The sequence below is a fragment of the Kribbella sp. NPDC050281 genome (assembly GCF_040655855.1).
In the GTDB taxonomy this organism is placed as follows: domain Bacteria; phylum Actinomycetota; class Actinomycetes; order Propionibacteriales; family Kribbellaceae; genus Kribbella.
On the sequence record NZ_JBFAKS010000002.1, the window covers coordinates 168,099 to 224,199 of the forward strand.

Here is a 56,101-nt window from a genome sequence, read left to right on the forward strand (position 1 = left end):
GACAGCAACCCAGGCGATCCGACAGCAGGTACTGACAGCAACCCAGGCGATCCGACAGCAGGTACTGACAGCAACCCAGGCGATCCGACAGCAGGTACTGACAGCAACCCAGGCGATCCGACAGCAGGTGCCGACGGCAACCCAGACGACGTCACGGCAGGCGCTGACAGCAACCCAGGCGATCGGACGGCAGGCGCTGATGCCAACCCAAGCGACGCCACGGCAGCCGCTGACGGCAACCCTGGCGGTCGGACGGCGGGTGCTGTTCCTGGGTTTGGCGCGAAGGCGACGATCACCGTCACGATCGATCTGCAGGATCTGAAGTCGGCTGCCGCGGATGCGACCGGCGAGGTGGTGTACGGCGATAACCTGTCCGCGGCCGCGATCCGGCGGCTCGCGTGCGACGCGAAGATCATCCCCCTCGTCCTCGGCTCCCACTCCGAACCACTCGACGTCGGCCGTGCCGAACGCCTCGTCAACCGCGCGATGCGCCGCGCCCTCAACGCCCGCGACAAAGGCTGCGTGGTCTGCGGCGCCCCTCCGATCCAGTGCGACGCGCACCACGTACGGTCCTGGATCGACGGCGGCCCCACTGCGGTCTCGAACTTGGTACTTCTCTGCCGCCGCCACCACATCGACCTCCACGCAGGCGACTGGACTATCACGATCACCGACGGCGTGGTCCACGTCTCCCGCCCCACCTGGGCCGACCCACCACCCATCCGAACAGCGACACCGGCCTCCCTCCGAGAAGCCGCGACCCGCGCGATCTGGGGCGAACCCTCCTCGACCGATCGGCGCGCGATCAAGCACACACCTTCCCTCGACGATCGACCGCTCGCGCTCCATCCAGCCGGCGCCGTCCCCACAGATCGCCCATTCGATCCCTGGCGCGACACCGCGACCACCTCAGGCCCCGCACCGTAGCGACCCGTGATCATCGCCGCCCACCCACAACCACCACTCACCCAACCCTGCCCAGCAACCGCCGACGCGTGACCATCACCGCACACCCACGACCACCCGCCCAACGATGCCCAGCAAAACCGCCCGCCCCGCGACCAACACCACGCACCCACAACCACCACTCACCCAACCCCACCCAGCAACAGCCGACCCGTGATCGTCGCCGCGCACCCGGGACGGCCACTCGCCGAACGTTGCCCGACGAGCGGCCGCGACGTGGCGATGTGACGGCCGACCACGGCCTCGACGCATCGGCACCGACCCGATGCAACGGCATAGGCCCGATGCAGCCACACCGATCCGGCAATGGGACGCCGATGCGGCGAAGGCACCGATCGACAGCGCCGCCGCCAGTCCGGGACGACCGCTCGCCGAGAGCTGACGCGCCAACGGCCGTCACGTGGTTGTGGTGGGGACGAGGACACCACCCGCCGATGATCGACCGTGCGGTCCATCCAGGTAACGCCGTCCGCAGAGCCCTCCGTCGCCCCCTGGCACAACGCAGTGATCAGCGATCGTCCCGGAACCCGCGCCGCACCCGGTCCCCGGACCGGCACCCGCACCCGCGCCGCACCCAAACCCCGCTCCCGGGACGACCGCTCGCCGAGCGCTGACCAGCCAATGGCCGTCACGTGGTTGTGGTGGGGACGAGGACACCACCCGCCGATGATGACTGTGCGGTCCATCCAGGTAACGCCGTCCGCAGCGCCCTCCGTCGCCCCCTCTGGCACAACGCAGTGATCAGTGATCGTCCCGGAACCCGCGCCGCACCCGCATCGCACCCAGGCCCCAGGCCCGCACCAAAACCCCGGGCCCGCACCCGCGCCCGAACCCCGAACCTGCACCCGCACCCGCACCGCAAACCCCGAGCCCGCACCCGCGCCCCGAACCTGCACCCGCACCGCAAACCCCGAGCCCGCACCCGCGCCCGAACCCCGGACCTGCACCCGCGCCGTACCCGAGTCTCGGACCCGCATCCCGGGCACCCGCACCCCGGGCCCGCACCCGCGCCGCGCCGCACGTGCGCCGCACCCAAACCCCGGCCCGCACCCGCGCCGCACCCGATCCCCAGGCCCGCACCGCGCCGCACCGCGCGTGCGCCGCACCCAAACCCCGGCCCGCACCCGCGCCGCACCCGATCCCCAGGCCCGCACCGCGCCGTACCGCGCGTGCGCCGCACCCAAACCCCGGCCCGCATCCGCGCCGCACCCAAACCCCAGCCCGCACCCGCGCCGCTCCTGAACCCCGCGCCGTACCCGAACCCCAGACCCGCATCCCGAGTCTCAACCGGGGCCCCGGACCCAAACCCCGGGCCTGCACTCGCGCCTCAACTGGTAGTCGAGTCCGGTGGCGCGCCGGCGATGTTGAGGGGCGATGGCGGGTAGCCGTCGTGGAGGAGGGCTGTCAGTCGGACGCCCAGGTCGGGTGGGAAGACGGGGTCTGGCGTTGCTACGAGTTCGTCGGCGGTCCACCAGTGGAAGCCGGTGACGTAGGTCTGCTCCTCGGGAGTCAGCGCCTGGAGCGATGGTGTGAAATGCAGCGTGCGGGCAACGAACCATCGCTCATCGGTGTCGGTCTGCTTTCCTCGCCAGGAATAGAGATGCCGTCGGCGCCAGACCTCCGGCCCGATCACCACCTCGCGTTGGCCGGTCTCCTCCAGGATCTCGCGACGACCGGCGGCGACGGCGTCCTCGCCCTGCTCGATGCCGCCACCGACCGGGTACCAGATGTGTTCGCGTTCAGCCGATTCACGGCCGCGCAGGAGGAGCAGCCGGTCGGTCTGATCAAGGAGCAGGATCTTGACCGTCCGCCGAACTGGCACGGCATGCCTCTCGGGCATCAGGCGGGCTTGATGGAGAGGTCGATGGCTCCCGCTGACCGGAGGGCTTCGACGACTCGGTCCGTGACGGCGAAGTGCCAGAACTGGAAGCCGGTGGAGAAGTGCAGGTCTTTGCTGGTGTCGTCGTCGAGGACGGCGAGGCCGATGAAGTCGCCTAGCGATTGACCGTCGCGGTCAAGTACCTCGACCGGGAATGTGCGGTACCCCGTCGCGCCGATCGATTCCAGTACGTCGATGAAGCGACGGGACGCGATCTTGGCGGCGCCGGTCGTCCAGACCAGGTCGCCCAGCCGCGTCCCCCGGTTCGAATGCACGAACCGGGGGACGAAACCGAGACGCTCGGTCTCACCGTTGGGGATGAGCTGGTAGACGTCGGAGCCGTCCGGAAGCAGCCACGGGACCGGGCTCGGGCGCCCCTCGAACTCGATCAGCACCCAGACGTCACGGTTGGTCGAGCGTGCCTCGAGGCGATAGGTCATGGGCAAGTGTAGGTATACAAGCCCTGGATGGAGTCCTTGTAGGCCAGGACCTGGGCCGCGGTCGGCGCCGGGTTCTGCTCGAAGAACGTCTGCCAGTGCAGGTTGTAGTCGTAGGCCATGCTCTGATGGTTGCCCGGGACACCTGTTCGCGAGCACCACCAGCGCAGGTAGATCGGGTCGTGGATGTTCGGGATGCCCGCCGCGTTGAACTGCGTCTCGAACTTCTGCGGCAGCGTGTGGTGGGCCTGCGACTCGGCCTGCGCACCGTGCGTCTGCAACGTGAGGTTGGGGATCTTGTTGGCGTTGGTGAACGGCAGGCCGATCCAGAACAGGCTGGACTTGACGCCGGTCGGTTCCAGGCCCGGAGGGCCCATCTCGGCGGTGAACTCACCGTCCTGACTGATCCCCCAGTCGTCCGGCTGGGCGGCGCACTCCGGCGGCACCGTCATGTCCGCCGTGACTTCCTTGAGGTCCTCGAGACCCTTCGGCTCCCCGCCCGGATCGCCGGGGACCGTGACGACCTGCGGATCCGAGTAGACGTTGACCGAGTCGAGATCCGCCGTGATGCAGTAGATCCGGAACCGGACCTGCGCCAGCGACGGAGTCGCGCTGTAGTTGCCCAAGGTGATGGACAGCTCGAGCTGCATGCCCGGCAGGACGACGACGCGAGCGTTGACGTCGACGGAACTGCCCGGACTGACGGTGTAAAGACCGGCAGGCGCCGCGGGGGCGGCGGCCTGGGCGTGTGCGGTCAGCGGCACGATCGCCAGTACGGCGGCACCGAGACCGATCAGGGTCTTACGGATGAAGGTACGCATGATCATGCCCGCCCTCAGCCCAGGACTACTTGCTTGTCCCAGCCGTAACACAGGTCCTTGGTCGGCCAGGACTTGTCCACGCAGGTCTGCCACAGGACCGTGGTCCCCTTGCCCATCGGAACCGGGCCGACGGTGAACTCTCCGCATCCCAGGTTGTTCGGGATCGTCTGTACGGCGCCGCCGACGGTCTTCCACTGCACATAGACCGAATCGTCGTCGCACGCCGTGTCGTAGACCCAGATGTGCTTGAAGACCAACTGGAACTCTCCGCGGGCTCCCGTGATGGTCTGGGTCCTGGTGACCTCGGTGGTCCGGGCCGACGCCGGCAGCGCGGCGGCGAGTAGCAGAGCGGATGCGATACCGATGCCGGCGATGAAGCGATGCTTGCGCATGGCAACTCCTTGGTTGGGGCGGTGACGCGTCTGAGGCTAGGGAGGCGGCCTGGCCCGTGGCGCGGGTTTTGCATCTTGCTGCAGCGCCCTTTGCACCTTGTTGCAGAAAACTGCCGCCGTCCGGCTCGGTGGGGGGCTTGACAGACAGTTCTCAGGTTGAGGCGGTAGGTTCCCTGCAGACATCTCGTGAGGAGGGTTCTGCATGTCCAAGAAGACCCATCAGCAGCAGCTTGCGGCCCGGAAGGCGAAGCGGCAGGCCGAGCGGGCGGCTGAGCACGCACGGCAGCGACGGAATGTGGCGATCACGATCACGGCGATCGTGGCGGTCGTCGTGGTCGTGGTCGGGGTCTTCGTGGTGATCGGGACCGGGAACGACGGGGACTCGCCGACGGCCGGAGCGTCCACGGCGCCGACCGAGCTGCCGGCGTCGGCCGGGCCGGACAACAAGCCGAAGAGCATTCCGACCGCGATGGCGGCGGCGCCGAAGCGGGCGACCCCGCTGCCGGCCGAGGTGAGCTGCACGTACAAGAAGGGCACCGAGCCGGCCAGTAGGAAGGTGAACCCGCCGGCCGACGGGAAGGTCAAGGCGTCGGGTACGTCGAACGTCAGCCTGGACACGTCCATCGGCGACCTGCAGTTGAAGCTGGACAGCGCGCTGGCGCCGTGCACGGTGAAGAGCTTCGTCAGCCTGGTCGGGCAGAAGTACTTCGACGGGACGAAGTGTCACCGGCTCACGGTGGGTGAAGGGCTGCAGGTGCTGCAGTGCGGCGACCCGTCGGGGACCGGGAGCGGCGGGCCGGGGTACAGCTTCGCGGATGAGGTGTTCCCGACGCTGAAGTACGGTCGCGGGACGCTGGCGATGGCGAACTCGGGGCCGAACACGAACGGGAGTCAGTTCTTCATCGTGTACGGCGATGCGTCCGGGCTGGGGCCGCAGTACACGGCCTTCGGGACCATCGACGAGCCGAGCCTGAAGCTGATCGACAAGGTCGCGCAGGCGGGCGTCGCCCCGCAGCAGAGCCCGACCGACGGTGCTCCCATCACCCCCGTGGAGATCAAGACCGCCACGTCGGCTGCCTGATCAAAAGACAAACCGCGCCGCCCGTCCCTCCGGAACGGGCGGCGCGGTGTATTTCAGAAGCGCAGCTGGCTATACCTTGCTCAGGCCAGGAGGCTGTACTTGGAGCGGGGCCAGGACAGGAGGGCTTGGATTTGGGTTATGCCGGCTTGCTCCAGCAGTTGCACCGGGCCTTCGGCGAAGTGGTAGAGGTTGGTGGCGGGGTCGCGTGCCTCGGTCCACGCGCGGTCGGCGTACGCCTGCATGGTCTTCTTGTAGCGCTGGTCGGGGGCGACCGAGTCGAGGATCAGCAGGTTCTTGAAGTAGATGGAGTTGAAGCGTGTCGGTTGCTTCCACAGCCGGTCCTCGGAGCCGTAGAAGGCGAGTGACGCATTGGCGACCGACTTCGCGTCGCGCAGGTACTGCCCGTCACCCGTTGCCTTGAACAACAACACGCCGGCGCCGAGCATCACGCCCTGGTTGTAGCTCCACTGGGTCTTCTCGACGGTCCCGGCCAGGTCGATGTGGTCCCAGTACAGACCGTTCGGCGCCAGCATGCAGGTCTGCGCCCACTCGTACATCCGCTTCGCCCACGTCAGGTACGACTTGTCCCGGGTGAGCAGGTACAGGTGCGCACCGAGCTCCGCGCCCGGCCCGTTCGACACCGTATTGCGGTCCTGGCTCCAGGGCGCCTGAGTCCAGTACACCCCGCCGGCGCACGGGTGCGACGGGTCGGTGTCCCAGCCGTGTACGACGAGCGCGAAGATCTCGCGAGCGCGAGCCAGCGCCGCACGGTCCCCGGTCCGCTTGTAGTGCTGGACCAGGTTCAGCCCGATCCACTCGTTGTCGTCGTAGAACTTGTCACCACCCTGACCGAGCGGCGGCCGCACGTACGAGTCGTACCCCTTCGGCGTCGTCCCGGCGTTCCAGTACGGCTCGTACGCCGCGATCCGCCGATCCGCCTCCTCGGACGCCTCCCGGCCGGCGCCGGGCACCCCGGCGAGGTTCTCGGCCGCGATCGCCGCCTGCGAGTACGGCCAGACGTAGGAGTACGGGTTGGTCTGCGTGTTCGGGTACTCCTCCAGCAGGAGCCCTTGCTGCCCCGCGTCGAAGTACTTGTTCAATGCCTCGTACGACGCCTTGGCGCGGGAGGCCGGACCGGTCACGGCGTCAGCCGCCGTGAGGTGAAGTGATCCGAGGACGGCGACCGCGAGCACACCCGCCGCGATCCGACTTGATATACCAAATTTCCTGGGCATCGACCTGCTCCTCCTGGGCGGTGGCGGTTGACATCGATGTCACGTTCTAACCGGCGGACCGACACCCCGTCAATGCCTCAGCGATCCAGCGTCATGGACGGATCAGTTGGTATATCAAGGGGATCGACCGGGAACGCGATCCAGCCGGACCGCAGATGCAACCGGATCCGGAACTGGTCGGCGGTCAGCGCCCGCTTCCCCTTCGACCCGACGGCCTCCACGGTGACCGCCCGCCCACCGGACGGCCCGACCCCGGTCCGCTTCACCACCCGCAGGCTCTGGATCGTCCCGACAGCGAAGGCCGCTTCTATCTCCGCCGCCGTCCGCGTCACCGTCCAGGTCACGTTCGGATTCCCGTTGCCCGGGTACGCGTCCCAGCCGTCCGCCTTCATCACCTGGTAGGGAATCGGCCCGGCCGCCGTCGCTCCGCCGTTGGACGACGAGAACTCCGCGATGATCGGCTTTCCCTTGTACAACCGCACCTGCCCGGCCGTCGCGGCGATCGCGGTGTTCGTCGACGACTTCTCCGAGTCGTAGCCGCCGTACACCTGGCAGGCCGTCGTGTCACACAGGTCGTACGCCTTCCGCGTTGCCCGGCTCCGATGGAAGACCGAATAGGTGCGCGCGGCAACCGCCTGCGCCTGCAGGGCGGCCGGCTTCCAGCTGGACACGGCCTCCCGCGGTACGACGCCGCGCAGGTAGTACTCGAGGGACACGACGTTCACCGTGTCCAGATGCACACCGGACACGTCGACCGCCCGCAGTGCACCGCGATACCGCCGTACGGCGCCACTCGGCAGGATCAGCCCGATCACCGGGGCACCCTCGAACTGGGTGATGCCCGTGAACCTCTTCCACAGCGTCCATGTGCGGGTCTTGGTGTTGAACGAGCTCACCTTGGTGCCGTGGTCGCCGTACGGATCGATCGACCACTGGTTCCGGGTCGATGCCCTGGGCAACTCGTAGACCTTGCGGGTGACGAGGTCGCGGACCTTCAGGTGGTTCACCACGCCGACCCGGATGCCGTCGGTGGTGTCCGCACTGACCCGGACCCGGATGCTGCCGGTCGCCTTGCCCGTGGTCGTTCCCGGGTAGTAGAAGTCGAGGATCTGCTTGACCGACTTCCCCGCGATCGCCGCGCCCTGAGCGCCGTACTGCGACATCCCTCGGCCGTGGCCGAAGCCGCGACCGCTGATGGTGGTGTCGGTGGCCGCGGTCGGGTCGATGTCGCGCGCCTGTGCGGTCGCGCTGATCAACGTGGAGGACAAAACGATCGCGGCGACTGCGCGCTTGTTCATGTCGCACTCCTGTACTGGACGGTGATCGTGCGCCGACTCTGGTTGTAGTTCAGCCAGCCGTGCTGGTACCGCTGCCGCGAGCCACCCGTCATCTTGTAGACCTCGGTGGTCGGCAGCCCGAGCCGCGACCGCTCGGCGCCGAGGCTGCGGTACTGCGAGCGGAACATGCCGACCGTCGAATGGGGGCCAGTAGCAACGGAGTAGAAGATTTCGCGATTCGCGAAGTACGTCGCCCAGCCCGGGCGGGTCCGGTGTCACCCCAGAACGGCGGGCCGACCGCCCGCAGGCCGAGCTTCAGCGCGAACCGGTAGATCGGCGTCGCGACGCTGCCGCCCATCAGCACGTCGACCCGGTGCCTCAGCCACGGCAGCTGCTCGTACAGCTGGGCGCCCGGGCACGCCGTCGCCTTCGTATCGCGGTGCCCGGAGATCGTGAGCAGTTTGGTGCCGGCGAGCACGACGGTCGACTTCGGCGACCGGTAGTTGGCATCGAACTTCCACGCGATCACGCGCGCCGTCTTCTCCAGCATCGCCTGCGTCGGCGCAGCCTTCTCGAAGTTGCCGATCAACGCGATGCCGAGCGAGTTCGTGTTGAACGAGCCGGTGTGCGCACCGAGCACGGGCAACTGCGCACCGCCGTACCGGCCCTCGAAGACGCGGCCGAAGCGGTCGACGAGGAAGTTGTAGCCGAGGTCGCACCAGCCGCGGCCCTTCACGTGGTACGCGTACATCCCGCGCACCCACCGCGGATCGCAACGACTACACCCGCACGCAGGTCGCGGCCACTGCTTCCGGCTCGCCGTCGCCGGCATCGGGTGCGGCGTCCTGCTCGCACTCGCCTGCACCTCGGGCGGTTCAAAAGAATCACCGGCCAATACACCTGGCTGGATCAGCACCACTTTTGCATCGGCGACCGATGTACCGTCATTTGCCATAGCACTCGCCTGAACCCCGCTCGCATTACCGACCCACAACGGTTCGGTACCGGCTCGTTCAATTCCTTCACCAACCAATAGATCGGGGCTGTGTTCGTCTTCGACGGTCAACGGCTCGATCTCAGCGGCCGCCTGCGGCAGGTCAGGAAGGACCAGTGAGACAACGGTGACAGCGAGCGGGAGCAGTCGGGAGAACGTGCTCATGGGCCAGCCTTCCGGCGGAGGTACGACGGTCGCTGGGCGGCGCTCATCGATTATGCGCGCTGGGTGACCGCTTTCGCGGTATTGCGTGACCCTGCGTGGCGGCGCGGTTTTGACGGATTCGATAGGCTCGGCGTAAAGCCGTCGAGGCTTGATCCCTACGTTTGAAGAGGCCCGGCATGGAACTCATCCTGATCATCGCGGTTGTGGTGATCGCGGTGCTGGCATATCGCTCGTACCGTCGGACCCAGCTGCAGAACAAGCAGCAGCACCAGATCACCGCCGCCGAACTGGAATCGGTGAAGCGGACCGCCGACGAGGACATCACCCGGTTCGGCGAGGAGCTGCAGGACCTCGACCTGGACATGGTGGGCAAGGACCTCGGCGACGGGGCCCGGCAGGACTACCAGCGCGCGCTGGACTCCTACGAGTCGGCCAAGCAGGCGGTCGGCCAGGTCACCGAGGCGGATCAGATCAAGCACGTGATCGAGATCCTCGAGGACGGCCGGTACGCGGCCACCTGTGTGCGCGCCCGTGTGAACGGCGAGCCGCTGCCGCAGCGCCGCCCATCCTGCTTCTTCAACCCGCAGCACGGTCCGTCCGTGGTGGACGTGACCTGGGCGCCGCCTGGCGGTGCGCCGCGTGAGGTGCCGGCCTGTGCGGCCGACGCCGAGCGGGTCCGCGCCGGTGCCGAGCCGGATGTCCGCAAGGTGATGGTCGGCCCGCAGCGGGTGCCGTACTGGGAGGCCGGCCCGGCCTACTCGCCGTACGCGCAGGGCATGTTCGGCGCGCTGGGCGGTGTGATGACCGGCATGTTCCTCGGCACGATGCTCGGCGGCATGTTCGCCGGCGGCGGCTACGGCGACTACGCGGCCGGGTACGACGGCGGCGGCGATGGTGGCGGTGACGGCGGCGGCGATGGCGGCGGCGACGGTGGCGGCGACTTCAACATGGGCGACGGCGGCGGCGACTCCGGCGGCTGGGACTTCGGCGGCGGAGACTTCGGCGGCGGCGACTTCTGACCGACTGCTCCACAGAACCACCCGCGGACAGGTGTCCGCGGGTGGTTTTTGTTGCTAGCAGCAACTGGCAGACACACGACTTGGCGGGTTCAGGCCAGTGGGAATGTCTTGCTGGGGTGTCGTGCGGGTGGTGAGGATCACGGCGACGAACCATCTGGGGAGGATCCGTGAGGCGACACCTTCGGCGTACCTTGATCGGCGTACTGGCGGCAGGGTTGCTCGCCACGTCGGCGGTGAGTGCGCAAGCTGAAGACCGACCCGGCAAGGTCGAGCCGGAGCTGGCGGCGCAGCTCGATGCGGGACAGTCCGGTTTCTGGGTGCGCTTCGCGCGGCAGCCCGAGCTGAAGTCCGCGGCACGGATCACCGACTGGAAGGCACGCGGCGAGGCCGTCGTCTCCGCCCTGCGCACCAAGGCGGACAGCGATCAGGCCGGCGTCACGAAACTGCTGCGCGAGGCCAAGGCGGACTACGTCAGTCTGTACATCGACAACTCGATCTACGTCCGCAACGGCAGCCGCGAGCTCGCCACCAAACTCGCGGCCGATCCCGAGGTTCTGTCGCTGCGAGCCCCGAAGACTTACACGGTGCCGAAGGACGAGATCGTCTCGAAGGACGCGGCGAAGACCCAGCTCGCGGCCGGTCCCGAGCTCGGCGTCAAGGCCATCCACGCCGACCAGGTCTGGAGCCGGTACCAGGCGACCGGCCAGGGCGTCGTGATCGGCAGCATCGACACCGGTGCGCAGTACGACCACCCCGCGCTCGTTTCGTCGTACCGGGGCACCAACGGTGACGGCACCTTCAGCCACGACTACAACTGGTACGACCCGGCCAGAGTCTGTGCGACGGAGGCCCCGTGCGACAACGTCGGCCACGGCAGCCACACGACCGGGACCATGGTCGGTGACGACCACAACGGTCGCCAGATCGGCGTCGCCCCCGGCGCCCGCTGGATCGCGGCGAAGGGCTGCGAGACCGACCAGGTGTGCACCGACGTCGCGCTGGGCCTGAGCGCGCAGTGGATGCTGGCGCCCACGAAGCTGGACAGCTCGGACCCGGATCCGTCGAAGCGGCCGAACATCATCAACAACTCCTGGGGCTCCCCGGTGAGCGATCCCTGGTACCAGGAGTACGTCAGGCAGTGGGTTGCCGCCGGCATCTTCACGACCTACGCGGTCGGCAACGCCGGATCCGGCTGCGCGACCGCCGGCTCTCCCGGTGACTACCCGGAGGCGTACGCCGTCGGCGCAGTGGACCCGCAAGGGGCGATCGCGAGCTTCTCCTCGCGCGGCAACCCGACCCGTGACGACATCAAACCGAACATCGTCGCCCCGGGCGTTCTGGTGACGTCGAGCCTTCCCGGCGACAGGTACGGCATCATCAACGGCACCTCGATGGCCGCGCCACACGTCAGCGGCGCCGTCGCCCTGCTGTGGTCGGCCGCGCCCCAACTGATCGGCGATCTCGCCGCCACCCGGGCGCTGCTGGACCGCACCGCACACGACCACGACGACACCAGTTGCGGCGGTACAGCCGGCGACAACAACGTCTACGGCGAAGGCATGCTGGACATCTACGAGGCGGTCAGTGACGCGCCGCGCCCCAACGCCGGCCTGCTCACCGGAACCGTCACCGACAGCACGGGCGCACCGGTGTCCGGGGCCCGGCTGAGCGCGCCGAACAGCAATGTGGTCACGACCGGCCCCGACGGCAGGTACGAGCTGTACCTCGACGCCGGTGACCACGACGTATCCGTGCAGACGTTCGGCTACGACACGCAGCACTTCGCCACCCACATCGACGCGCGCAGCACGACCACGAAGGACTTCCAGCTCGTCACCACGCCACGCGCCACGCTGAGCGGCCTGGTCCGCGACGGCTCGGGCCACGGCTGGCCGCTGTACGCCAAGCTGACGATCGAGGGCGTACCCGGCCAGTGGTACACGAACCCGGCCACCGGCCGGTACACGCTCGACATGCCGGTCGGCACCACCCACAAGCTGACGGTGCGGCCGGTGTACGGCGGTTACACCACCACACCGGTCGAGGTGCAACTGACCGACGATCTGGTCAAGGACATCAGCATCCCGATCGACCAGCGGTCCTGCAGCGCACCGGGGTACGACGCCCAGTGCCAGAAGGTCCGTGGCGGCCTGATCCAGGGTGTGGTCAAGGACGCGAACACCGGCCTGCCGGTGAACGGTGCCACCGTCACCCGGGCCATGCAGTCCGCGAAGACCGTCACCACGCCGGACGACCCGACGCGGCCGGACGGGTTCTACTGGCTGTTCGCGCCGGCCGGGACCGACAAGGCCACCGCCGCGATGCGCAGTTACCAGCAACAGCAGAAGGCTGTCACGGTCCAGACCGACTGGGTCCGGACGCTGAACTTCTCGCTCAAGGCCGGACAGCTCAAGGTGACCGAACCCGACGTGAGCGCGACGCTGCAGCTCGGCAAGACCGCGCAGCGCACACTGACCATCACCAACGATGGCACGGCGCCGGCGTCGTACTCGCTGTCCGACGTCCAGCGCAGCTTCGAGTTGCAGGGTGGCAGTACGGCGGGATTCGCCGGGAAGAGCTCCGGTACACCAGTTCGGCGTGTCCCCGTCCAGCCCGTCGCGGGCCCCGTCACCCGAGTCGAGGCGGCCCGGACAGACGCTGCCGCCCAGCCCGCCGCCGAATGGTGGCTCCCGATCGCCAATCAGCCGCTCGCGCGTGAGGACATCGCCACCGCCACCCACGACGGTCTGCTGTACGCGGCCGGTGGCGCCGTTTCCGATCCCGCCAGCGGCACCATCATCGTGCCGGTGTCCTTCGTGTACGACCCGGCGACGCTCGCCTGGCGACAGATCGCCGACATGCCCGAGGGCCGGCAGCGGCCGTCGGCCGGATTCGTCGGCGACAAGCTCTACGTCGTCGGCGGATGGGCCGGCGAATCCCATCAGGTGGCTACGAAGACGCTGATCTACGATCCGGCCTCCGATCGCTGGACGACCGGGACGGACAACCCGAAGCCCTGGGCCGCGTCCGGCTCAGCGGTACTGGACGGAAAGGTCTACTCGGTCGGCGGCTGCGCGGGCGAGTGCCAGGTCGCGACGGCGGACGTGACTGCCTACGACGCGGCGCACAACACCTTCCAGGTGCTGGCGCCGTACCCGGAGCCCATCTCGTGGCCGTCGTGCGGTGGCCTCGACGGCAAGGTGTACTGCGCCGGCGGCCTGACCGTGAACGAGGCAGGCACGCGGCCGAAGAGCACCATGCACAGCTACTCCTACGACCCGCAGACGAACAGCTGGTCCAAGGTCACCGACCTCCCGGTCGAACTCTGGGCAAGCGCGTACGCCGTCGCCAACGGGAAACTCGCCATCAGCGGTGGGGTCGTGGGTCCCGACTCGACGCAGCTCACCAACGAGTCGTTCGAGTACGACGCGGCGACCGACACCTGGACCAAGCTGCCGAACTCCTCCACGCCGATGTACCGCGGCGCCGGGGCATGCGGGATGTACCGGGTCGGTGGTCTCGAGGACTCACGGATCGTCGCCAGCGCCGAGCAACTGTCCGGTCACGGCAACTGCGAGGCGGCAGGCTCCGACGCGCCCTGGCTGTCGGAGACGGCCGCCAGCGGCACCCTGGCTCCCAACGGCAGCGTGACCGTCACGCTGACCGTCGACTCGACGCAGGTGACCCAGCCAGGTGTCTACCGGTCAGATGTCTCGGTCCGGGAGGACACGCCGTACGCCGTGCCGCAGGTTGCCGTCACGATGAACGCGCAGGCTCCCGCCAGCTGGGCTCGGGTCTCCGGGACGGTGACCGGCCAGACCTGCGAGGGCGACACGGTGGCGTTGCCCGGGGCGACTGTCGCGATCGACCGGCGGACCGACTCCTGGACGTTGGCGACGGCGAACGACGGCAGCTACGCCCTCTGGGTGCCTGGTGCCGCGGCGAAGGCGCGGGTCGTGGTCGCCGCGGACGGCTACCGGCCGGCCTCCGTAGACGTAGCGCTCCAGAAGGGGGCCAACGTGCTACTCCCGTTCACCTTGCGGCCGTTGTACTGCTGAGCGGTCAGCTGCGGAGGTGGAGGCGGCGGGCGGCTTCGGCGATGGAGCCGGTGATGGAGGGGTAGACGGTGAAGGACTGGGCGACCTGATCGACAGTGAGGCGGGTGCCGACGGCCAGTGAGATCGGGTGGATGAGCTCACTGGCCCGTGGCGCGACGACGACGCCGCCGACCACGATGCCGGTGTTCGGCAGGCAGAACAGCTTCACGAAACCGTCCCGGACGCCCTGCATCTTGGCCCTGGCGTTGTCGGCCAGCGGCACCTTCACGACCATCGCCGTACTGCCGCCGGCGTCGAAGACCGCCTGGGTCAGGCCGACCGTGGCGATCTCGGGCGCGGTGAAGACGTTGGACGACACGGTCGACTGGTCCAGCGGGGAGACCGCATCGCCAAGCGCGTGCGACATGGCGATCCGGCCCTGCATCGCGGCGACCGAGGCGAGCATGAGTACGCCGGTGCAGTCGCCGGCCGCGTAGACGCCACGGGCCGTCGTCCGGGACACCCGGTCGACCGTGACGAAGCCGCCGTCGCCGAGCGACACGCCCGACTCGACCAGTCCCATGTCGTCGGTGTTCGGCAGCGATCCGACCGCGAGCAACGCGTGCGAACCCTCCACCGTCCGGCCGTCGGTCAGGGTCACCACGACGCCGTCGCCGTGCCGCTTGACCGACTCGGCCCGGGACTTGCCCAGCACGGTCAGCCCGCGCCGCTTGAACACGTCCTCCAGTACGGCGGCCGCGTCGGCGTCCTCACCGGGGAGCACCCGGTCCCGGGACGACACCAGGACGACGTCGCTCCCGAGGGCGTCGTACGCGCTGGCGAACTCCGCGCCGGTGACGCCGGAACCGACCACGATCAGTCGCTCCGGCAACTCCTCGAGCTCGTAGACCTGCTCCCAGGTCAGGATCCGCTCGCCGTCCGGCTCCGAGCCCTTCAGGATGCGCGGCCTTGCACCAGTGGCGATCAGGACGACGTCCGCGTCCAGCCGTTCGTTGCCGACGACCACGGTCTCGGGGCCGTCCAGGCGGCCGCGGCCCTTGATCACCCGGATCTTGTCGCGCTCCAGCCGGCGCTCGATGCCCTTGCCCTGGGCCGTCGCCAGCGCCTTCACGCGCTGGTTGACGACGGACAGATCGACCCGCACCGAGTTCGCCGGATCCTCGTCGCCATCGTCCAGCCGGACGCCCAGTTCGCCGGCCTCCTCCACCTCGGTCATCACCTCGGCGGTGGCGATCAGCGTCTTGCTCGGGACTGCGTCGGTGAGCACGCCGGATCCGCCGATCCCGTCGGAATCGACAAGTGTCACCTCCGCCCCCAGTTGGGCAGCCGCACTGGCCGCTTCGTACCCGCCGGGACCGCCTCCGATGATCACAACTCGCGCCACGGGAGGCCATTGTTCCGTATCCTGTGTCGTCGTGACCCTGTACGCCGCGTTTGCGTCGAATCTGGACCCGAACCTGATGGCCGAGCGGTGCCCGTACTCGCCCCTGCGCGGGACCGGCTGGATCACCGGCTGGCGCCTCACCTTCGGCGGCGAGGAGCTGGGCTGGGAGGGCGCCATGGCCACCGTCGTCGAGGACCCGGCCGACCCGGCCAACCAGGTCTTCGTGGCGCTGTACGACATCCACCCCAAGGACGTCGAGCGACTGGACGAGTGGGAGGCGATCGACCAGGGCATCTACCGCAAGATCCAGGTCCGGGTGCAGACCCTGGACGGCGAGCAACTGGCCTGGATGTATGTCCTGAACGCCTACGAGGGCGGCCTGCCGTCCGCCCGCTACCTGGGCATCCTCGCCGAGGCGGCCGAGGCCGCGGGCGCCCCGGACGACTACGTCGCCGACCTCCGCGCCCGCCCCTGCCAGTCGTCCGGCCATTAGGCCGGGACCGCCAGGCTCGACCCCGGAGCGCCGTACGCCGGTTATCGTGCGGTGGTGACCGTCAACGATGACCTCAGGGCAGCCGCCGAAGCCTGGCTGAGCGAAGATCCCGACCCCGACACGCGCGCCGAACTGCGGCAGTTGCTGGCCGACGGCTCCGCCGAGGCCGGCGACGAGCTGGCCGACCGCTTCGCCGGCACCCTCGAGTTCGGTACGGCGGGGCTCCGCGGCGCCGTCGCCGCGGGACCGAACCGGATGAACCGGGTCGTCGTGATCCGCGCTGCCGCCGGCCTCTGCGCCTACCTGAAGGACAAGGGCCGCACCGACGGCCCGGTCCTGATCGGGTACGACGCCCGCCACAAGTCCGACGTGTTCGCGCAGGACACGGCGGCCGTGGTCCGGGGTGCCGGCCTGGACGCCGTCCTGCTGGACCAGCACACGCCGACGCCGGTGGTTGCCTTCGGAATCAAGCATCTCAAGGCCGTGGCCGGTGTCGTCGTCACCGCGTCGCACAACCCGCCGCAGGACAACGGCTACAAGGTCTACCTGGGTGACGGCTCGCAGATCGTGCCGCCCGCGGACGCGGAGATCGCGGCGGCCATCGCGGCGGTCGGCCGGCTGGACTCGGTGCCGCGAGGAGACGACTGGCAGACCATCGGCGACGAGCTCCTGAACGCCTACCTCGACCGCATCGCCAAGCTGGTGCCGGCCGACGCACCCCGGGAGCTGAAGGTCGCCTACACGCCACTCCACGGCGTCGGACGGACCCTGGCCGAGGACGCGATCGCCCGCGCCGGGTTCGCCGCACCGGCGGTGGTGGCGGCGCAGGCGGACCCGGATCCGGACTTCCCGACCGTGTCGTTCCCGAACCCGGAGGAGCCGGGAGCGATCGACGCCGCCCTGGAGCTGGCCCGGGCCGTGGACGCGGACATCGCGGTGGCCAACGATCCCGATGCCGACCGGTGTGCGGTCGCCGTACCCGATCCGGCGGCCGACGGCGGCTGGCGGATGCTGCGCGGGGACGAGCTCGGCGCGCTGCTCGGTGAGTTCCTGCTGTCGCCGCGGCCCGATGGGGTCGCCGCGTGCTCGATCGTCTCGTCGTCGCTGCTGGGCAAGATCGCCGCGTCGTACGGCGTCCGGTACGTCGAGACGCTGACCGGGTTCAAGTGGATCGGGCGGGTCCCGGAGCTCGTCTTCGGTTACGAGGAGGCGCTCGGGTACTGCGTGGATCCGACCGCCGTGAAGGACAAGGACGGGATCTCGACACTGATCCGGGTCCTGCACATGGCCGCCGCGGCGAAGGCCGAGGGGCGCACTCTGCTGGATCTGCTGGACGATCTGGCGCTCGGGTACGGCCTGCACGCCACGGACCAACTGTCCGTGCGGGTCGAGGACCTGTCGCTGATCGGCGCCGCGATGGAGCGGCTGCGAGCCGTCCCGCCCACGTCGCTGGGCAGGTACACGGTCGAGCGGATCGACGATCTGAGCCAGGGCTCGGAGACGCTCCCGCCGACTGACGGGCTTCGCTACACGCTGTCCGAGGGAGCTCGGGTGGTGGTGCGGCCGTCGGGTACGGAGCCGAAGCTGAAGTGCTACCTGGAAGTGGTCGTGCCGGTGGCGGATTCGGATGTCTCGAGCGCTCGGAGCCAGGCAGCGAAGAACCTGACCGGCATCAAGCAGGCGCTCTCCACCGCACTGGGGCTGTAGAACGCGTGAGTGGTCAGCCGCTGGAGCGGAGCTTCAGCGGCTGACGGACCAGAACACCTGGCGGGTGGTTCCGGGGCAGGTCAGCGAGCCGCAGCCGCGGCGTCGGCCTCTTCGGCGCGCAGCGAGCTCTGCAGCGACGAGTGCAGGATCCGCAGCGTGCTGGTCGACTGCATCAGCGCGTCGCGCTCGTCCGGGTTCCGGTTGGCGAGGTTGGCGATCTCGTTGATGCTCGCCTCGATCCGGGCGATCCGGTCGGCGACCGAACCCTCCTGGCTGCTGGCCTTGCGGATCGCGTCGGACGTGACCGTCCAGACGTCCTCCTTGTCGTTGGTCCGCCGGGACATGTCGACCATCTGGCTCAGTGCGGCCAGGTCGTGGTCGACCTGGGTCCGCTCCACCGGCACGGTGATCCCGGCGGTCGCCTGACGAAGCCGGGTGACATGACCGGACAGCTCCGACCAGGTGCTCCTGCCGCTCTTGATCTTGTCCAGCACCTTGGCGTACTCGGTGTTGAACTCGTCGTAGTTCACTGTCCTTGACTCCTGCCGTGAGACTGCTCGACCAGAACTGTAAGGCGTGCGGACCCGAAACAAGTAACCACACGATCGCAGATCGTGCACGTCTCGGCAAAACGCAACAGCCGCCCGGTACGCCAACGCGTACCAGGCGGCCGGGTTACGTTCCACTGCAGGCTACGGCACAGTTTGGTCAGGCGACCGTCCCCGGAGGCGGTGTTCCGAGCGGTCTTTCCGGTTCAGGGTGCGAGTTTCTCGCCGAGGAAGCGCAGCTGCTCGGGCAGCATCCGGCGCCAGTAGCCACCGGTGTGCGCACCGGCCTGTTGCCCACCGGCGGCGTGCAACTCCCGGCGCAGGCCCCCCGCAGCGCCGGCGAAGGGGTCGTCCCGGCCACAATCGATGCGCACGGCAACATTCTCGAGAGGACGGCCGAAGACCTGGTGCTGCTCGAAGTCGTCTGCCCCGTCGAACGCGCCGTCCGCCACGTCTTCGTCGTACCGACGCCACAACGCGGGGCTCATCGCACCGATGGCGACCGCGGATCGTCCGCCCCACAGCAGCGCGCCGTACCCACCCATCGACCAGCCGAGTACGCCGACCCGGTCGACGTGCAGTCCGCGTTTCGCCAGCAGAGGCAGGAATTCCGCGGACAGCATCCGCAGTGGATCGTCCCCGGTGGCGCGCGGATGCCAGTAGTTGTCCCGTCCCCCGTCCACGGTCGCCACCGCGAACGGCGGCGTACCGGACCGCATCGCCGCGGTCAGGTAGCGGTCCATCCCGAGATCGCCGATCGCGGACGTGTGATCCCCACCGCGCCCATGCAGCGCCAGTACGACGGGCAGTTCCGCGGACGACTCGTGTGGGCGGATGATGCTGTAGCCCACCGTCGTACGCCGGGCAGCGGACTCGAACGTCCCGGACTCCACCGGGCCGGGCGGCACATCGGGTACGACGCCGTCCGGGCCGCTCAGCCCGAGGACGTCGTGCACCTTCGCGCGGCCCGGGATCGCACCGGTCTCCAGACCCGCGACCGCTGCGACGCCGGTGATCGTGGCGGCGGCGCCGGTACGCAGCAGGACGCGGCGTGACAGCAACGGCATCGGAACGCCGACGGTCAGCGGAAGAAGGCGGCCACGACGGCGATGGCCGCGAGCACACCGGCGATGGTCAGCTCCGGCTGGGCCCAGGTGGTCACCACCTCGCCGTCGGACTGTCCGGAGTACTGGCTCATGTAGGTCTCGATCCGGCCGACCACGAAGTCGGCGCGGGAGATCGAGCTGTCGGCCGCCAGCTTGCGCCCGCCGACCCGCTGCTTCCTGAGATCGCGCATGACGAGTTGGACGCCGGGAGCACGCAGCCGGTTGTCGGCAGTGTGCACGCGCAGGATGTCGGCGACGTCGACGCCGGTCACCTTCGCCCATGGGATCTGATGGTCGCGCAGGTGATTACGCAGCAGCAGGTGCTCGGGGCTGAGGGTGACCGACGGCCGGATCAGACCGACGTACGCCAGCACCATCAGGATGCCGATCACACTGCCGACCAGTACGCCGGTGGCGGTCCGCCACTCCAGCACGATGTCGAGCAGGCCGATCGCGCCGATCACCATCACCACCACCCCGGTGATCCGGTTCGACGCGGACAGGTACTGCTCGCTCTCGGAGGACTTCGACTTCACCCGCACAAACTAACCGGCGACCGGTAGCAGGCATAGGACCAGTACGTCCCCACGGCTGACGCTGGCTGTCCGGATCCGCACTAGACTGCCGAAGTGACCACACTCGACAGCGGCGTCGACTCCTTGGCCGACGTGACCTCGTCCGAGGACCGGCTGCGCCGGTTCCTGCTCGGCCTGCCGGGCGTCGACCAGGTCGGCGCCGAGGCCAGGGCCGCCACTCTGAGCACGCGGTCGATCAAGACCACCGCCAAGGCGTACGCGCTGGACCTGGCCATCCGGATGATCGACCTGACCACGCTGGAGGGTCAGGACACCCCGGGCAAGGTGCGGGCGCTGTGCGCGAAGGCGATGCGGCCGGACCCGGCCGACTCGACCGCCCCGCAGGTCGCCGCGGTGTGCGTCTACCCGGACCTGGTGGCCACGGCCAAGCACGAACTGCGCGGCTCCGGCATCAACGTCGCGAGTGTCGCAACCGCCTTCCCCAGTGGGCGTTCCAGCCTGCCGATCAAGATCCAGGACACCAAGGACGCGGTCGCGGCCGGCGCCGACGAGGTCGACATGGTGATCGACCGCGGTGCCTTCCTGTCCGGACGGTACGGCCTGGTCTTCGACGAGATCGCCGCGATCCGTGAGGCGGCCGGCGACGCGCATCTGAAGGTGATCCTGGAGACCGGTGAGCTGGTCACCTACGACAACGTCCGGCGCGCGTCCTGGCTGGCGATGCTGGCCGGCGCGGACTTCATCAAGACCTCCACCGGGAAGGTGTCCCCCGCGGCCACCCTGCCGGTGACGCTGGTGATGCTGGAGGCGGTCCGCGACTACCACGAGTCCACCGGCCTGCACATCGGCGTCAAGCCGGCCGGCGGCATCCGGACCGCGAAGGACGCGATCAAGTACCTGGTCACGGTCAACGAGACCGCCGGACCGGACTGGCTGGACCCGGAGCTGTTCCGCTTCGGGGCGTCCAGCCTGCTGAACGACCTGCTGATGCAACGCACCAAGCTGGCCACCGGGCACTACCCCGGACCCGACTACTTCACGCTGGACTGAGGCATGAGCAGATTCGAGTACGCACCGGCCCCGGAATCCCGGGCCATCGTCGACATCAAGTCGTCGTACGGGCTGTTCGTCAACGGCCAGTTCGTCGAGGCGACGGACGGCAAGCCGTTCAAGACCGTCAGCCCGTCGTCGGAGGAGGTGCTCGCGGAGATCAGCGAGGCCGGACCGGCGGACGTCGACAAGGCGGTCAAGGCGGCCCGGAAGGCGTTCGAGAAGGTCTGGGGCCCGATGTCCGGCAAGGACCGGGCGAAGTACCTGTTCCGGATCGCCCGGCTGATCCAGGAGCGCGCCCGCGAGCTGGCGGTGCTGGAGTCACTGGACAACGGCAAGCCGATCCGCGAGTCGCGTGACGTCGACATCCCGCTGGTGGCCGCGCACTTCTTCTACTACGCGGGCTGGGCGGACAAGCTCGAGTACGCCGGAGTCGGCGAGGACCCGCAGCCGTGGGGTGTCGCGGGCCAGGTGATCCCGTGGAACTTCCCGATGCTGATGCTGGCGTGGAAGATCGCACCGGCCCTGGCCGCGGGCAACACCGTCATTCTCAAGCCGGCCGAGACCACCCCGCTGACCGCGCTCGCGTTCGCGGAGATCTGCCAGCAGGCCGACCTGCCGCCGGGCGTGGTGAACATCGTCACCGGCGCCGGCCGCACCGGTCAGGCCCTGGTCGAGCACCCGGACGTCGACAAGGTCGCGTTCACCGGATCCACCGCGGTCGGCCGCGCGATCGCCAAGTCGGTCGCGGGCTCGGACAAGGCGGTGACGCTGGAGCTCGGCGGCAAGGCGGCGAACATCGTCTTCGAGGACGCGCCGATCGACCAGACCATCGAGGGCATCGTCAACGGCATCTTCTTCAACCAGGGCCACGTCTGCTGCGCGGGATCGCGGCTGCTGGTCCAGGAGAGCGTGTACGACGAGGTGCTGTCGCGGCTGAAGCGCCGGATGGGCACGCTGCGCGTCGGCGACCCGCTGGACAAGAACACCGACATCGGCGCGATCAACTCCGCCGCCCAGCTGGCCAAGATCCGCGAGCTGTCCCAGATCGGCGAGGACGAGGGCGCCGAGCGCTGGTCGCCGGAGTGCGAGCTGCCGGCCGAGGGGTACTGGTTCCCGCCGACCGTCTTCACCGGCGTGTCCCAGGCGCACCGGATCGCCCGCGAGGAGATCTTCGGCCCGGTGCTGTCGGTGCTGACGTTCCGCACCCCGGCCGAGGCCGTCGAGAAGGCGAACAACACCCCGTTCGGGCTGTCCGCCGGGATCTGGACCGACAAGGGCTCCCGGATCCTCTGGATGGCCAACCAGCTGCGCGCCGGCGTGGTCTGGGCCAACACGTTCAACCGCTTCGACCCGACCTCGCCGTTCGGCGGCTACAAGGAGTCGGGCTACGGCCGCGAGGGCGGCCGCCACGGTCTGGAGGCCTACCTTGCCCACTAAGGACAGCACCCGTCTGGAAGTGCGCAAGACATACAAGCTCTACATCGGCGGCGCCTTCCCCCGCAGCGAATCCGGCCGGTCGTACGTGGTGAACAATGCCAAGGGCAAGTTCCTGGCGAACGCGTCGCAGGCCTCCCGCAAGGACGCCCGGGACGCGGTCGTCGCGGCCCGCAAGGCGTTCGGCGGCTGGTCCGGCCGCACGGCGTACAACCGCGGGCAGGTGCTCTACCGGATCGCCGAGGTGATGGAGGGCCGGCACGAGCAGTTCAGCTCGGAGGTCGCACTGTCGGAAGGCTTGTCGATCAGCAAGGCCCGTGCCGTCGTGGACGCCTCGATCGACCGCTGGGTCTGGTACGCCGGCTGGGCCGACAAGCTCGCCCAGGTGGTCGGCTCGAGCAACCCGGTGGCCGGCCCGTACTTCGACTTCTCGTTGCCCGAGGCAACCGGTGTGGTCGCGGTGCTGGCGCCGCAGGAGTCCAGTCTGCTCGGCCTGACCAGTGTGATCGCGCCGGCGATCGTCTCCGGCAACACGGTGGTCGCGGTGTCGTCGTACGAGCGTCCGCTGCCGGCGGTGACGCTGGGCGAGGTGATGGCGACGTCCGACGTACCGGGTGGCGTGGTCAACATCCTCACCGGTTCCGCCTCCGAGGTCGGACCGTGGCTGGCGTCGCACATGGACGTGAACGCGATCGACCTGTGCGGCATCGAGGACCCGGACGAGGCCCGCGACCTGGAGGCCGCGTCGGCCGAGAACCTCAAGCGGGTACGGCGTCCGGCCGAGGAGGACTGGACCGAGTCCCCCGGGCTGTCGCGGCTCACGCAGTACCTGGAACTGAAGACCGTCTGGCACCCGATCGGCCTGTAAATCGGTCCCGTCCGAGCCGGATGCGTCGTACAGTCGCCGCATGCTTCAGTCTGGTGACAAGGTCGCGATCGTCTCACCGTCTCGTGGGTTGCCGGAGATCTTTCCGGGACCCTACGAGCTCGGTCTGCGGCGGCTGCGCGACGACTTCGACCTGATCCCGGTCGAGTACCCGACGACCCGCGTCCTCGGCGCCACTCCCGAGGAGCGGGCGGCGGATCTGCACGCGGCTTGGTCGGATCCGTCGATCCGCGCGGTGATCGCGACCATCGGCGGCGAGGACCAGATCACTGTGCTGAAGCACCTCGATCCGGCGGTGTTCCAGGCGGACCCTAAGCCGTTCTTCGGGTACAGCGACAACACGAACCTGCTCAACTTCCTGTATTCACTGGGTTTGCCGGCCTTCCACGGCGGCAGTGTGATGGTGCAGTTCGGCCGCGGCGGCGCGATGCACCCGGACACGGAGCGCTCGTTGCGCGCCGCCCTCTTCACCCCGGGCGAGTTCGAGCTGACCCCGGCCGAGGGCTGGACGGATCACGACCACGACTGGAACGTTCCCGCCAATCTGGAGACCGAGCCACCGCTGTTCCCCGGCACAGGCTGGACCTGGCAGGGCTCGCAGCCCGTCAGCGGGCGGTTGTGGGGCGGCTGCCTCGAGATCCTCGACTGGCAACTGTCCGTCAACCGCTGGATGCTGCCGACGGACTCCTACAGCGGCGTCCTCTTCCTGGAGACCAGCGAGGAGATGCCGAGTTCCGAGACCGTCTACCGGATCCTTCGCAACTTCGGGGAACGCGGTCTGCTCGAACGGTTCGACGCCGTCCTCTGGGGCCGCCCGAAGTCCTGGTCGATAGAGAACCACAGCACGCCGGAGGAGTCCGTCGCCTACGTCACCGGCCAATACCTTGCCGTCGACCGCGCGTTCGCGGAGTACAACCCGTCCGCGGTCATCGTGAAGGGCCTCGACATCGGGCACACCGACCCGGCGCAGATCCTCCCGTACGGCGGTCAGGCGCGGGTCGACCCGGTCAACCAGCGGATCACCGTCACGTACTAGCGCGCACCTCGGTGCGGGTGAGCGCGGGATTGGGGTCGGGGTAGCAGGCGACCGGGGCCGTGATGGAGATGAACTTCCACTTGATCTTGGCCTGCAGGGTCAGGCCCGGGTCGTCGTAGCTGGTGCCCTTGAGTCTGGTCTCGATGACCGTACCGGCGCTGCCCGCCTGCAGCCGGACCGCGAGAGTCGGCAACTGATAGCTCGCCCCGCCCGAGATCGGGCCCGGGACCTTGACGACCGCGACGCGGCCGTCGAGCTGGACGGTCGGCGTCGAGTTCAGGCCGGATCCGCCGGTGAGCCGGGAACTGACGTACGACGAGTTGGCCGGGATCGGCACGCGCAGGGACAGATCGCGCACCTCCTGAAGCTTGAAGCCCTTGACCTCACCCGGCAGCCAGCCGGGCTTGAGGTCGACAGTGATGGCGAACCGAGCATTCGGCCGGACGGTCGCCGGTGCCTTCGCATCGACGCCCTGCCGCAACGACAGCAGCTGCCGGCCGAACTTGGTGTCCGCCCGGCAGGCATAGCTGGCGGTCGGCGCTGCCTCGGCACCGGTGGCGAGCAGCAACGGGAGTACGGCGACACCGAGAACCATCACACTGCGGTGAGTAGCCATACGACTACCCTAAGCAGCCAATGGCGAGATCGAACCTCGCGTCTCACTGACCGAACAGGAACCAGCCGCCCACTCCGGCCAGCACGAACACCACCGGCAGCGAGAGCAGGAACCACGCCCGGTTGCGGCGCCGGCGTCGTACCGGCGGATCGGTCGCGACCGTCGTCGGCAGCTTGTCGTCGATGGCGATGCTCGTCGGCTCCATCGCCCGGAACGGCGCCTCCTGCTCGAGCCGGTACGCCTCCGCCTCCAACCGCTCGGCGAGCGCATCGGCGCGCTCCCAGCGATCGGTGACCCGGTACGCGAGCGCTCGCCCGAGGACATCGTCGAGCTGGCCTACGGCGTCGTGCAGCAGCGATTGGAGGCTGGGTGGCGTCAGATCCGGATCGCGGTTGACCACCTCGCCGATCGAGGACGAAGAGTACGGCGGATGCCCCGTGATCAGCGCATAGGTCACCGCACCGACTGCGTAAATGTCCGCCCGCTCGTCGAACCCACCGTCCCCGCGCCCTTGCTCAGGCGCCATGTACGACGGCGTACCGACGGCCTGGGTCAGACCGGATGCCTCTGCCGCACGCTTGGCCAGACCGAGGTCGGCCAGGACGATCCGATGTGTACCTCCGCCACCGGATTCGCCACTCTGGTTCGGCCGGAGCAGAAGGTTCGCCGGGGTGACATCGCGATGGACGACACCCTCGCTGTGCAAGGCGGCGACGGCCCGGGCCAGGTCGGCGCCCCACCACACGGCATCGACGACATCCAGCGGCCCATGCCGCAGTACGTCGCCCAGTGAGCCACCGCCGATGTAGTCCATCACGAAGTACGGGCGTCCGTCCGGGAGCCGGCCGAGGTCGAAGACCCGGACCACCCGGTCGCTGGCGATCCGCCGCATCAGCCGCGCCTCGGACAGGAACCGCTCGCGGACGTCGGCGCGCGATGCCCAGTTGTCGGCGAGGACCTTGACGGCCACGTCCACGTCGAGGTCGTCGTCGTACCCACGCCAGACGGTCGCGAACGCGCCCGCACCGATTTTGTCCTGCAGCCGGTACCTGCCGATGACATCCATCCCGGCTATTGTCGTGCACGGCTGGTTTGTCCGGCCAACACCACCCTGGGGGAGCATGAACGAGGATCTGGAACAACTCGCTGCGCGCGCCGCGGCCGGGGACCAGAGCGTGCTTCCGACCATCCTGGCGGCGATCCGCCCGCAGGTGCAGCGGCGGGTGGCCAAGTTCCTGCCGTACCACGAGGACGCCGAGGAGGCGGCCCAGGACACCTTGCTCCAGGTGGCCAACAAGATCCACACCTTCAAGGGCACCGGCAGCTTCGTCGGCTGGGTCACCGTCGTGGCCACCAACCAGGCCCGGCAGACCTACCGGTCGCTGAAGCGACGCTCGGTCGAGCAGTCCGCCGAGCTCATGCCCGAGTCGGCCGATCCGCGCACCACCTCGGTGATCGCCGGCTCCCGGCTGGATCTGCTGGAAGCCCTTGAATCCCTGGAGTCCAGCCACCCGCAACTCGTCCAGCCCCTGATCCTGCGCGACCTCGGCTCCCTCACGTACGCCGAGATCGCCGTCGAGCTCGACGTACCGCTGGGCACCGTCAAAGCCCGGATCCACCAGGCGCGTAAGGCCGTCGCGGAGCGCCTCACCGTCAGCTGACCAGCCGGCCCTGCGATCGCCGCGCGGCCGAAAGGTCAGCCGAAGGTACGCCGGACCGCGAGCGCCCGGCGCAGGTCGTCCAGGAAGTTGGCCGTCTGCCGCCGGACCGAGGAGACCACGGACTCGTCGGCGATGAGCTGCTCGGCCGGCTCGACCAGGCTCTCGTCGATCGCGAACCTCGGCGCGATCCGGCGCGCGGTCAGCCCGATCACCATCCCGGCCCGGATGGCATCCGTGCCCGCGATGTCGGTGAAGTAGCGCCGCACGTACGGCGCCGTGATCGCGGCCTGCCCCGGATGCCAGAAGCCGTCGGCCGCGGCGAGCAGTTCCTTCACGCCGATCGCCGGGTCGGTCATGATCCGCGTCCAGGCCGCCTCCTTGCCGGCGGGCAGGGCGGCCCGGCAGCGGGCGGCGTGGTTGACGCCCTCGGTCGACGTGTCGCGCGCCAGCTCGGCGTCGATCTCCGCGGCGCCGAACGCGTCCAGCTGGACGAGCCGCAGTACGAGCTCCCAGCGGAGATCCTGGTCGAGCTCCAGACCGGCCGGAGTCTCGACGCCGTCCAGCCAGGACTTCAGCAGCTCAGCGTCGTCGGTGGTCGCGACGAAGCCGCGTACGGTCGCGAGCTGCAGGCTGCTCCCCGGCTCGACGGTCGCCAGCTTCGCAGCCAGGGCATCCGCGACGGGACCGCGCGACTCGTCGTACGGGAGGTAGACGCCGAGCACGTGCTCCTCCAGCCAGCGCACCAACGAGCCGACGGCGATGTCGCTGTCCTCGTCCTTGATCGCGGTGACGAACAGGTCGAGTGCCTGCCGCGGATCGAGCTCGGCGTCGGCGGTGGAGTCGCGGATCGAGTTCCAGATCACCGCGCGGGTGGTGCCGTCGGCGATCTTCGGCAGGACCGCGGGCAGGTTGGCCAGACTCGTGGAGTCGAGACGGATCTTCGCCCACGTGTCGTCGTTCGCGTCCGGCACGATCACGGCGTACTCGTTGCTCAGCGCAACTTCCACGCTGTCCTGGTCCAGCATCACGTCCACGATCGTGGCCGCGCCACTGGCGTCGTACCCACCGACGCTTAGCTTGTGCGGGCGGCGCGAACCGTCCGGGCTCTTGCGGTGCAGGACGACGCCGTCGGCGGTGCGCTCGATCGAGATGGTGTCCAGGCCGGACGTCCGCAGCCACTGCTCCGACCAGTTGGCCAGGTCCTGCGCGCCGGCCTCGGTCAGCTTCGCGATGAACTCGGCCAGGTCGGCGTTGCCGTACTCGTGCGCCTCCAGGTGCGCGTTCACACCCTTCAGGAACACGTCGTCGCCGAGGTACTTCGCCAGTTGCTTGAGCACCGCGGCGCCCTTGGCGTACGAGATCCCGTCGAAGTCGTCGAGCGACTCCCGGGCGTTCTTCAGGCTGTCCGGCGCGACCGGGTGGGTCGAGCTGCTCTGGTCCGTGCGCAGGCCCCACCACTTGCGGACGAAGGCGAAGTCGGTCCAGTTGCCGCCGTGGCTGGTGGCGTCCTCCGCGACCCGGTGCGCCATGTACTCCGCGAACGACTCGTTCAGCCACATGTCGTTCCACCACTGCATGGTGACCAGGTCGCCGAACCACATGTGCGCCATCTCGTGGTCGACGATCCGGGCCCGGGTACTGCGTTCCGCCTCGGTCACCGGGCCGCGGAACACCAGGTGGTCGGCGAACGTCACGCAGCCCGGGTTCTCCATCGCGCCGAGGTTGAAGTCCGGCACGAACGCCTGCCAGTACTCACCGAACGGGTACCGCTGCCGGAACATCCGGTGGTACTCGTCGAACGCTTCGCCGGTGGTCCGGAACAGGTCCTCGGCCTCCCGGTCCAGGTGCTCCTTCAGCGTCTGCCGGCAGGCCAGCCCGAGTGGGATCCCGTCGTGCTCGCTGCGGATCAGGTGGTACGGCCCGGCGAGGATCGTGACGAAGTACGTCGACAGCGGCCTCGTCTCGGCCAGCCGCCACTCCCCCGGGCCGACCTGCGTCGCCGCACCGTTGCCCAGGACAACCCAGTCCTCGGGGCACTTCACAGTGATCGTGTACGGCGCCTTGAGATCCGGCTGGTCGAAACACGGGAAGTACCGCGGCGCCGACTCGAGCGACGACATGCCGTAGGTGTAGACCTTGCCGTCGGCGGCGTCGACGCTGCGCTGCAGGCCCTCGCCGTCCGCGGAGTACTTCAGCTCGGCCGTCACCACGAGCTCGTTCTCGTCCCGCAGATCGGTCAGTGGAAAGCGCCCCTCGGCCAGCAGACCGACGTCCAGCGCCGTGCCGTTCAGCTCCACCGCGAGCAATTGCTCGGGCTTCACGTCGACCCAGCTCGTGCCGGTCCCGGCCGCGAACAGGATCCGGCTGGTCGTCACGAACGTGTCGCCGGGTCCGGTCAGGTCGAACTCGACCCGATACGACCGCACGGCAAGGTCCGTCGCCCGTTGCCGGGCCTCTTCCACTGTCAAAGCGCGCATATGTGCACGCTATCCGAGAGCCGTACTACGGACCCGTCAGTTTCCCCCGCACCAGCTTGGCCCTAGCCCGGTCGCGCTCGTCGAGCGCCTGGTTGTCCGCCATGGTCTCCAGGACTTGGAGCAGTCGCGGGTTGGGCGTCCCATCGGCCGGTACGGCGGCTGCGGCGAGGAGCGCGGTCGCGCGTACGTCGGCGTCCGTGGTGTCTTCGAGGATCGTCGCGATCAGGTCCGCATCTTCGGCCTCGGCCAGGCTGGTCAGGACGTTGAGCGCACTCAGGTGGTCGAAGGCAGCACGCAGTTCTTCATCGGCCTCCATCGGCGGCGCGGACAGCACGTTGCGCGCGACCTGACGGACGTCTTGGGCGAGCGGCTCGAGCGGATTCCCACCGCTCAACCGCGTGTAGGAGGCGGCCACCTGATACATGTTCAAGGCCCTGCAGACCGTGGAGATGTTGTCGCTGTGCAGCAGCGCGCTGAACGCCTGCAGGGGGATGCCAACCTCGTCCGCACTCATACGCGCACGCTAGCGGCCGCGTGCAGGTGGGTGGCCAGGAGGTGGGCGGATGCGGGTGCGTTCGCGGCATAGCAGAGCAGGTGCTGGCGGGTGGACCAGGAGTCCTGCAGCGGGCAGATCTCGACGGCCGTGTTCGTATCGACGGCCCGGCGGGGAACGATCGCGAGACCGGCGCCCGCGGTGGCGAGAGTGATCAGGGTGTGCAGTGTCGGGACGAGAGTGCGGAAGCGGGGCGCGGGGGCGTGCGGACCGAGGCGGTCATCCATCCACTGCGTCAGCGGCGAGCGGCGGTCCAGACCAACCAGCGGGTGCTCGGCGACTTCGGCGTACGCGATCGAGGCGCGGCCGGAGAGGACGCCGCCGGCCTGGCCGATCACTACGAGCGAGTCGTCGGCGAGCGGCTCGGTCCGGAGCGGGGTGGGTTCGTCGTCCAGGATTACGCCGAGATCGGCCTCACCGGCGGCCAGCAGGCGCACGCTGCGGATCGTGCGGCGTTCGCTGACGTTCACGTCGTACTCCGGATGGTCGCGCAGGAACGTGGCGAGCGCGGCGGGGACGAGTTGGTGCATCGCGGAACCACCGGCGACCAGGCGGATCGGCGCCGAACCAGAGACGGCGTACGACGCGACGGCGCTGTCCAGACGGGTGGTCTCGGCCAGGACCTCGCGGGCGTGCCGGGCGAGCGTCGCGCCCGCCGGGGTGAGCCGGACGCCGCGGCGCTCGCGGATGAGCAGCGGTACGCCGGCTTGCGCTTCGAGGGCCCTGACCCGCGCGCTGGCCGAAGGCAGACTCAGGTGCATCAGCCGGGCTCCGCCGGTGATCGAGCCTTCCGCTGCAACGTGTGTGAACAGCCTGAGGTCGTCCAAGTCGTACCGCATGACCCCAGCCTACGTCTCAGCCTGAGGCTGGCTACGGGGATCGCGCATTGTGGAGTGCCCGCCGAGCCGTGATCCTCGAAGGGTGCTGATGATCCTCCTGGCCGGTGTCGCCGCCGGCGCTCTCAATGCCGTCGGCGGTGGTGGGGGCTTCGTCGCACTCTCCGCACTGGTCGCGACCGGCATGCCCCCAGTCACCGCGAACGCGACCACGACCGTCGCTTTGCTGCCCGGGAACGCCACCAGCGCCTGGGTCTACCGGCGGGAGCTGGAGGCCTTCGCGCGACCGTCCACGCTCGGGCTGACGCTGGCCAGCGTGGCCGGTGGGGCGATCGGCGCGGGGTTGCTGCTGGTGTTGCCGTCGGAGTCGTTCGATGCGGCGGTGCCGTGGCTGCTCGCGTTCGCGACGATCGTGCTCGCGTTCGGACGGCGGCTGACCCGGGCGCTCCGGCTCGGCGCCCCGGGACCGGCCGCGATCCTGGCGGGCCAGTTCCTGCTGTCGATCTATGGCGGGTACTTCGGTGGCGCGGTCGGGCTGATGATGCTGGCGTTCTGGACCGCCACCACAACGCTCGACCCGGCTCGCGGAAATCCCCTGCGCGTCATCCAGGTGGCGGCCGTCTACCTCACGGCGACCGTCATCTTCCTCTTCGCCGCCGACGTTCTGGATCAGCCGATTCGCCTTGTGGCTCTGCTGATCGGGGCCGTCGTCGGTGGGTACGCTGGTGCGCATCTGGTCCGGCGACTGCCCGCATCGTTGCTCAAGGCCCTCGTTCGCACGACCGCGGTGGCGATGACCGCGGTGTTCTTCGTGCGGGCGGCCCGATGAACCGGGCGCAGCTCGCGATGGCCTGTCAGGCGTGCGAGGTGGCCGACCTGGCCCGGTCGGCGGTCACTCTCACGAGCCCGGCCGAGGCTCGAACTCAGGCTGAACTCGTGGTGGCGGCAGCCCAACGGCTGCTGGCGGCCGCGTCCCGGTTGGCCGAGCCGGCGCCGTACCCTCCAGCCGACGCTCTCCAGCTGTTCGCGTACGAGCACCCGGAGGAAGCCGCCGCGGATGTCGCGGACTGGCTGCGCTCCTCGGGCTGAGCTACCTCGTCCCGGGTTCGCGCCCGAGCTGGTCTCCTCGCCTTTGCTGGTCTCCTCGCCGTTGCTGGTCTCGCTCGCGACCGAGGTAGAGGCCTGTGGCCGTCGACACGCTCGTGAGCAGCCACACCGCGACTCCGGCATCGTCGGCCACACCAATGATCGGCAACAACTCGGGAAGGATGTCGATCGGCGAGATCAGATACACCAGCGCCAACACCCACAAGGCCATCCGGCTCTTGGGCAGGTCCGGATACGCCCCCTGCCGCGCGGCCCGCAACAGCCGCGGCAACGCAGCCGCCCGCTCGAACACGCTCCCCACCGGCTCCGGTTCTCCCCGAGCCGCCCGACGCCGTCGTACCGCACGGCGCCGTACCACTCCCAGCCCGGCCACCACCGCGCCGACGATCACGAGGCCGACCCCGAACCCGGCCGCGGGCACGCCAACCACATCGGCGTCCCGGAACACCAGCGTCCCGATCCCGATCAACCCGAGCAGCCCGCCAAACCACACCATCCACCCAGGCTAGAGGACGAGGGGGACCGCCAGGCCATCACAACTGCGTGTGAGGCCACGGCGTCACGCCTGGCCGCCGCCGATCGGCGCGATTGTGATGGCCTGGCGGTCCGGGCCTCAGTCCACCAGGTCTTCGACGATCGTGGTCATGCGGTCGACGGGGATGGCGAAGCCGATGCCGATGTTGCCGGAGCGGTTGGCGCCGAGGGTGGCGATGGCGGTGTTGACGCCGACCACCTGGCCGGCGGCGTTCACGAGCGGGCCGCCGGAGTTGCCGGGGTTGATGGCGGCGTCGGTCTGGATGGCCGACTGGCGGTTGCCGTTGTCGCCGAAGCGTGCCTGCCGGTCGACCGCGCTGACGATGCCCGCCGTCACCGTTCCTTCCAGGCCGAGCGGTGAGCCGACGGCCAGCACCGGGTCGCCGACCCGCAGTTGTGCGGACCGGCCGAGCGTGAGCGCGCGCAGGCCCTCGGCATCCGCGGCCGAGACCTGGAGTACGGCGAGGTCGTTGTCCGCGTCGGAACCGATGACGTCGGCGTCGACCCGGCGGCCGTTCGACAGGACCAGGGATACATCGCTCGCTCCTTCCACCACATGCGCGTTGGTGACCACGTGCCCCTCCTGGTCGATCGCGAACCCGGACCCGGTCGCGCGCCCGGCACGCACCGACACCACACCAGGCAACACACTCGCCGCCGCGGCCGAGATCGACCCCTGCGCAGCCGCGGGCGGTGCCGCCGCCTGCGGCAGGTCGATCGCCGCCGGGTCGGGGTCCCGCGAGCCGGTCACCGCGCCGGCGAGCCCGCCCGCCACGATCGACATCGCGACGGTGGCAACCAGGATCCCGGCGCGGCGTCCGGACCTCGCGGTAGGACTAGGGACCGTCACCCCGGCCGGAGGTGCCGCCGCCGGAGAGGGGGGTGCCGACGCAGCGGCAACCGGGGTGACGGGGAAGGTGGGTGGTGCAGTGGGTGGGGGTGTGACAGGTGGTGGGCCGGGGTAGTAGTGGGGGCCTCGGAAGGGGTGGCCCAGGTGTGGGGGCATGGTGGCTCCTCAGGGGAGGCGCGAGAACCAGAGGAGGGACGCCAGAGCGGCCAGGAGGGCCGCGGCCAGGGCGATTCCCGCCACCAGGTTGGTGATCTCGCGTGGTTCGGTGGTCCAGCCGATCGACGACTGGAGGTCGGAGTACACGTCGCGCAACTGCTCGTCGCTCTCGGCGGCATAGAACGACCCGCTGGTCGCATCAGCGAGCCCCTGCAACGACTCCGTGTCAGCAGGGACCGGGATGTCGCGCCCTTCGAGGTTCACAGTGCCTTCAGGCGTCCCGTACGCGATCGTCGAGACCGGTACGCCGGCCTGCGCCGCGGCATCGGCCGCCTCGTCGATCGGCCGCCCAGCAGTGTTCCCACCATCGGACAGCAACACGATCCGGCTCGGCGGCGGATCATCCGGGTCGATCGACCGAACCGCCTGCAGGCTGGTCAGCACGGCCTCCCCGATCGCCGTACTGTCGCTCAGCTCCAGACCATTGATCGCATCAACCGTCGCCTGGTGGTTCGTGCTCGGCGTCGCCACCACGGTCGCGGTCCGCGCAAACGACACCAACCCGACGTTGAACTTCTCCGGCAGGTCCTGGACGAACTGGACCGCCGCCTGCTTCGCCACCTCGAACCGGTTGGGCGCGACATCAGTGGCCGCCATCGAGTTGGACACGTCCATCGCGACCAGCACAGTGGCCCGCTCCCGCGGAACCCGTACGTCGGCCACCGGACGCGCGATCGCGATCGTCAGCACAGTCAACGCGGCCAGGAAAGCCGCAGCCGGTGCATGCCGGCGCCAACCAGGCCGCACAGGCGCGACCTTCTCCAGCATCGGCAGTGTCGCGAACCGGACGGCGTACTTGCTGCGGCGGCGCTGGGCAATCAGGTAGGCGGCGATCAGCGCCCCCACCAGCACCAGCAGCCAGAGCCACAGCGGTTGCTCGAATCTCATCGGATACCGGTCCTCCCGGTCGGGTGCCGCCGGATACTCGACCGGCGGCGAGCGGTGGCGAAGGCGGCGACAGCACGGACCCAGTCGGTGTCGGTCCGCAGCACGAGGTGTGCGGCACCGGCGGCCCGGATCGCCTGGGTGGTCTGGGCGCGGTGGGCGGTCATCGCATCGGCGTACCGCCGGCGGAGTTTGCGGCTGCCGGTCTGGACCTCGCGCCGCCGGCCCGTCTCGGGATCGACCAGGGTGAGCAGTCCGACCTCGGGTAGTTCGAGCTCGCGCGGATCCAGGACCTCGACGGCGATCACCTCATGCCGTGCCGACAGCCGCCGCAGCGGATCGGCCCAGCCGTCGTCGTGGAAGTCGGACACAACCACTCGCAGCCCAGGTCGAGGATGCTCGCGGTTCAGCCGGGTGATCGCGCGGCCGAGGTCGGTCCGCGGGAACTCCCCAGGAGTTGCTCTGGGCAACGACAGCAGCGACCGTAACGAGCGGCGGAGCTGGACCGAACCGGCCGCTGCGGGGAGCCGGCGTACTTCGTTGCCGATCGCAACACGGACGCCGAGCCGGTTGCCGGGACCGTCGGCCAGCAGCCCGACCGCCCCGACGATCGCGATGGCGAGGTCGCGCTTCTCGCTGAGCGCCGTACCGAAGTCCATGCTGGCCGACGCATCCAGCAGTGCCCAGGTCTCCAGCTCACGTTCGGCCAGCGGCGCGCGGACGTGCGGCTCCAGCGAACGCGCGGTGACATTCCAGTCCATCCGGCGTACGTCGTCCTGACCGGCTTGGTACGGCCTGGCCTCGTTGGGCTCGCTGCCGGGACCGCTGCGCAGACCGGTGATCTCGCCGTGCAGGAACCCTTCCAGCTTCCGCTTCACCGTCAACTCGAGCGCCCGCAAAGCGCGCTCCCGCCCAGCCAGCAGATCAGGACTGGTGCTCATGCCGCTGACCCCTGCGCGTCATCGGCCGGCACCACGTGCGGCTGCTCGATGGTGTGCAGGATGCGCGACACGACCGCCCGCGGATCGACCCCGTCCGCGAGCGCGTCGAAGGTGAGCACCAGCCGATGGGCCATCACGTCAAGCGCAACGTCGTACACGTCGGCCGGCAGGACGTAGTCCCGCCCACGCAGCAACGCCAATGCCCGACCCGCCGCGACCAGACCGAGCGTGGCCCGAGGGCTGGCTCCGAACTCCAGTACGCCGCTCAGGTCGTGGATCCCGTACTGCTGGGGTGCCCGGGTCGCATGCACCAGGCGTACGACGTACTCCGCCACGGCATTGTGGACGAAGACGTCTTCCGTTGCCTCCTGCAACTGGGCGACCTGCTCCGGGCTGAGCACCGCGTTGGCGTGCGGCCGGTGCGCGCTCATCCGCTGCAGGATGGTGAGCTCCTCGAGCGGGCTCGGATAGTCCACCGTGATCTTCAGCAGGAACCGGTCCCGCTGCGCCTCGGGCAGTGCGTAGACACCGTCGGACTCGATCGGGTTCTGGGTCGCGAGGACGAGGAACGGTTCGGGCAGCCGGTAGCTGGTGCCGCCGATGCTGACCTGCTGCTCGGCCATCGCCTCCAGCAAGGCGGACTGCACCTTGGCCGGCGCGCGGTTGATCTCGTCGGCGAGCACCAGGTTGGCGAACACCGGGCCGAGCTCGGTGTCGAAGGCCTCGGTCGACGGCCGCCAGATCCGCGTGCCCATGATGTCGCCGGGCACCAGGTCCGGGGTGAACTGCAGCCGGGCGAACCGGCCGCCGATCACCTCTGCCAGCGTCCGCACGGCGAGCGTCTTCGCGACGCCCGGCACACCTTCCAGCAGGCAGTGCCCACGGGCCAGCAGCCCGACCAGCATCCGTTCGACCAGGTGGTCCTGCCCGACGACGACCTTCTTCACTTCGAACAGCGCGTGCTCGAGATTGGCCGCGGTCATGCGTTCCCGGCCGGGTTCTGCTCAGGCTGCGACGGCTGCGACGGCTGGTTCTGGCCCTGACCGCCGCCGCTCTTCTCCGGGCAGTCCTCCCGCGTCCCGTTCTGCTGCGGCGACGGGGTGGTGGCGTCGTCCTCCACGGTCACATACCCCTGCTCGGGTGCCGGGTCGTTGCCGGCCGCGTACGCGATCCCGCCGACGCCGAGTGCCGCCACGGCGACCGCCGTACCGAGGATGAGCCGTTTGCCAGGGATGTTCATGGAAACTCCTTCGCTCGATTGGCCTCCAGACCATCAAAGGAGTGCGAAAACGGCAGGAAAGCGGAGCGAAAGTCCGCCGAAAGAGCAGGCCGGAGGATGCGGGTCGTCCGGCTACCTTGGTTGCGTGCGACTACTGGTGGTGGAGGACGAGGAAGGCCTGGTCAGCGCTCTGCGCTCCGGACTCGGCCGGGCCGGCTATGCCGTCGACACGGCGCTGACCGGTGCCGAGGCGACCGAGAAGCTCGCGACCACGGCGTACGACCTGGCGATCCTCGACATCACGCTGCCGGACACCAGCGGCCTCGACCTGTGCCGTGCTGTACGCCGGGGTGACATCGAGGTGGCGTCCGGCCGCGAACTGCGAGTGCTGATGCTGACCGCGCGCGCCTCGCTGGCGGACCGGGTCCGCGGGCTGGACGAAGGCGCGGACGACTACCTGACCAAGCCGTTCGCACTGGTCGAGTTGCTCGCCCGGATCCGTGCGCTGCTGCGCCGCGACGTCACCAACGGCAGCACGCAGCTGCACGTCGGCGACCTGGTGCTGGACTCCTCCCGCCACCTCGCCACCCGGTCCGGCCGCGAACTCCCTTTGACGTTGAAGGAGTTCGGCGTACTGCGGTATCTGATGTCGCGACCCGGGCATGTGGTGTCGGCCGAGGAACTGCTCGAGCACGTCTGGGACGAGAACGCGGACCCGTTCACCCAGAGCGTCCGGGTGACGGTCGGAACGCTGCGCCGCAAGCTCACCCAGGACGGCGAGGAACCCGTGCTGGAAACGGTGATCGGCCGGGGCTACCGGCTTCGAGGTGACGCATGAAGATCCCCCGCCCGCCCTGGACCCAGACGATCCGCTTCCGGCTGACGCTGACGTACTCCGCCATACTGATCGCGCTCTCCGCACTGCTGCTCGGTGGCGTCTACCTGACGCTGTCGCAGCTCCTGGACCCCAAGCCTTTGGACCAGATCCAGGTCAACAAGGTCTACAAAGATGCCGAGGGCAACCTCAAGCTCAAGCAGGGCCAGGTGATCCAGGCCGCCGAGATCTCCAGCGTCGAGTCAGCGGTGAACTACCAGACCCTGCAGACGTTGCGGAACTACTCGGCCGCCGGCATGGGCGTGCTGTTCCTGGTCAGCCTCGGTACCGGCTGGTGGCTGTCCGGCCGGGCGCTGCGGCCGGTACGGCGGATCACCGCGACCGCGCAGGAGATCTCGGCAACCGACCTGTCCCGCCGGATCGCGCTCGGCGGACCGCACGACGAACTGCGGAACCTGTCCGACACCGTCGACGACATGCTCGGCCGGCTGGAGTCGGCGTTCGTCGCGCAACGGCAACTGGTCGACGACGCGTCGCACGAGCTGCGCAATCCGCTCGCGGTGATCCAGGCGAACGTGGACGCGGTTCTCGCGCACGACGACACCCCGCCGGAGGACCGGGCCCAGGCGACCGCGATCGTGAGCCGGGCGATCCAGCGGATGACGCGGCTGGTCGAGGATCTGCTCGCCTCGGCCCGCCGGTCCTCGCCGGCGTTCGTCGACGCGGACGTCGATCTCGCCGCGATCGCGGGCGAGGCGGCTGAGGAGTACGAACTGCTCGCGGCCGATCGCGAGCTTCACGTCGTACGCCGGTTGTCCCCCGGGCCGACCGCGGCCGGGGACGCGTCGGCGCTGCGGCGGGCGGTCGACAACCTGCTCTCGAACGCGGTCCGGCTGGCGCGCGGTGGAAGTGAACTGGTGCTCGCGGTGGGCAGCCGCAACGGCTGGGCCTGGATCGCGGTGCGCGACGAGGGTCCAGGGATCGCGGCGGATGACGCTGATCGCGTCTTCGACCGCTTCTTCCGCGGCGGTCAGCGGCAGCCGCCGGCGACCATCCCGTCGACCGGGCAACGCCGAGCTGGCCTGGGCCTGGCCATCGTCCGCCAGATCGCCGAGTCCCACGGCGGCACTGTTGCCCTCCACTCGGAGCTCGGCGTCGGCAGCACGTTCATCATCTGGCTCCCCGAACGGTCCCTCACCAACAGCACCCGCCGTACCCCCACTCCACCCGACGAAGACCCTCTCGGTCCCCGCCCAGGCTCAGGCCAGTAGGGCCTGGTGCAGCGCGTCCGCGTGAGCGGTGAACCAGTGGTTGGTGCGCTGGGTGAGCGCGGCTTCGCCGGTGGTCCAGCGTTGGTGGAACCAGGGGTGACCGGTTTCGGCGCCCCGGCGGACGTAGTCCATGCACCAGACGTGATTGTCGGCGGCCGCCTCGACCAGTCGCAGCCGGTCGGCTTCGGACAGGCCGTAGCTGTCGGCGAAGCGGCGGAAACGGGCGAACGTGCGGCCGCGGCGGGCGTCGTGGATGTCGGCGGCCGGGCGCAGCGGCCCCCACAAACGGATCGCGGCGGCCACGTCCCACAGCGCCGAGCCAGGACCGGCGAGGTCGAAATCGATCAACGCGACCGCGACCCCGTCCCGGAACACGATGTTGTCCAGGTTCGGGTCGTTGTGGCTGACGATGTCCTCGACGTACGCCGGGGGCACCGGCTCGGACCAGCTGAAGTCGTCAGGCCGGAAGCCGGCGACCGCCTGGTGATACTCACGCAGCAGCGCGGCGACGCTGTCCAGTGCGGCATCCGTCATCGACCAGGCCGGGTACGGCGGCGTCACCGTCTCACCGGGCAGGAACGACAACACCTCACGCCCCTGCCCGTCGATCCCGAGGATCGTCGGCGCACCCTCGAACCCGACGTCTTCCAGGTGCTGGAGCAGCGCATGGATCGCCTCGCTGTTTCCGCGCAGCGGACGGCGTACGGTGTCTCGGACACGCACCACCAGTCCGCGGTTGGCGGTACCACCGAGCAGCGGGGTCTCGACCTCGACCATCAGGTCAGGTTGTCTCGTCCAGCAGGGCCCTCGCAAGTGGACTGTGTGTCACCAGGCCGTTCACCAGCCCGCTGCGGACCGCGGCGCGCACCGCGCCGACCTTGGCCAGCCCGTACGGGATCGCGATCACCTCGTCGATCGCGTCCATCTGCTCGGCGTTGATCGCGATCACCCGGTCGGTCACCCGGCTCTGCACCGCGGCGCCGTCCGCATCGACGAACACCCCGGAGATGTCCGCGACCACTCCGCGCCGGAGCAACTGATCACACGCCTTCTCGTCCATCGCGTCGTACAGCGTGGACTGGTCGGCCGCCCAGGACCCGAGCCCGACCACGGCCTTGGTGACCGAGTCGAAGTGGCTGATCGCCTCCGCGACCTCCGGCTGCTGCCGCAAAGCCCGCGCGGTCGCGGCATCCGGCACGACCAGCGGTGCATAGAAGAGGTACGCCGCTCCGCCGGACAAACGAGCGGTGTGCCGGACCAGCTCCACCGAGTTCGCCTCGACATCCGGGCGGGTCAGCGCGCCGGTCAGCTGGACGACGGGCACGGGAGCGAGTGAGGTCAGCTGCTCGGTCATCGCGGTGACCGCCCGGGCCCACGCGAGCCCCAGCACGTCGTCCGCGGTAACGATCTCGGACAGCAGGTCCGCGGCAGCCTTGCCGAGCTGGAGCCGCAGCGCGGCCGGGTCCTCCTCAGGAGTGTCCACCACGATCGCGCGGCGCAGCCCGAGGGACTCCTGCAGGCGCGCGGACAGATCGAGGTCGATGGCGCCCGGATGGCTGATCTCGATCCGCACCAGCCCGCTGCTGCGCGCCTGGTCGAGCAGCCGCGCCACCTTGAAGCGGCTCAGCCGGAACTCGTCGGCGATCTCCACCTTGGACCGGCCGTCGACGTAGTACCGCCGCGCGATCGACGCCGTCAGCACGAGCTGCGCCGGACCGCCGGTGATGGGCTCCATGGTGCCTCCACGATGTTCAGGCCCGCTCATATGAGCAGGCCCCCGCCCTAGTGTTGCACAGGCTCTTGACAAGGCGCTCGGGTAACAGTTGACTCATATATGAGCAGCGTGATGCTCATCTGAGCGAAGTGAGCGAGGGAGCACCATGCCCGAGACGCGCGAGGCCTTCGTGAGAGATCAACATCAGGTGGAGGTAGCTATGCGCAGCAGGTTCACGAAGTCGAGGACGATCGCGCTGGCCCTGCCGGCGGCAGCCGCGCTGGCGCTGGCCGGCTGCGCAGGTGCCGGTGGCGGCGGCGATAGCAGCGGTGGCAGCGGCGGTGAGAAGTCCATCAACGTCCTCATGGTCGGCAACCCGCAGATGGTGGACATCCAGCAGCTCACCGCGGACAGCTTCACCAAGGACACCGGCATCAAGGTCAACTACACCGTGCTGCCGGAGAACGAGCTGCGTGACAAGGTGACGCAGGACGTTGCGACAGGGGCCGGCCAGTACGACATCGCCACCGTGGGCGCCTATGAGGTGCCGATCTGGGCGAAGAACAACTGGCTGCACGAGCTCGGCTCGTACGCCGACGGCGACGCCAACTTCGACAAGGCTGACCTACTCAAGCCGATGGTGCAGTCCCTGTCCGGTGAGGACGGCAAGCTCTACGGCCTGCCCTTCTACGGAGAGTCGTCGTTCCTCATGTACCGCAAGGACATCTTCGCGAGCAAGGGCATCACGATGCCCGAGCGTCCCACCTGGCAGCAGGTCGCCGACATGGCCGCGAAGGTCGACGGCGCGGCGCCCGGCATGAAGGGCATCTGTCTGCGCGGTCTACCCGGGTGGGGCGAGCTGGGCGCCGCGCTGACCACGGTGGTCAACACGTTCGGTGGCACCTGGTTCACGAAGGACTGGCAGGCACAGGTGAACAGTCCAGAGTTCACCGAAGCGACCAACTTCTACGTCAACCTGCTGAAGGCCCATGGCGAGGCGGGTGCCTCGCAGGCGGGCTTCACCGAGTGCCTGAACGCGATGAGCCAGAGCAAGGTCGCGATGTGGTACGACGCGACGTCTGCCGCCGGCTCACTCGAGGACCCCAAGGTCAGCAAGGTCGCCGGCAAGGTCGGCTACGTCTTCGCCCCCGTGAACAAGACCAAGGTGTCGGGGTGGCTGTGGACCTGGGCGTGGGTGATGCCGAAGACCACGAAGAAGGCTGACGACGCGTCGAAGTTCATGCTGTGGGCGTCGGGCAAGGGCTACGAGAAGCTCGCGGGCGAGAAGCTCGGCTGGTCCCGTGTTCCGGCCGGAAAGCGGGCGAGCACGTATGAGATCCCTGAGTACAAGCAGGCCTCTGCCGCGTTCGGACAGATGACGCTGAAGTCGATCGAGGAGGTCGACCCGACCAACCCCGGCCTGCAGCCCCGGCCCACGATCGGCATCCAGTTCGTCGACATCCCGGAGTTCCAGGACCTCGGCACCAAGGTGACCCAAGACGTTGCCGCGGCCATCGCCGGACGAGGCACGGTCGAGCAAGCGCTCGCGAAGGGTCAGAAGCTCGCCGAGCAAGCGGCAGCCAAGCAGAAGTAGACCCGCCCGGGGCGGACCGCGCCATCCGGTCCGCCCCTAGCCCGGGACCTCCGTCATCGGTGGGGTCTCGCACCTGGAGGAACCATGACTGCTCTGGCATCAGAGCCGGCTACCACCCGGCCCACGACCCAGCCTCCCACCGCGCGCGACAAGTGGCGTCGTCGGGGGCCGCTGCTCCCCGCGCTGATCTTCACCATCATCATCACCCAGATCCCGTTCCTGCTGACGATCGCCATCTCGACGCTGCACTGGAACATCCTGCAACCCGGCGAGAAGAACTTCCTGGGGCTGGGGAACTACCAATCGTTCGCCGGTCTGCAGAACTATGCCACCGTCTTCAGCGATGCCCGGCTGCGGAACGCGGTCGTCAACACCGTCGTCCTGACCGCGTCGGTGGTGGTCATCAGTGTGCTGATCGGGCTCGGGCTCGCGATCCTGCTGGACAAGCGTTTCCCGGGACGTGGACTGGCGAGAACCTTGCTCATCGCACCGTTCCTGGTGATGCCCGTCGCGGCGGCGCTGCTGTGGAAGCACGCGTTGTACAACCCCGACTATGGCCTCTTCAACGGTGTCCTCAACTGGATCTGGCAACTGTTCGGCGCCGAGCAGGGGCCGACGATCGACTACGTGTCGCGCTGGCCGATGCCCTCGGTGATCGCGGCGCTGGTATGGCAGTGGACGCCGTTCATGATGCTGATCCTGCTGGCCGGGCTCCAGTCACAACCCGGCGACGTACTCGAGGCCGCCAAGATCGACCGTGCCGGCAGCTTCCAGACCTTCCGTTTCATTACGCTGCCGCACCTCCGGCAGTACATCGAGCTCTCCGCCCTGCTCGGCTCGATCTACGTACTGCAGACGTTCGACGCCATCTACACGATCACCCAAGGTGGGCCCGGTTCCGCCACGACCAACCTTCCGTACGAGATCTACCTGACCACGTTCCGCAAGTTCGAGTACGGCGAGTCCGCTGCTGCCGGCGTCGTGACGGTGATCGCCACCATCATCGTCGCCACCTTCGCCCTTCGCACCATCTCGTCCCTGTTCAAGGAGGAGATCTCCCGATGACCACCGTGGTGGACAAGCCTCAGACCAGCGGCTCGAGGACCAGCCGGCGACGCGGGCGCCAGACCGAACCGAGGAGATCGGGGTTTCCATGGTGGGCAATAGGCACCTGGATCGTCACGTTGATCTTCTTCCTGCCAGTTGCCTGGATGGTGCTCACCTCGTTTCACGATGAGGCCGACGCGGCAACGAACCCGCCGTCCGTGTTCGCCCCGATCACCTTCTCCAACTACGGTGATCTCTTCAACCGTGATATCGCGCCATACCTGATCAACTCGGCGACAGCCAGCATCGTGTCGACGATCCTCGTGCTGGTCCTGGCCGTGCCGGCGGCCTACGCGCTGTCCATCAAGCCGGTCGAGAAGTGGACCGACGTACTGTTCTTCTTCCTGTCGACCAAGTTCCTGCCGCTCATCGCCGCGCTGCTGCCGATCTACCTGATCGTCAAGTACCTCGGGATGCTCGACAACATCTACACACTCGTCATCCTCTACACCTCGATGAACCTGCCCATCGCGGTATGGATGATGCGCTCCTTCCTGGCCGAGGTGCCCTTCGAGATCCTCGAGGCCGCGCAGGTCGACGGCGCGGGCTTCATCCGCACCCTGGTCTCGATCATCACGCCCATCGCGATGCCGGGGCTCGCGGCCACCAGTCTGATCTGTTTCATCTTCAGCTGGAACGAGTTCATGTTCGCCGTGAACCTCACCTCCGTGCGTGCCGCGACCTCCCCGATCTTCCTGGTCGGGTTCATCTCCAGCCAGGGCCTCTTCCTCGCCAAGCTCTGCGCGGCCGCGACCCTCGTGTCGCTCCCGGTCCTCATCGCCGGCTTCGCGGCTCAGGACAAACTCGTCCGCGGACTGTCGCTCGGAGCGGTAAAGTGACCCAGATGCTCTCCGTGACCACGTTAGGTGCCCTGAGCAACGAGGTGGGTGTCCCGTCGTACGACCGTACGGCGGTGCGGCCAGGCATCGTGCACTTCGGCGTCGGCGGCTTCCACCGGGCCCACCAGGCGATGTACCTGGACCGGCTGATGAACGACGGGAAGGCCCTCGACTGGGGCATCGTCGGCGTCGGCGTACTTCCCCAGGACAGGAGGATGTACGACGTCCTGTCCGCGCAGGACCACCTGTACACGTTGGTGATCAAGCACCCGGACGGGACGCTCGAGCCGCGGGTGATCGGCTCGGTCGTCGGCTACCTGTTCGCGCCCGACGACCCGTCCGCCGTACTGGACCGGCTCGTCGATCCAGCGACGCGGATCGTGTCGCTGACGATCACCGAGGGCGGCTACAACGTGAACCAGGTGACCGGCGAACTGGACACCTCCGACCCCGCGCTGGCCGCGGACCTGGAGCCGGGCGCGACGCCGGGGAGCGTGTTCGGGTTCATCGTCGAGGCGCTGGCGCGCCGGCGGGCGGCCGGAGTGCCGCCGTTCACGGTGATGTCGTGCGACAACATCCCGGGCAACGGACATGTCGCCCGCAAGATGCTGGCAGCTTTCGCTCGGCTCAAGGATCCGTCGGTCGCGGAGTTCCTGGAGACCGAGGTGCGGTTCCCGAACTGCATGGTCGACCGGATCACGCCGGTGACCACGGATGCCGACCGGGCCGCGCTGGCCGAGAGGTTCGGGATCGAGGACGGCTGGCCGGTGGTGTGCGAGCCGTTCACGCAGTGGGTGCTCGAGGACGACTTCGGTGGTGACCGGCCGCCGTACGACGATGTCGGCGTACAGATCGTGGGTGACGTCGAGCCGTACGAGCTGATGAAGTTGCGGCTGCTGAACGCGAGTCACCAGGCGCTGTGCTACCTCGGCTACCTGGCCGGCTACCGGTACGCGCACGAGGTGTGCCAGGACAAGCTGTTCGTCGACTTCCTGCTCCGCTACATGGACGACGAGGGGACGCCGACGCTGCCGCCGGTGCCCGGGGTCGACCTGGACCGGTACAAGCACCAGTTGATCGAGCGGTTCGCGAACCCGGAGGTCCGCGACACCCTGGCCCGCCTGTGCGCGGAGAGCTCGGACCGGATCCCGAAGTGGCTGCTGCCGGTCGTCCGCGAACAACTCGCGGCCGGGCGGAGCATCACGCGGTCGGTGCTGGTGGTCGCGTCGTGGGCGCGGTACGCCGAGGGCGTCGACGAGCAGGGCGAGCCGATCGAGGTGGTGGACCGGCTGCGCGACAAGCTGGTCGAGCGGGCACAGCACAACCGCGAGGACCCGCTGGTGTTCATCTCGGACCCGGATCTGTTCGGTGACCTGGCGTCGAACGACGTGTTCGTGACGCAGTACATCGCCGCCCTGAAGTCGCTGCACGAGATCGGCGCCCGCGCCACTCTCGAAGCCCTCTAATGTGGACACATGACTGAGCTGAGGCTGGTTGCCGGGGTGGACTGCTCTACCCAGGCAACCAAGGTTCTGGTGTGCGATGCCGAGACCGGAGCGGTGGTGCGGGAAGGACGCGCGCCACACCCGGACGCCACGCAGGTGGATCCGGCCGAGTGGTGGAAGGCCTGGGAGATCGCGTCGGACGGGCTGCTCGACGGAGTGGAGGCGATCTCGGTCGGCGGCCAGCAACACGGCATGGTGCTGCTGGACGAGGCCGGCGAGGTCGTTCATCCGGCGGTGCTGTGGAACGACACCAGCTCCGCGGACGCGACCATCGAGCTCGTCGAGGAGCTCGGTGGGCCGGGTGCGTGGGCCGAAGCGGTCGGATCGGTCCCGGTGCCTTCGTTCACCGTCACCAAACTGCGGTGGGTGCGGGATGCCGACGCAACTGCTCCCGGCGACGCGGCACGGCGCGAGGCCGCGGCCCGTGCGGCCGCAGTCGTGCTGCCGCATGACTGGATGACGCATCGGCTGGCGGCCGATCGGCACGGCATCGACGGCATCACCACCGACCGCGGTGACGCCTCTGGCACCGGCTGGTGGTCGCCCGCGACGAACAGCTACCGGCCGGACCTGGTAGAGCTCGCCTTCGGCCGCTCGCTGAAGCTCCCGCGGGTGGCCGGTCCGGCGGAGATCGTGGGCCACACCGCGTCCGGCGCCGTACTGGCCGCCGGCACTGGCGACAACGCAGCAGCCGCGCTCGGCCTCGACCTCCAGCCCGGTGACGTCGCCGTGTCCCTCGGCACCAGCGGTACGGCGTTCGCCCGCTCGACGCACCCGACCGCCGACCCGACCGCTCTGGTGGCAGGTTTCGCGGACGCCACCGGCGAGTACCTGCCACTCGTATGCACGCTGAACGCCGCCCGGGTCCTGTCGGCGACCGCCGAACTCCTCAGCCTGGACCTGGACGCCTTCAACGAGGCCGCGCTGACGTCGTCCGGCAGCAACGGCCTCGTCCTGCTGCCGTTCCTGGACGGTGAGCGTACGCCGGACCTTCCGCACTCGACCGGGCTGATCTACGGCCTCACCCGCGCCACCGCCCAGCCCGCGACCATGGCCCGCGCCGCGGTCGAAGGCCTGCTGTGTGGTCTGGCCGACGCTGTCGACGCCCTCCGCGCTCAGGGCCTCCCGGTCCACCGCGTACTCCTGCTCGGCGGCGCCGCCCGGTCCCGTGCGGTCCAGGCACTGGCGCCTGCGCTCCTGGGCGCCGAGGTGATCCTCCCGGAGCCGGCCGAGTACGTCGCCTTGGGCGCTGCCCGGCAAGCAGCCTGGGCACTGTCCGGTGCCGATGCCCCGCCGACCTGGCAGGTCCCGGTCGGCAAGCCCGAGCCGTCGGTGATGTCCGACGCCGAGGCGGCGCAGGTCCGCGCCCTCTACGGCCAGGTCCTGACCAACACCGTCCCGCTGCTGTCCACGCCGTACAACCGGTAGCTCCCCGCCCCGGAGGCTGACCGGGGCGTAGCGGAGAATGTGGCGGTGAGTTCGCGTGTGGTGTTGCTGGCCGGGCCTTCCGGGGCAGGGAAGTCGCGGCTGGCCGAACTGGTGGGGCTGCCGGTGGTCCGGCTCGACGACTTCTACCGCGACGGCGACGACGAGGCGATGCCGCGCTCCCCGCTGGGGATCGTGGACTGGGACGATCCCCGCTCGTGGGACGGCGACCGCGCGGTCGCAGCCCTCGAGCAGTTGTGTACGACGGGCTCGGCGGAGCTGCCGATCTACGACATCGCCGCGGACGGCACGGTCGGTCACCGGCCGGTCAGCACGCAGGGTTCGCCGCTGATCATTGCCGAAGGCATCTTCGCCGACCAGATCACCGGCCGGCTGCGTGATCGCGGCCTACTGGCCGCTGCCATCTGCCTGCGGCACCACCGGCTCGTCACCTTCGCCCGGCGGTTCCAGCGCGATCTGCGCGAACACCGCAAGCCGCCGTTCACCCTGCTCCGCCGCGGTCTGCTGCTGCTCCGCGACGATCCCCAGGTGGTCCGGCGCTGCATCGAAGCCGGCTGCGAACCCCTGCATCCGAAGGCCGCCCGGCGCCGGATCGAGACGTTGCTCACCGAGTCGCGATCCCTCTGATTTGCAAGGCGTTCGCCCTACGTTCACCTGGCTCTGATGACATCTGGCCCGGAGACCTTCTGAAGCTCTCGGGGGCGAGAAGCCGGACGGAGAAACACCGTGACGCGGACTGCGCCAGGCGTTGCCGCTGTAGTGACCGCACTCCTGCTGGGGGTGACCGGCTGCGGGAACGACGCCGGAGCCACGGTCGGCACCGTGCAGACCCCGGCGGCGAAGTCCTCGGGGGCCGCGGTGCAGAAGGCGCCGAAGAGCGCACTGGCCGAGCTGGTCGTCCTCCCCCGCGGATATGTCGCCGATCCGCGCAGTGCTGCCGGGCCGTTCACCGCGACCACCTTCCTGGCCAACTGGTCCGCCGTACCCGCTGTCGATCGTGCGCTGCTGCTCAACGCCGGCTTCACCGACGGCTACCGCGCGTCCCGGGTCAGCGCGGACAAGAAGAAGCAGTTCACCGTGCAACTGTTCAGGGCGGCCTCAGCAGCCAAGGCGACGACCTTGCAGCAGGGCTTCTGGGACCAGGACACCCACGAGCACTCGTTCGGTGTCCCGGGCGCGCTGAGCGACGCCAAGGTCCAGTACGACGGCGGCACCGGGCAGTCCGAGGCGATCGCGGAGGTGAGCTTCGTGGTGAACACCCTGGTCGTCCAGCTCAGCGTCCGCCAGGCCGGTGCCCTGGGCACCGATCCCAAGCCCGACACCGCCCTGCTCAAGGCCATCGCCAGACAACAACGAGCCCGCCTCACCACCAGCAAGAGCTGACCGCCGGCCCGGACCGGGCCGGCGTACTCGTCAGCCGGCGTGGCGGGAGCGCGGAGCCGTTGCGGGCAGGATGTCCTCGATGAGGGCCTCGGTCTCGGGGCTGAGGACCAGGCCGTACCGCTGGATGCGGTCGCCGAGGGCCTCCACGATCCGCTCGGCCGCCGCCGTACCGCCGTACCGGAACTCGGCGGTCAGGAGGTCACGCCACAGCAGGTCGGAGCTGTCGGCGAGGCGCAGACCGGCCTGTACGGCGCTCACGGCACCCGCCGGGTCGTCCGCGTTCATCGCCAGCTCCCACAGCCGGTGCGAGGCGTCGACGACGACGTCCGGCACCAGCCGCTCGAGATGCACCCGGGCGATCCACGAGTAGCCGCCGCGGGGACGGCCGCTGAGGAACGCGCCACGCACCAGATGCAGGCCGCGACGCAGCAACTCGCGCTCGTCCCGGACAGTCTGGGCGGTCCGGCTGCGTCGGGCCAGCTCGGTGAAGCAGTCCCAGTCGACAGCGACCTCCGGACCCAGCGCGATCCGGCCCGAAGCGTCCTGGCGCAGGTGGTGACCGCCGACGGTGTCGGTGCCCAGCCACTGGCGCACTCGCTCCACGGCACCGTCCCGAACCTCGGGCGTGACCCCACGCGGCCAGACCGAGGCGCCGAGCACGCTCGGGTGCACGCCGCCGGGGTGCAGGGCCAGGAACGCCACGATCTCGGTGGCGAGCGGGACCCGCTCCGCCTCCAGCCGGTTGGGCGCCCGCACGTCCAGCGGTCCGAGGACCCCGATCCGCACGGTCGCGGTCGACCAACTCGAGTCGTCGCCGGTCCGGCCGCTGCCCGGAAGCCGGACCCGGCTCGGCCCGGTCGGCGTCGGGGTCGGAGTCCGCGCGGCACCCAGCAGCTCGGTGAGGGAGTCGACGGTCGGCTCGGACAGCCGGCTGGCCGACAGCGTCAGGCCGAGCGCGGGGATGCGCAACGTGCCCGACTCGTCGACTCGCAGCTGCCACCGTGCGCCTGGCACGGCACCGGCGACCATCAGGCCGAAGCCGGCCCGCGTCCGCGCCGCCAGCGCCGCCAGCCGGTTCGCGGTGTCCTCGCGCGGAGGTGCACCGAGTACGACGTACTGCGGGGCGGCGTCGGCCGAGCGGTTCACCCGGCCGGCCAGCACCTCGGTCTCCACCGTGCCTCGCTCGAGGTCCGGGATGACCGCTTCGATGTCGTCGACCACCTGCAGCCGCTCGCCGAGCACGTCCTCGATCGCCTCCGGCAGACCGGAGGTCGTCACGCGCAGCATGTCGGTCCACGGGTTGGTCGCCAGCTGGACCGCGACCGACGTGGCGACCTCACGGGCCACCACCGGGTCACCTTCCAGGCTCAGCGCGCCGCTGGCCGCCTCGAGGTCGACCAGGACGTCGCGGTCGTACTCGTCCCGGCCCAGGCAGACCAGAGCGGGGAACGGCGCGGGGCCGGAGCGGTCGGTCGGGATGTCGGTCCCGGAGATCCGCCAGCGTCGGCCGTTGTCGATGTCCTGCCACGGCGCGGGCGGGTTGCCCTGGGCCGGCGCGAGCAGCAGCTCCACGCCGTCGTCGTCGACGAGCGCACCGAACAGTGGTGGCAACGGCTGACCGGCCGCCTCGCACTGCCGCACCAGCGCCCGCATCACGCGGTCGAGTGCGTCGGAGCGCTCGGGGTCGGCACCGACCCGCAGCGCCACCTCGGCCGTGGTGGCCGTTGCCTCCGGATCACGTCCGCGCCGCCGGTAGCGCTCGATCATCAGCAGGCCGAGCAGGCCCGCGCCGACCAGTCCGCCGCCCAACAGGTCGGCGGGCAGCCGCCAGCGCGAGTCCTCCTGCGCGTCGCCGGCGTGGACCGCGTGGTGGTCCCCGGCAGTCGTCGTACCGGCTTCCTCGCCTTGCTGAATCGTCGGAGTCTGCGCCCCCTGCTGGACCGTCGAACCGGACTCCGTCGTGGTGGTGTTGCCGGGCTCCTCGGTGTGCGTCGTCACCGTGGCCGGCGGCGTCGCGGTCTCCAGCGGCACCCGGCTGACGCCGACGGCGTCCTCGGGCATGATCAGGTCCCACCCCGGCATGATCAGCCGGGCCAGGTGCAGGTGACTGCCGTCGGGCTGGACCCGCTCCTTGTTGAGCTCGTAGATCTCCTTGTACCGGCGGCCGTCACCGAGGTGCTTCTCGGCGATGTCCCAGAGGCTGTCGTGGTGGTGCCCGACCGGTGCCTTGACCGTGTAGACCTTCTTGCCGGCCAGCGGATTGTTCTGGTTCGTCGCCGTCGTCGTGGTCGGAGCTCCACCGAAGCGGTTGTGGTCGACCTGCGCGTTCTCCTCCGGCGCGGGCTGCTGTTGCGTCGTCGCGCTGATGGTGACCTGGGACTTGTTCTCCGTCGGCGCGCTGGAACCGTGCCCGGTCGCCGCCGCGGCCTGGCCGGCTGCGATACCGGTCAGCAGCAGGGCGCTGACAAGGATGCGTGCGAGTCGCTGGCTGCCGCCGCCGAGCGGGACTGCCACCGGGACACCACGGCCACGGACGGCACTGGCCATCTCGGCGATCACGCACACGACGAAGTGCAACCACGCGATCCAGACAACGGCGCGCAGCACCGTCAGCAGTGCGTCCACACCGATCGGCGCGGTCAGGTCCTCGCGGCTCGGCCAGCCCGACGGCAACGGCGGCGGGCCGGTCAGGACCCACAGGGCCAGCGGTACGCCGATCACGAGAAGCAGGAGTGCGAGCGCGGCGAGCGCGGTCTGGCCCGCCGAGCGCGGTTCCGGCGGCCGCTCCTGGTGGAAGCGCGACGGGTCCGGTGGGCTCGCGACGAATCGGCCGGCCTTCTGCTGAGTCATGGGTGTCTCCTAGCCGATTCCGGTCTCGGGCTCGGCGACAGCGGTGCCGTGCACATCGAACTTGTTGATACCGACCAGACCGAGGATCGCGGTGTCGACGGTGGTGTCGGCGGATACGGTCACCTGGTTCCCGTTCACGGTGACCCGGATGTTGGTGTAGCCGCGCCCGGCGAGGAAGTTGGTGGCCACCGCGCGCGCCTGGCCGGAGTCGACCACCAGCTCGCCGCGGTCACGCAGTGCGGGTACGTCGATCGCGTTGGCGCCGGCGCGGGCGGCTTGTTCGGCGTCGTCGGTCAGCCGGCTGCGCTGGTTCAGGGCCAGGCCGCCGTCGACGACCAGCCCGGCGCCGACCAGCAGGACGGCGGCGAAGCCGAGCATGAAGACGGTGGCGGATCCACGCTCACCACGCGCCCGCCCGCGGGCGGCGGCGTGGCGGAGCCGCCGGAGCAGCCTGTTCATCCGGTCCTCCGGTACAGATCGATCGGGGCCGAGCTCTCGATCGTGACCGACTTCGACCCGGGCAGCCCGATCAGGCCCAGGCCGTCGTACGAGACCTGGCAGGTGATGCTGACCGTGATGGTCCCGCCGGACACGAAGTTCCCGCTCAGGGTGGCGTTCTGGCACTGGCCGACGTCCTGCAGCTGGGCGTCGGCGGTGTCGACGGCGGTGGCGCGGGCGGCCGCCTCCGTCCGCTCCAGGCTGGCGGCGCGGACCGCGTCCCGGCTGGCCGCCTCGATGTCGCCGCGGACCGCGACGTACCGGCCGCCGGCCACGACGAGCATCATGAAGGCCATCATCACCGGCGCGAGCAGCACGATCTCCACCGCCATCGAACCGCGGTCGGTCCGGCGACGGCGGCGACGACCGGAGACACGGCTCAGGTCAGTTGTCCGCACGGAACTCCTCCAGTGGGCCTTGCACGACCTGGGTGACGGTCGGTGGATCGAGGAACGGCGTGATCTTCTGCGCGTGCCCGGTGACCTCGACCCGCACCTGATCGGTGCCGACCGGTGTGACGGTGACCTGCACGTCCTCCAGGATTCCCTGACCGATGTGGTCGGTGTAGGCGCGGCCGGCGGCCTCCGCCTTGCCCCGGTCGAGCGAGGTCCGGGCCACCCGGGCCGCCTCCCGCGCCGCGGCCGAGGCCGCCTGGTTGCCCAGGTAGATCAGCGAGAACTGGATGGTCAGGAAGATCGCCAGCATCAGGATCGGCGCGTACAGAACGAGCTCGACGCTGCTCGCGCCGCGCTCGTCCCGCCGTGCACGGATGCACCTGCCCCGGATCGCCCGGGCCCACCGCCGAACCATCATGGCCGTCGGTCAGCCCAGGTCCAGGCTGTCGGCCTTTTTGGTCAGCTTGTCCAGGATGATCTTGCCGACGGCCAGCGCGACACCGATGAGCAGCGCCGAGATCAGCACCCACTCGAGCGCCGACGCACCACCCTCGAGCCGGCGGGCACGCTGGATGCGCGCGGCGATCAGCACCCGCATGAACATGACGGTCGGGTTGTTGGGGTTGAACATCATCATTTTCCCTCCTCGGGACCGGTGGGACGGTTCACAGTCCGACCACCCGGGCAACAGCTGGATACGTCAGGAAGAGCAGGAAGCCGACACACAGCAACATCTGGGCCATCAACATGGACTGGGACCGCGCCTGGGCACGGCCTTCGGTGTCGGCCAGTTCGCGCCGGCGCATCGACACCGCACGGGCGACCAGCGAGTCCCGCACCTTGGCGCCGTCCTCGGCGACCAGGGCGAGGGCGGCCGACAGGTCACGCAGTTCGTCGATCGCGAGTTCGTCACCGAGCTCGCCGAGCGCCGCCCACGGGGTGACGCCCTGCAGCCTGGCGGTCTCCAACGTGTCCCGGATCCGGACGAACGCCCAGCCGTCGCTGATCCCGGACGCCGACGACAACGCCTCCGGCACACCGCGGCCACCGGCCAGGTTCATCGCGACCAGGTCCAGGAAGGCGCTGACCACATGGCGGAAGTCACGGCGCCGGTCCGCGGCCTTGGTCCGCAGCTGGAGCGTCGGCAGGATGGCACCGACCACTGCGCCGACGATCCCGAGCCAGATCGGCACGAAGCCCGGCAGCCCGGCGCCGACGATGCTCAGCGGCACCAGCATCACCGTCGGCGCGACGAAACCCACCACGGCGCCGACCAGGCTGGTGGCCAGATGCGTCTCCAGCGACCGGCCGGCGATGCCCAGGTCGGCCGAGAGCGACACCGGCACCCGGATGCCCCGCGCCTCGAGCGCGCGGCGCATGCCAGAGCCCAGCCGCCGCATCCGCAGCGACTCCTCCTGGTGCCGCCGATCGGCTGTGAGGCTGACCTCGTTGCGGTAGCGGCGCATGTCCGCGTCGAGCTGCAACAGAGCGGCCGCACCGCTGGGCGCGGAGTTGCCGACCAGACGGATCAGGACCAGCACCCCGAGTCCGGCCAGAGCGCCGCCGAGCATGATGAGCGTCATCCGCGACCACCTCCGTCCGGCACCCGGTCCCGCGCATGCAGGAAGCGTTGCGGGGTCTCGAAGCTGGCCAGCCGGCGCAGCCACAGGAAGCCGACCGCGAACAGTCCGAGGATCATCATCAGCACGAGCTGACCCAGTGCGGTCGAGTACGGCTCGACGTACTTGCGGTTGAACAGAGACAGGCCGAGCACGAACGCCACGGTCACGACCATGACGATCTGGACGCTGCGCCGAGTACTACGGCGGCCGGCGTTGACCCGCTGCCGCATCTCGACAGCCGCACGGGCCGATTCCGACAACGAGCTCAGTACGTCGCGCAGGCCCGGGCCACGCAGACGCGCGTTCAGGATCAGCGCGGCGACGATGAGGTCGACACTGGAGTCGTTCATCTCGTCGGCGAACCTTTGCAACGCCTGCGGGAGTGGCACACGCACCCTGAGACGATCAGCGAGCGCGGTCAGTTCCGTCTGGATCGCGGGAGATGCCGCGTACGCCGTCGCCGGGATCGCCTGCTCGAGGCCGACCGCGCCGGCCACGGTGTCACGCAGGGACTCCGTCCAGGCGGCCAGCCCCTCCAGCCGGGCGATCGCCTTCGATTCCGCCGCCGCGCCACCGAACAGGGCCGGCCAGGCGAAGGCCAGTGCTCCGGTCGCCGCGGCCGCGACGGGCCACTGGGTCAGCAACAGCACGAGCAGCGCCGCACCGACAGCGACCGGGAGCCGCGTGCCCGCGGTCCGCAGATGGGTGACGATCGACGACGGCCCCCGCATCACCTCGGGTCCGGCCTGCGGGATCAGCGCCCAGACGAGCATCAGGATCGCGCCGCCGACGACCGCACCCAGCAGCACGATCAGCATCAGGTCCAGTGACGGGACGGTCACGAGGCCCACCCGGCCGGAGCGCTCGCTTGGTACCCGGCCGCCTGGAGCTCGGCCAGGCAGCTGATCGGCGCGGCCGGCTGGACCAGGCCGTCAGGCCCGGCCTGGAAGATCTCGCTGGACAGCACCCGGCCGTCCACACCGTTGACCTCGCGGACCGAGGTGATGATCCGGCGCAGTCCGCCACCGGAGGAGAAGTCGTTGCGTCGTTCAACGAACACGACGAAGTCGATCGCGCCCGCGATCAGCATCATGGTGGCGTCGGCCGGCAGCCGCTCGGCCGACTGGATCGCGTAGGTGCAGATGCGGTTGAACACCTCGAGCGACGAGTTCGCGTGGATGGTCGACAGCGAGCCGTCGTTGCCCTGGCTCATCGCGTTCAGCATGGTGACGATCTCGTCGCCGAGCACCTCACCGACGATCACCCGGCTGGGGTTCATCCGCAGCGACCGGCGGACCAGCTCGGCCATCACGATGGCGCCCTGGCCCTCGCTGTTCGGCAGCCGCTCCTCGGTCGCCAGCACGTTCGGGTGCAGGTCCTCGAACTCACCCAGGCCCAGCTCCAGCGAGCGCTCGACCGTGATGAGGCGCTCGTCCGGCGGGATCTCGTTGGCCAGCGCCCGCAGCAGCGTCGTCTTCCCGGCGTTCGTGGCGCCCGCGATCATGATGTTCTTGCGGGCCGCGACGGCCGCGGACAGGAACGACGCCAGGTCCGGCGTCATCGTGCCGTACTCGATCAGCATCTCCAGCGACACCCGGCTCAGCCGGGCGCGACGGATCGAGACCGACGGGCGGGGGCAGACACCCATCAGCGCCGACAGCCGGCTGCCGTCGGGCAGCCGCAGGTCGAGCTGCGGGTTGGCCGAGTCGAACGGCCGGCTGGCAAGGCCGGAGTACGCCGCCAGCGTCTGGATCAGCTCGACCAGCTCGTCGTCGGACTCGGCGACCGGGTCGCCCAGCTCCTCGCGGCCGTCGGCGAACCCGATGAAGACCCGGTCACAGCCGTTGATGTCGATGTTCTCCACCATCGGGTCGTCGAGCAGCGGCTGCAGCCGGCCGACGCCGAACAGTGCGGCATGGATGCCGTCGGCAAGGTCGTGCTCCTCGGCCGCTCCCGGTGGGGTCCGGCCGGCGGCGATCTCGGCCCGGGCGTGCGTCTCCATCACCCGGCCGACGACCGCCCGGGCGAACTGGCGCTCGTCCTCCGCGGACATCTGCGGCAGGCCGTTGGCGGCGTCCTCCCGGCGCTGCCTGGCCAGGACCTCGGCGACCTCTTCACGGAGGCGGCGTACCAGCGACTGGTCCATCAGGCGACACCCCATTCCGCGTTCTGTGGCGTCGGCGCCGGCCGGCCGAGCCGGTGCAGCCGCTCGGCCACCTCGGCAGCCGACCGCACGAGCAGCGACTTGCGGGCCCGGTGGCCGTCGCCCAGCCGGATGGCCTCGGCGGCCTTCTCGTCCTCGGCGATGATGCCCAGCACGGAGACCGGCAACCGTGAGCGCTCCAGGATCGACTGCACGTCGCCGGTCACCCGGCCGTCCCGGTACGACGCGACCAGCGCGACGCCCACCGGGACTGCCTCGTACTGGCCGAACTGGAGTACGTCGGCGAAGCTGTGCAGCCGCTCCCGCAGATGCGCGAGCCCCTCGACCGTCGGACGGGCCACCATCAGTACGGCGTCCGCGTTCTGCAGCACCGGCACGGTCGCGGAGCCCGGCATCAATCGGCCGCAGTCCGCGATCACGTCGCGGCCCTCGGGGTCCGAACGCAGCAGGCGGGCCAGGTGCAGCCACGCCGGGCC

55 protein-coding genes and 1 pseudogene (1 of these 56 running past the window's edge) are annotated in these 56,101 nt (G+C 69.5%); 22 read left to right on the forward strand and 34 right to left on the reverse strand.

The genetic code is table 11. From position 1 onward, the window contains the following. Positions 1-303 precede the first annotated feature (303 nt). Positions 304-927 (forward strand): DUF222 domain-containing protein, encoded by a 624-nt coding sequence (locus AB0I34_RS03365; RefSeq protein WP_360439118.1) that lies wholly within the window; start codon positions 304-306, stop codon positions 925-927. A gap of 1,366 nt (positions 928-2,293) precedes the next feature. Here the strand turns inward: AB0I34_RS03365 and AB0I34_RS03370 are convergent. Genes AB0I34_RS03370 through AB0I34_RS03385 form a run of 4 tightly spaced genes read right to left on the reverse strand, consistent with a single transcriptional unit; the run spans position 2,294 to position 4,495 of the window. Continuing rightward, positions 2,294-2,788 carry an NUDIX domain-containing protein gene (locus AB0I34_RS03370; RefSeq protein WP_360438606.1) on the reverse strand — a complete coding sequence of 165 codons (495 nt, stop codon included), beginning with the start codon at positions 2,786-2,788 and terminating at the stop codon, positions 2,294-2,296. Positions 2,789-2,805: 17 nt separating this feature from the next. Next, entirely contained in the window at positions 2,806-3,285 is a 480-nt protein-coding gene (locus tag AB0I34_RS03375) for a hypothetical protein (RefSeq protein WP_360438609.1), read from the reverse strand. Further along, complete coding sequence (locus AB0I34_RS03380) at positions 3,282-4,103, reverse strand: hypothetical protein (RefSeq protein ID WP_360438612.1); 822 nt, start codon at positions 4,101-4,103, stop codon at positions 3,282-3,284. Before AB0I34_RS03380 ends, AB0I34_RS03375 begins: the two co-directional genes overlap by 4 nt. A 14-nt stretch (positions 4,104-4,117) precedes the next feature. Continuing rightward, a complete protein-coding gene (locus AB0I34_RS03385) occupies positions 4,118-4,495 on the reverse strand; it encodes a hypothetical protein (RefSeq protein WP_360438615.1) in 378 nt (125 codons plus the stop codon). 202 nt (positions 4,496-4,697) lie between these two features. Between AB0I34_RS03385 and AB0I34_RS03390 the strand changes: the two genes are divergently transcribed. After that, positions 4,698-5,576, forward strand: coding sequence for a peptidylprolyl isomerase (locus AB0I34_RS03390; protein ID WP_360438618.1), 879 nt, complete (start codon positions 4,698-4,700; stop codon positions 5,574-5,576). 80 nt (positions 5,577-5,656) lie between these two features. Here the strand turns inward: AB0I34_RS03390 and AB0I34_RS03395 are convergent, their stop codons facing one another. The 4 genes and pseudogenes from AB0I34_RS03395 to AB0I34_RS03410 all read right to left on the reverse strand — a co-directional run. Then, a complete protein-coding gene (locus AB0I34_RS03395) occupies positions 5,657-6,811 on the reverse strand; it encodes a glycoside hydrolase family 76 protein (protein WP_360438621.1) in 1,155 nt (384 codons plus the stop codon). 77 nt (positions 6,812-6,888) lie between these two features. Then, positions 6,889-8,109 (reverse strand): SpoIID/LytB domain-containing protein, encoded by a 1,221-nt coding sequence (locus tag AB0I34_RS03400; RefSeq protein ID WP_360438624.1) that lies wholly within the window; start codon positions 8,107-8,109, stop codon positions 6,889-6,891. After that, positions 8,106-8,318 carry a hypothetical protein gene (locus tag AB0I34_RS03405; protein ID WP_360439121.1) on the reverse strand — a complete coding sequence of 71 codons (213 nt, stop codon included), beginning with the start codon at positions 8,316-8,318 and terminating at the stop codon, positions 8,106-8,108. Before AB0I34_RS03405 ends, AB0I34_RS03400 begins: the two co-directional genes overlap by 4 nt. A 239-nt stretch (positions 8,319-8,557) precedes the next feature. After that, positions 8,558-9,247 (reverse strand): annotated as a pseudogene (locus tag AB0I34_RS03410) (N-acetylmuramoyl-L-alanine amidase); the annotation flags it as partial. A 176-nt stretch (positions 9,248-9,423) separates the two neighbouring features. Here AB0I34_RS03410 and AB0I34_RS03415 point away from each other — a divergent pair. Together AB0I34_RS03415 and AB0I34_RS03420 are read left to right on the forward strand one after the other, a co-directional pair. Then, the gene (locus AB0I34_RS03415; RefSeq protein ID WP_360438627.1) at positions 9,424-10,266 is read left to right on the forward strand and encodes a hypothetical protein; all 843 of its coding nucleotides are present in this window, start codon (positions 9,424-9,426) and stop codon (positions 10,264-10,266) included. A 167-nt stretch (positions 10,267-10,433) separates the two neighbouring features. After that, positions 10,434-14,324: a S8 family serine peptidase gene (locus AB0I34_RS03420; RefSeq protein ID WP_360438630.1), complete on the forward strand. Its 3,891-nt coding sequence runs from the start codon at positions 10,434-10,436 to the stop codon at positions 14,322-14,324. Between the two features lie 4 nt (positions 14,325-14,328). Here AB0I34_RS03420 and AB0I34_RS03425 read toward each other — a convergent pair whose 3' ends face one another. Then, positions 14,329-15,708 (reverse strand): NAD(P)H-quinone dehydrogenase, encoded by a 1,380-nt coding sequence (locus tag AB0I34_RS03425; protein ID WP_360438633.1) that lies wholly within the window; start codon positions 15,706-15,708, stop codon positions 14,329-14,331. A gap of 31 nt (positions 15,709-15,739) precedes the next feature. Here AB0I34_RS03425 and AB0I34_RS03430 point away from each other — a divergent pair, with 31 nt between their 5' ends. Together AB0I34_RS03430 and AB0I34_RS03435 are read left to right on the forward strand one after the other, a co-directional pair. Next, entirely contained in the window at positions 15,740-16,201 is a 462-nt protein-coding gene (locus tag AB0I34_RS03430; RefSeq protein ID WP_131352789.1) for a gamma-glutamylcyclotransferase, read from the forward strand. Positions 16,202-16,252: 51 nt separating this feature from the next. Further along, positions 16,253-17,908 (forward strand): phospho-sugar mutase, encoded by a 1,656-nt coding sequence (locus AB0I34_RS03435; protein ID WP_360438637.1) that lies wholly within the window; start codon positions 16,253-16,255, stop codon positions 17,906-17,908. Positions 17,909-17,988: 80 nt separating this feature from the next. Here AB0I34_RS03435 and AB0I34_RS03440 read toward each other — a convergent pair whose 3' ends face one another. The 3 genes from AB0I34_RS03440 to AB0I34_RS03450 form a co-directional block, all read right to left on the reverse strand. Beyond that, complete coding sequence (locus tag AB0I34_RS03440) at positions 17,989-18,438, reverse strand: hypothetical protein (RefSeq protein WP_360438640.1); 450 nt, start codon at positions 18,436-18,438, stop codon at positions 17,989-17,991. Between the two features lie 224 nt (positions 18,439-18,662). Next, positions 18,663-19,523, reverse strand: coding sequence for an alpha/beta hydrolase-fold protein (locus AB0I34_RS03445; protein WP_360438643.1), 861 nt, complete (start codon positions 19,521-19,523; stop codon positions 18,663-18,665). Positions 19,524-19,537: 14 nt separating this feature from the next. Next, the gene (locus AB0I34_RS03450; RefSeq protein ID WP_360438646.1) at positions 19,538-20,098 is read right to left on the reverse strand and encodes a PH domain-containing protein; all 561 of its coding nucleotides are present in this window, start codon (positions 20,096-20,098) and stop codon (positions 19,538-19,540) included. A gap of 93 nt (positions 20,099-20,191) precedes the next feature. Between AB0I34_RS03450 and deoC the strand changes: the two genes are divergently transcribed. Genes deoC through AB0I34_RS03470 form a run of 4 tightly spaced genes read left to right on the forward strand, consistent with a single transcriptional unit; the run spans position 20,192 to position 24,507 of the window. Beyond that, entirely contained in the window at positions 20,192-21,148 is a 957-nt protein-coding gene (gene deoC / locus AB0I34_RS03455) for a deoxyribose-phosphate aldolase (RefSeq protein WP_360438649.1), read from the forward strand. Positions 21,149-21,151: 3 nt separating this feature from the next. Continuing rightward, positions 21,152-22,588: an aldehyde dehydrogenase family protein gene (locus AB0I34_RS03460; protein ID WP_360438652.1), complete on the forward strand. Its 1,437-nt coding sequence runs from the start codon at positions 21,152-21,154 to the stop codon at positions 22,586-22,588. A gap of 19 nt (positions 22,589-22,607) precedes the next feature. After that, the gene (locus AB0I34_RS03465; protein ID WP_360438655.1) at positions 22,608-23,453 is read left to right on the forward strand and encodes an aldehyde dehydrogenase family protein; all 846 of its coding nucleotides are present in this window, start codon (positions 22,608-22,610) and stop codon (positions 23,451-23,453) included. Between the two features lie 40 nt (positions 23,454-23,493). Then, on the forward strand, positions 23,494-24,507 hold the full coding sequence (locus AB0I34_RS03470) for a S66 peptidase family protein (RefSeq protein ID WP_360438658.1): 1,014 nt from the start codon (positions 23,494-23,496) through the stop codon (positions 24,505-24,507). On the opposite strand, the gene AB0I34_RS03475 is transcribed toward AB0I34_RS03470, so the two are convergent. Beyond that, positions 24,497-25,123 (reverse strand): hypothetical protein, encoded by a 627-nt coding sequence (locus tag AB0I34_RS03475; RefSeq protein WP_360438661.1) that lies wholly within the window; start codon positions 25,121-25,123, stop codon positions 24,497-24,499. The genes AB0I34_RS03470 and AB0I34_RS03475 overlap by 11 nt on opposite strands. A gap of 43 nt (positions 25,124-25,166) precedes the next feature. Continuing rightward, positions 25,167-26,189, reverse strand: coding sequence for a serine/threonine-protein kinase (locus tag AB0I34_RS03480; protein ID WP_360438664.1), 1,023 nt, complete (start codon positions 26,187-26,189; stop codon positions 25,167-25,169). Positions 26,190-26,244: 55 nt separating this feature from the next. On the opposite strand from AB0I34_RS03480, the gene AB0I34_RS03485 reads away from it, so the two are divergent. Then, positions 26,245-26,784, forward strand: a complete 540-nt coding sequence (locus tag AB0I34_RS03485) for an RNA polymerase sigma factor (protein WP_360438667.1) — start codon at positions 26,245-26,247, stop codon at positions 26,782-26,784. A 35-nt stretch (positions 26,785-26,819) separates the two neighbouring features. Here the strand turns inward: AB0I34_RS03485 and pepN are convergent, their stop codons facing one another. The 3 genes from pepN to AB0I34_RS03500 are packed head-to-tail and all read right to left on the reverse strand — an operon-like array spanning position 26,820 to position 30,653. Then, on the reverse strand, positions 26,820-29,261 hold the full coding sequence (gene pepN / locus AB0I34_RS03490) for an aminopeptidase N (protein WP_360438670.1): 2,442 nt from the start codon (positions 29,259-29,261) through the stop codon (positions 26,820-26,822). Between the two features lie 25 nt (positions 29,262-29,286). Beyond that, positions 29,287-29,775, reverse strand: coding sequence for a hypothetical protein (locus AB0I34_RS03495; protein WP_360438673.1), 489 nt, complete (start codon positions 29,773-29,775; stop codon positions 29,287-29,289). After that, positions 29,772-30,653: a LysR family transcriptional regulator gene (locus tag AB0I34_RS03500; RefSeq protein WP_360438676.1), complete on the reverse strand. Its 882-nt coding sequence runs from the start codon at positions 30,651-30,653 to the stop codon at positions 29,772-29,774. The genes AB0I34_RS03495 and AB0I34_RS03500 overlap by 4 nt, the downstream gene beginning before the upstream one ends. 88 nt (positions 30,654-30,741) lie before the next feature. Here AB0I34_RS03500 and AB0I34_RS03505 point away from each other — a divergent pair, with 88 nt between their 5' ends. Both AB0I34_RS03505 and AB0I34_RS03510 read left to right on the forward strand, forming a co-directional pair. After that, positions 30,742-31,479 carry a sulfite exporter TauE/SafE family protein gene (locus AB0I34_RS03505; RefSeq protein WP_360439124.1) on the forward strand — a complete coding sequence of 246 codons (738 nt, stop codon included), beginning with the start codon at positions 30,742-30,744 and terminating at the stop codon, positions 31,477-31,479. Beyond that, positions 31,476-31,739 (forward strand): hypothetical protein, encoded by a 264-nt coding sequence (locus tag AB0I34_RS03510; protein WP_360438679.1) that lies wholly within the window; start codon positions 31,476-31,478, stop codon positions 31,737-31,739. The genes AB0I34_RS03505 and AB0I34_RS03510 overlap by 4 nt, the downstream gene beginning before the upstream one ends. A gap of 1 nt (position 31,740) precedes the next feature. Here AB0I34_RS03510 and AB0I34_RS03515 read toward each other — a convergent pair whose 3' ends face one another. The 6 genes from AB0I34_RS03515 to AB0I34_RS03540 form a co-directional block, all read right to left on the reverse strand. Next, the gene (locus tag AB0I34_RS03515) at positions 31,741-32,253 is read right to left on the reverse strand and encodes a YkvA family protein (RefSeq protein ID WP_360438682.1); all 513 of its coding nucleotides are present in this window, start codon (positions 32,251-32,253) and stop codon (positions 31,741-31,743) included. A 117-nt stretch (positions 32,254-32,370) separates the two neighbouring features. Continuing rightward, positions 32,371-33,075, reverse strand: a complete 705-nt coding sequence (locus AB0I34_RS03520) for a trypsin-like peptidase domain-containing protein (RefSeq protein ID WP_360438685.1) — start codon at positions 33,073-33,075, stop codon at positions 32,371-32,373. Between the two features lie 231 nt (positions 33,076-33,306). Continuing rightward, on the reverse strand, positions 33,307-34,245 hold the full coding sequence (locus tag AB0I34_RS03525) for a VWA domain-containing protein (protein ID WP_360438688.1): 939 nt from the start codon (positions 34,243-34,245) through the stop codon (positions 33,307-33,309). Then, on the reverse strand, positions 34,242-35,183 hold the full coding sequence (locus AB0I34_RS03530) for a DUF58 domain-containing protein (RefSeq protein WP_360438691.1): 942 nt from the start codon (positions 35,181-35,183) through the stop codon (positions 34,242-34,244). The genes AB0I34_RS03525 and AB0I34_RS03530 overlap by 4 nt, the downstream gene beginning before the upstream one ends. Continuing rightward, positions 35,180-36,166 (reverse strand): MoxR family ATPase, encoded by a 987-nt coding sequence (locus tag AB0I34_RS03535; RefSeq protein ID WP_360438694.1) that lies wholly within the window; start codon positions 36,164-36,166, stop codon positions 35,180-35,182. Before AB0I34_RS03535 ends, AB0I34_RS03530 begins: the two co-directional genes overlap by 4 nt. Continuing rightward, complete coding sequence (locus AB0I34_RS03540; protein WP_360438697.1) at positions 36,163-36,423, reverse strand: hypothetical protein; 261 nt, start codon at positions 36,421-36,423, stop codon at positions 36,163-36,165. The genes AB0I34_RS03535 and AB0I34_RS03540 overlap by 4 nt, the downstream gene beginning before the upstream one ends. A gap of 124 nt (positions 36,424-36,547) precedes the next feature. Between AB0I34_RS03540 and AB0I34_RS03545 the strand changes: the two genes are divergently transcribed. Beyond that, positions 36,548-37,240: a response regulator transcription factor gene (locus AB0I34_RS03545; protein ID WP_360438700.1), complete on the forward strand. Its 693-nt coding sequence runs from the start codon at positions 36,548-36,550 to the stop codon at positions 37,238-37,240. Further along, complete coding sequence (locus AB0I34_RS03550; RefSeq protein WP_360438703.1) at positions 37,237-38,508, forward strand: HAMP domain-containing sensor histidine kinase; 1,272 nt, start codon at positions 37,237-37,239, stop codon at positions 38,506-38,508. The genes AB0I34_RS03545 and AB0I34_RS03550 overlap by 4 nt, the downstream gene beginning before the upstream one ends. On the opposite strand, the gene AB0I34_RS03555 is transcribed toward AB0I34_RS03550, so the two are convergent. Next, positions 38,497-39,285: a phosphotransferase gene (locus AB0I34_RS03555; protein ID WP_360438706.1), complete on the reverse strand. Its 789-nt coding sequence runs from the start codon at positions 39,283-39,285 to the stop codon at positions 38,497-38,499. The two genes, AB0I34_RS03550 and AB0I34_RS03555, sit on opposite strands and share 12 nt — an antisense overlap. Positions 39,286-39,289: 4 nt before the next feature. Further along, a complete protein-coding gene (locus AB0I34_RS03560; protein ID WP_360438709.1) occupies positions 39,290-40,243 on the reverse strand; it encodes a sugar-binding domain-containing protein in 954 nt (317 codons plus the stop codon). Between the two features lie 199 nt (positions 40,244-40,442). Between AB0I34_RS03560 and AB0I34_RS03565 the strand changes: the two genes are divergently transcribed. The 7 genes from AB0I34_RS03565 to AB0I34_RS03595 all read left to right on the forward strand — a co-directional run bounded on the left by AB0I34_RS03565 (position 40,443) and on the right by AB0I34_RS03595 (position 48,096). After that, on the forward strand, positions 40,443-41,816 hold the full coding sequence (locus AB0I34_RS03565; RefSeq protein ID WP_360438712.1) for a sugar ABC transporter substrate-binding protein: 1,374 nt from the start codon (positions 40,443-40,445) through the stop codon (positions 41,814-41,816). A gap of 84 nt (positions 41,817-41,900) precedes the next feature. Continuing rightward, positions 41,901-42,881: a sugar ABC transporter permease gene (locus tag AB0I34_RS03570; protein ID WP_360438715.1), complete on the forward strand. Its 981-nt coding sequence runs from the start codon at positions 41,901-41,903 to the stop codon at positions 42,879-42,881. Further along, the gene (locus AB0I34_RS03575; RefSeq protein ID WP_360438718.1) at positions 42,878-43,762 is read left to right on the forward strand and encodes a carbohydrate ABC transporter permease; all 885 of its coding nucleotides are present in this window, start codon (positions 42,878-42,880) and stop codon (positions 43,760-43,762) included. The genes AB0I34_RS03570 and AB0I34_RS03575 overlap by 4 nt, the downstream gene beginning before the upstream one ends. 5 nt (positions 43,763-43,767) lie before the next feature. Beyond that, positions 43,768-45,228 carry a mannitol dehydrogenase family protein gene (locus tag AB0I34_RS03580; protein ID WP_360438721.1) on the forward strand — a complete coding sequence of 487 codons (1,461 nt, stop codon included), beginning with the start codon at positions 43,768-43,770 and terminating at the stop codon, positions 45,226-45,228. Positions 45,229-45,237: 9 nt separating this feature from the next. Next, a complete protein-coding gene (locus AB0I34_RS03585; protein ID WP_360438724.1) occupies positions 45,238-46,695 on the forward strand; it encodes an FGGY family carbohydrate kinase in 1,458 nt (485 codons plus the stop codon). Between the two features lie 45 nt (positions 46,696-46,740). Beyond that, positions 46,741-47,340, forward strand: coding sequence for an ATP-binding protein (locus tag AB0I34_RS03590; RefSeq protein WP_360438727.1), 600 nt, complete (start codon positions 46,741-46,743; stop codon positions 47,338-47,340). 99 nt (positions 47,341-47,439) lie between these two features. After that, a complete protein-coding gene (locus tag AB0I34_RS03595) occupies positions 47,440-48,096 on the forward strand; it encodes a hypothetical protein (protein WP_360438733.1) in 657 nt (218 codons plus the stop codon). 30 nt (positions 48,097-48,126) lie between these two features. Here the strand turns inward: AB0I34_RS03595 and AB0I34_RS03600 are convergent, their stop codons facing one another. The 9 genes in view from AB0I34_RS03600 to AB0I34_RS03640 are tightly spaced (at most 28 nt apart) and all read right to left on the reverse strand, a layout consistent with a single transcriptional unit that may run on beyond the window. After that, complete coding sequence (locus tag AB0I34_RS03600; RefSeq protein ID WP_360438736.1) at positions 48,127-50,946, reverse strand: BTAD domain-containing putative transcriptional regulator; 2,820 nt, start codon at positions 50,944-50,946, stop codon at positions 48,127-48,129. Positions 50,947-50,955: 9 nt separating this feature from the next. Then, the gene (locus tag AB0I34_RS03605; RefSeq protein WP_360438739.1) at positions 50,956-51,405 is read right to left on the reverse strand and encodes a pilus assembly protein TadG-related protein; all 450 of its coding nucleotides are present in this window, start codon (positions 51,403-51,405) and stop codon (positions 50,956-50,958) included. Next, a complete protein-coding gene (locus tag AB0I34_RS03610) occupies positions 51,402-51,842 on the reverse strand; it encodes a TadE family protein (RefSeq protein ID WP_360438742.1) in 441 nt (146 codons plus the stop codon). The genes AB0I34_RS03605 and AB0I34_RS03610 overlap by 4 nt, the downstream gene beginning before the upstream one ends. Beyond that, a complete protein-coding gene (locus AB0I34_RS03615; protein ID WP_360438745.1) occupies positions 51,829-52,257 on the reverse strand; it encodes a TadE/TadG family type IV pilus assembly protein in 429 nt (142 codons plus the stop codon). The genes AB0I34_RS03610 and AB0I34_RS03615 overlap by 14 nt, the downstream gene beginning before the upstream one ends. Before the next feature lie 9 nt (positions 52,258-52,266). Then, positions 52,267-52,476 carry a hypothetical protein gene (locus tag AB0I34_RS03620; RefSeq protein WP_360438748.1) on the reverse strand — a complete coding sequence of 70 codons (210 nt, stop codon included), beginning with the start codon at positions 52,474-52,476 and terminating at the stop codon, positions 52,267-52,269. 28 nt (positions 52,477-52,504) lie between these two features. Then, positions 52,505-53,422, reverse strand: a complete 918-nt coding sequence (locus AB0I34_RS03625; protein WP_360438751.1) for a type II secretion system F family protein — start codon at positions 53,420-53,422, stop codon at positions 52,505-52,507. After that, positions 53,419-54,303: a type II secretion system F family protein gene (locus tag AB0I34_RS03630; RefSeq protein WP_360438754.1), complete on the reverse strand. Its 885-nt coding sequence runs from the start codon at positions 54,301-54,303 to the stop codon at positions 53,419-53,421. The genes AB0I34_RS03625 and AB0I34_RS03630 overlap by 4 nt, the downstream gene beginning before the upstream one ends. Then, positions 54,300-55,607, reverse strand: coding sequence for an ATPase, T2SS/T4P/T4SS family (locus tag AB0I34_RS03635; RefSeq protein ID WP_360438757.1), 1,308 nt, complete (start codon positions 55,605-55,607; stop codon positions 54,300-54,302). The genes AB0I34_RS03630 and AB0I34_RS03635 overlap by 4 nt, the downstream gene beginning before the upstream one ends. Next, positions 55,607-56,101, reverse strand: partial view of a hypothetical protein gene (locus AB0I34_RS03640; RefSeq protein WP_360438760.1) — the 3' portion only. The gene runs 306 nt beyond the window's last position; 495 of the gene's 801 nt are visible here — the last part of the coding sequence; the start codon falls outside the window, past its right edge; it ends in the stop codon at positions 55,607-55,609. Before AB0I34_RS03640 ends, AB0I34_RS03635 begins: the two co-directional genes overlap by 1 nt.

What these genes read in the sequence shown, in the direction of transcription:
- AB0I34_RS03375 (WP_360438609.1), bottom strand. Translation starts at nt 3,285, where the DNA reads ATGACCTATCGCCTCGAGGCACGCTCGACCAACCGTGACGTCTGGGTG.
- AB0I34_RS03380 (WP_360438612.1), bottom strand. Translation starts at nt 4,103, where the DNA reads ATGCGTACCTTCATCCGTAAGACCCTGATCGGTCTCGGTGCCGCCGTA.
- AB0I34_RS03385 (WP_360438615.1), bottom strand. Translation starts at nt 4,495, where the DNA reads ATGCGCAAGCATCGCTTCATCGCCGGCATCGGTATCGCATCCGCTCTG.
- AB0I34_RS03390 (WP_360438618.1), top strand. Translation starts at nt 4,698, where the DNA reads ATGTCCAAGAAGACCCATCAGCAGCAGCTTGCGGCCCGGAAGGCGAAG.
- AB0I34_RS03395 (WP_360438621.1), bottom strand. Translation starts at nt 6,811, where the DNA reads ATGCCCAGGAAATTTGGTATATCAAGTCGGATCGCGGCGGGTGTGCTC.
- AB0I34_RS03400 (WP_360438624.1), bottom strand. Translation starts at nt 8,109, where the DNA reads ATGAACAAGCGCGCAGTCGCCGCGATCGTTTTGTCCTCCACGTTGATC.
- AB0I34_RS03415 (WP_360438627.1), top strand. Translation starts at nt 9,424, where the DNA reads ATGGAACTCATCCTGATCATCGCGGTTGTGGTGATCGCGGTGCTGGCA.
- AB0I34_RS03445 (WP_360438643.1), bottom strand. Translation starts at nt 19,523, where the DNA reads ATGCCGTTGCTGTCACGCCGCGTCCTGCTGCGTACCGGCGCCGCCGCC.
- AB0I34_RS03460 (WP_360438652.1), top strand. Translation starts at nt 21,152, where the DNA reads ATGAGCAGATTCGAGTACGCACCGGCCCCGGAATCCCGGGCCATCGTC.
- AB0I34_RS03470 (WP_360438658.1), top strand. Translation starts at nt 23,494, where the DNA reads ATGCTTCAGTCTGGTGACAAGGTCGCGATCGTCTCACCGTCTCGTGGG.
- AB0I34_RS03475 (WP_360438661.1), bottom strand. Translation starts at nt 25,123, where the DNA reads ATGGCTACTCACCGCAGTGTGATGGTTCTCGGTGTCGCCGTACTCCCG.
- AB0I34_RS03480 (WP_360438664.1), bottom strand. Translation starts at nt 26,189, where the DNA reads ATGGATGTCATCGGCAGGTACCGGCTGCAGGACAAAATCGGTGCGGGC.
- AB0I34_RS03485 (WP_360438667.1), top strand. Translation starts at nt 26,245, where the DNA reads ATGAACGAGGATCTGGAACAACTCGCTGCGCGCGCCGCGGCCGGGGAC.
- pepN (WP_360438670.1), bottom strand. Translation starts at nt 29,261, where the DNA reads ATGCGCGCTTTGACAGTGGAAGAGGCCCGGCAACGGGCGACGGACCTT.
- AB0I34_RS03495 (WP_360438673.1), bottom strand. Translation starts at nt 29,775, where the DNA reads ATGAGTGCGGACGAGGTTGGCATCCCCCTGCAGGCGTTCAGCGCGCTG.
- AB0I34_RS03500 (WP_360438676.1), bottom strand. Translation starts at nt 30,653, where the DNA reads ATGCGGTACGACTTGGACGACCTCAGGCTGTTCACACACGTTGCAGCG.
- AB0I34_RS03505 (WP_360439124.1), top strand. Translation starts at nt 30,742, where the DNA reads ATGATCCTCCTGGCCGGTGTCGCCGCCGGCGCTCTCAATGCCGTCGGC.
- AB0I34_RS03510 (WP_360438679.1), top strand. Translation starts at nt 31,476, where the DNA reads ATGAACCGGGCGCAGCTCGCGATGGCCTGTCAGGCGTGCGAGGTGGCC.
- AB0I34_RS03515 (WP_360438682.1), bottom strand. Translation starts at nt 32,253, where the DNA reads ATGGTGTGGTTTGGCGGGCTGCTCGGGTTGATCGGGATCGGGACGCTG.
- AB0I34_RS03520 (WP_360438685.1), bottom strand. Translation starts at nt 33,075, where the DNA reads ATGTCGATCGTGGCGGGCGGGCTCGCCGGCGCGGTGACCGGCTCGCGG.
- AB0I34_RS03525 (WP_360438688.1), bottom strand. Translation starts at nt 34,245, where the DNA reads ATGAGATTCGAGCAACCGCTGTGGCTCTGGCTGCTGGTGCTGGTGGGG.
- AB0I34_RS03530 (WP_360438691.1), bottom strand. Translation starts at nt 35,183, where the DNA reads ATGAGCACCAGTCCTGATCTGCTGGCTGGGCGGGAGCGCGCTTTGCGG.
- AB0I34_RS03535 (WP_360438694.1), bottom strand. Translation starts at nt 36,166, where the DNA reads ATGACCGCGGCCAATCTCGAGCACGCGCTGTTCGAAGTGAAGAAGGTC.
- AB0I34_RS03540 (WP_360438697.1), bottom strand. Translation starts at nt 36,423, where the DNA reads ATGAACATCCCTGGCAAACGGCTCATCCTCGGTACGGCGGTCGCCGTG.
- AB0I34_RS03550 (WP_360438703.1), top strand. Translation starts at nt 37,237, where the DNA reads ATGAAGATCCCCCGCCCGCCCTGGACCCAGACGATCCGCTTCCGGCTG.
- AB0I34_RS03555 (WP_360438706.1), bottom strand. Translation starts at nt 39,285, where the DNA reads ATGGTCGAGGTCGAGACCCCGCTGCTCGGTGGTACCGCCAACCGCGGA.
- AB0I34_RS03560 (WP_360438709.1), bottom strand. Translation starts at nt 40,243, where the DNA reads ATGGAGCCCATCACCGGCGGTCCGGCGCAGCTCGTGCTGACGGCGTCG.
- AB0I34_RS03565 (WP_360438712.1), top strand. Translation starts at nt 40,443, where the DNA reads ATGCGCAGCAGGTTCACGAAGTCGAGGACGATCGCGCTGGCCCTGCCG.
- AB0I34_RS03570 (WP_360438715.1), top strand. Translation starts at nt 41,901, where the DNA reads ATGACTGCTCTGGCATCAGAGCCGGCTACCACCCGGCCCACGACCCAG.
- AB0I34_RS03575 (WP_360438718.1), top strand. Translation starts at nt 42,878, where the DNA reads ATGACCACCGTGGTGGACAAGCCTCAGACCAGCGGCTCGAGGACCAGC.
- AB0I34_RS03580 (WP_360438721.1), top strand. Translation starts at nt 43,768, where the DNA reads ATGCTCTCCGTGACCACGTTAGGTGCCCTGAGCAACGAGGTGGGTGTC.
- AB0I34_RS03585 (WP_360438724.1), top strand. Translation starts at nt 45,238, where the DNA reads ATGACTGAGCTGAGGCTGGTTGCCGGGGTGGACTGCTCTACCCAGGCA.
- AB0I34_RS03600 (WP_360438736.1), bottom strand. Translation starts at nt 50,946, where the DNA reads ATGACTCAGCAGAAGGCCGGCCGATTCGTCGCGAGCCCACCGGACCCG.
- AB0I34_RS03605 (WP_360438739.1), bottom strand. Translation starts at nt 51,405, where the DNA reads ATGAACAGGCTGCTCCGGCGGCTCCGCCACGCCGCCGCCCGCGGGCGG.
- AB0I34_RS03615 (WP_360438745.1), bottom strand. Translation starts at nt 52,257, where the DNA reads ATGATGGTTCGGCGGTGGGCCCGGGCGATCCGGGGCAGGTGCATCCGT.
- AB0I34_RS03620 (WP_360438748.1), bottom strand. Translation starts at nt 52,476, where the DNA reads ATGATGATGTTCAACCCCAACAACCCGACCGTCATGTTCATGCGGGTG.
- AB0I34_RS03625 (WP_360438751.1), bottom strand. Translation starts at nt 53,422, where the DNA reads ATGACGCTCATCATGCTCGGCGGCGCTCTGGCCGGACTCGGGGTGCTG.
- AB0I34_RS03635 (WP_360438757.1), bottom strand. Translation starts at nt 55,607, where the DNA reads ATGGACCAGTCGCTGGTACGCCGCCTCCGTGAAGAGGTCGCCGAGGTC.